The organism is Arthrobacter mobilis (genome assembly GCF_012395835.1).
GTDB classification, from domain to species: Bacteria; Actinomycetota; Actinomycetes; order Actinomycetales; family Micrococcaceae; genus Crystallibacter; species Crystallibacter mobilis.
The window spans coordinates 1-56,529 of sequence record NZ_JAAZSQ010000024.1; the positions used below are offsets into that span (position 1 = coordinate 1).

General features: G+C 70.5%; 52 protein-coding genes and 1 tRNA gene. 36 read left to right on the forward strand and 17 right to left on the reverse strand.

Features of this window, described 5'->3' with window-relative positions; translation table 11 throughout:
* The first annotated feature begins 184 nt into the window (after window positions 1–184).
* The 4 genes from tadA to HGG74_RS18140 all read left to right on the forward strand — a co-directional run bounded on the left by tadA (window position 185) and on the right by HGG74_RS18140 (window position 3,633).
* Window positions 185–646 carry a tRNA adenosine(34) deaminase TadA gene (gene tadA, locus HGG74_RS18125; RefSeq protein WP_168488657.1) on the forward strand — a complete coding sequence of 154 codons (462 nt, stop codon included), beginning with the start codon at window positions 185–187 and terminating at the stop codon, window positions 644–646.
* Between the two features lie 170 nt (window positions 647–816).
* Window positions 817–1,332: a hypothetical protein gene (locus tag HGG74_RS18130; RefSeq protein WP_168488659.1), complete on the forward strand. Its 516-nt coding sequence runs from the start codon at window positions 817–819 to the stop codon at window positions 1,330–1,332.
* 61 nt (window positions 1,333–1,393) lie between these two features.
* Window positions 1,394–1,483, forward strand: a tRNA-Ser gene (locus tag HGG74_RS18135).
* A 1,703-nt stretch (window positions 1,484–3,186) separates the two neighbouring features.
* Window positions 3,187–3,633: a hypothetical protein gene (locus HGG74_RS18140; RefSeq protein ID WP_168488661.1), complete on the forward strand. Its 447-nt coding sequence runs from the start codon at window positions 3,187–3,189 to the stop codon at window positions 3,631–3,633.
* 148 nt (window positions 3,634–3,781) lie between these two features.
* On the opposite strand, the gene HGG74_RS18145 is transcribed toward HGG74_RS18140, so the two are convergent.
* The 6 genes from HGG74_RS18145 to HGG74_RS18170 all read right to left on the reverse strand — a co-directional run bounded on the left by HGG74_RS18145 (window position 3,782) and on the right by HGG74_RS18170 (window position 10,729).
* The gene (locus HGG74_RS18145) at window positions 3,782–4,720 is read right to left on the reverse strand and encodes a LysR family transcriptional regulator (protein ID WP_168488663.1); all 939 of its coding nucleotides are present in this window, start codon (window positions 4,718–4,720) and stop codon (window positions 3,782–3,784) included.
* Window positions 4,721–4,798: 78 nt separating this feature from the next.
* Window positions 4,799–6,052 (reverse strand): kynureninase, encoded by a 1,254-nt coding sequence (locus HGG74_RS18150; RefSeq protein ID WP_168488665.1) that lies wholly within the window; start codon window positions 6,050–6,052, stop codon window positions 4,799–4,801.
* A 42-nt stretch (window positions 6,053–6,094) separates the two neighbouring features.
* On the reverse strand, window positions 6,095–6,943 hold the full coding sequence (kynA, locus tag HGG74_RS18155; protein WP_168488666.1) for a tryptophan 2,3-dioxygenase: 849 nt from the start codon (window positions 6,941–6,943) through the stop codon (window positions 6,095–6,097).
* Window positions 6,944–7,002: 59 nt separating this feature from the next.
* Window positions 7,003–8,322, reverse strand: coding sequence for an MFS transporter (locus HGG74_RS18160; RefSeq protein ID WP_168488668.1), 1,320 nt, complete (start codon window positions 8,320–8,322; stop codon window positions 7,003–7,005).
* Between the two features lie 67 nt (window positions 8,323–8,389).
* Entirely contained in the window at window positions 8,390–9,826 is a 1,437-nt protein-coding gene (locus HGG74_RS18165; RefSeq protein WP_246263031.1) for a M20 family metallopeptidase, read from the reverse strand.
* A gap of 102 nt (window positions 9,827–9,928) precedes the next feature.
* Window positions 9,929–10,729, reverse strand: coding sequence for an alpha/beta hydrolase (locus HGG74_RS18170; RefSeq protein ID WP_168488672.1), 801 nt, complete (start codon window positions 10,727–10,729; stop codon window positions 9,929–9,931).
* An 83-nt stretch (window positions 10,730–10,812) separates the two neighbouring features.
* Between HGG74_RS18170 and HGG74_RS18175 the strand changes: the two genes are divergently transcribed.
* The 10 genes from HGG74_RS18175 (at window position 10,813) to HGG74_RS18220 (ending at window position 23,981) form a co-directional block, all read left to right on the forward strand.
* Window positions 10,813–11,658 carry a thioesterase family protein gene (locus HGG74_RS18175; protein ID WP_168488674.1) on the forward strand — a complete coding sequence of 282 codons (846 nt, stop codon included), beginning with the start codon at window positions 10,813–10,815 and terminating at the stop codon, window positions 11,656–11,658.
* 1 nt (window position 11,659) lies between these two features.
* A complete protein-coding gene (locus HGG74_RS18180) occupies window positions 11,660–12,127 on the forward strand; it encodes a 23S rRNA (pseudouridine(1915)-N(3))-methyltransferase RlmH (protein WP_312856893.1) in 468 nt (155 codons plus the stop codon).
* 74 nt (window positions 12,128–12,201) lie between these two features.
* Window positions 12,202–12,816 (forward strand): hypothetical protein, encoded by a 615-nt coding sequence (locus HGG74_RS18185; RefSeq protein ID WP_168488676.1) that lies wholly within the window; start codon window positions 12,202–12,204, stop codon window positions 12,814–12,816.
* Between the two features lie 71 nt (window positions 12,817–12,887).
* Window positions 12,888–13,607 carry a YcnI family copper-binding membrane protein gene (locus tag HGG74_RS18190; RefSeq protein WP_168488678.1) on the forward strand — a complete coding sequence of 240 codons (720 nt, stop codon included), beginning with the start codon at window positions 12,888–12,890 and terminating at the stop codon, window positions 13,605–13,607.
* A 234-nt stretch (window positions 13,608–13,841) separates the two neighbouring features.
* On the forward strand, window positions 13,842–14,504 hold the full coding sequence (locus HGG74_RS18195) for a DUF4232 domain-containing protein (protein WP_168488680.1): 663 nt from the start codon (window positions 13,842–13,844) through the stop codon (window positions 14,502–14,504).
* Window positions 14,505–14,559: 55 nt separating this feature from the next.
* Window positions 14,560–19,338 carry an ATP-dependent helicase gene (locus tag HGG74_RS18200; RefSeq protein ID WP_312856897.1) on the forward strand — a complete coding sequence of 1,593 codons (4,779 nt, stop codon included), beginning with the start codon at window positions 14,560–14,562 and terminating at the stop codon, window positions 19,336–19,338.
* A complete protein-coding gene (locus tag HGG74_RS18205; RefSeq protein ID WP_168488682.1) occupies window positions 19,331–20,149 on the forward strand; it encodes a DNA-formamidopyrimidine glycosylase family protein in 819 nt (272 codons plus the stop codon). The genes HGG74_RS18200 and HGG74_RS18205 overlap by 8 nt, the downstream gene beginning before the upstream one ends.
* A gap of 28 nt (window positions 20,150–20,177) precedes the next feature.
* Entirely contained in the window at window positions 20,178–22,169 is a 1,992-nt protein-coding gene (locus HGG74_RS18210) for a DUF6541 family protein (protein ID WP_246263033.1), read from the forward strand.
* Window positions 22,170–22,266: 97 nt separating this feature from the next.
* Entirely contained in the window at window positions 22,267–23,016 is a 750-nt protein-coding gene (locus HGG74_RS18215; protein WP_168488684.1) for a DUF427 domain-containing protein, read from the forward strand.
* 32 nt (window positions 23,017–23,048) lie between these two features.
* Window positions 23,049–23,981, forward strand: coding sequence for an RluA family pseudouridine synthase (locus HGG74_RS18220; RefSeq protein ID WP_168488750.1), 933 nt, complete (start codon window positions 23,049–23,051; stop codon window positions 23,979–23,981).
* Window positions 23,982–24,180: 199 nt separating this feature from the next.
* Here the strand turns inward: HGG74_RS18220 and HGG74_RS18225 are convergent, their stop codons facing one another.
* On the reverse strand, window positions 24,181–24,699 hold the full coding sequence (locus tag HGG74_RS18225; protein ID WP_168488686.1) for an O-acetyl-ADP-ribose deacetylase: 519 nt from the start codon (window positions 24,697–24,699) through the stop codon (window positions 24,181–24,183).
* 47 nt (window positions 24,700–24,746) lie between these two features.
* Between HGG74_RS18225 and HGG74_RS18230 the strand changes: the two genes are divergently transcribed.
* Window positions 24,747–25,568: a TspO-related membrane protein gene (locus tag HGG74_RS18230; protein WP_168488688.1), complete on the forward strand. Its 822-nt coding sequence runs from the start codon at window positions 24,747–24,749 to the stop codon at window positions 25,566–25,568.
* Window positions 25,569–25,578: 10 nt separating this feature from the next.
* Here the strand turns inward: HGG74_RS18230 and HGG74_RS18235 are convergent, their stop codons facing one another.
* Both HGG74_RS18235 and ppc read right to left on the reverse strand, forming a co-directional pair.
* The gene (locus HGG74_RS18235) at window positions 25,579–25,887 is read right to left on the reverse strand and encodes a hypothetical protein (protein WP_168488690.1); all 309 of its coding nucleotides are present in this window, start codon (window positions 25,885–25,887) and stop codon (window positions 25,579–25,581) included.
* 3 nt (window positions 25,888–25,890) lie between these two features.
* A complete protein-coding gene (gene ppc, locus HGG74_RS18240) occupies window positions 25,891–28,680 on the reverse strand; it encodes a phosphoenolpyruvate carboxylase (RefSeq protein ID WP_168488692.1) in 2,790 nt (929 codons plus the stop codon).
* Between the two features lie 189 nt (window positions 28,681–28,869).
* Here ppc and HGG74_RS18245 point away from each other — a divergent pair, with 189 nt between their 5' ends.
* Window positions 28,870–29,682, forward strand: coding sequence for a DUF1684 domain-containing protein (locus tag HGG74_RS18245; RefSeq protein WP_168488694.1), 813 nt, complete (start codon window positions 28,870–28,872; stop codon window positions 29,680–29,682).
* A 21-nt stretch (window positions 29,683–29,703) separates the two neighbouring features.
* Here the strand turns inward: HGG74_RS18245 and HGG74_RS18250 are convergent, their stop codons facing one another.
* Window positions 29,704–30,480, reverse strand: a complete 777-nt coding sequence (locus HGG74_RS18250) for an SDR family NAD(P)-dependent oxidoreductase (protein ID WP_168488696.1) — start codon at window positions 30,478–30,480, stop codon at window positions 29,704–29,706.
* A gap of 363 nt (window positions 30,481–30,843) precedes the next feature.
* On the opposite strand from HGG74_RS18250, the gene HGG74_RS18255 reads away from it, so the two are divergent.
* From HGG74_RS18255 to HGG74_RS18275, 5 genes are all read left to right on the forward strand, one after another.
* Complete coding sequence (locus HGG74_RS18255; RefSeq protein WP_205762141.1) at window positions 30,844–31,818, forward strand: IS110 family transposase; 975 nt, start codon at window positions 30,844–30,846, stop codon at window positions 31,816–31,818.
* A 14-nt stretch (window positions 31,819–31,832) separates the two neighbouring features.
* Window positions 31,833–32,993 carry a glycoside hydrolase family 76 protein gene (locus HGG74_RS18260; protein WP_168488698.1) on the forward strand — a complete coding sequence of 387 codons (1,161 nt, stop codon included), beginning with the start codon at window positions 31,833–31,835 and terminating at the stop codon, window positions 32,991–32,993.
* 108 nt (window positions 32,994–33,101) lie between these two features.
* Window positions 33,102–34,154 (forward strand): iron ABC transporter substrate-binding protein, encoded by a 1,053-nt coding sequence (locus HGG74_RS18265; protein ID WP_168488700.1) that lies wholly within the window; start codon window positions 33,102–33,104, stop codon window positions 34,152–34,154.
* Window positions 34,155–34,204: 50 nt separating this feature from the next.
* Complete coding sequence (locus HGG74_RS18270) at window positions 34,205–35,782, forward strand: ABC transporter permease (protein WP_168488701.1); 1,578 nt, start codon at window positions 34,205–34,207, stop codon at window positions 35,780–35,782.
* Complete coding sequence (locus tag HGG74_RS18275) at window positions 35,779–36,918, forward strand: ABC transporter ATP-binding protein (protein WP_168488703.1); 1,140 nt, start codon at window positions 35,779–35,781, stop codon at window positions 36,916–36,918. Before HGG74_RS18270 ends, HGG74_RS18275 begins: the two co-directional genes overlap by 4 nt.
* Window positions 36,919–36,929: 11 nt before the next feature.
* Here the strand turns inward: HGG74_RS18275 and HGG74_RS18280 are convergent, their stop codons facing one another.
* Window positions 36,930–37,520 (reverse strand): YdeI/OmpD-associated family protein, encoded by a 591-nt coding sequence (locus HGG74_RS18280; protein ID WP_168488705.1) that lies wholly within the window; start codon window positions 37,518–37,520, stop codon window positions 36,930–36,932.
* Between the two features lie 149 nt (window positions 37,521–37,669).
* On the opposite strand from HGG74_RS18280, the gene HGG74_RS18285 reads away from it, so the two are divergent.
* From HGG74_RS18285 to tgt, 4 genes are all read left to right on the forward strand, one after another.
* The gene (locus tag HGG74_RS18285) at window positions 37,670–38,209 is read left to right on the forward strand and encodes an NUDIX hydrolase family protein (protein ID WP_168488707.1); all 540 of its coding nucleotides are present in this window, start codon (window positions 37,670–37,672) and stop codon (window positions 38,207–38,209) included.
* A gap of 104 nt (window positions 38,210–38,313) precedes the next feature.
* Entirely contained in the window at window positions 38,314–39,204 is an 891-nt protein-coding gene (locus HGG74_RS18290; RefSeq protein ID WP_168488708.1) for a DUF6707 family protein, read from the forward strand.
* Window positions 39,205–39,255: 51 nt separating this feature from the next.
* Window positions 39,256–40,020 carry an SRPBCC family protein gene (locus HGG74_RS18295; protein WP_168488709.1) on the forward strand — a complete coding sequence of 255 codons (765 nt, stop codon included), beginning with the start codon at window positions 39,256–39,258 and terminating at the stop codon, window positions 40,018–40,020.
* Between the two features lie 52 nt (window positions 40,021–40,072).
* Window positions 40,073–41,335, forward strand: a complete 1,263-nt coding sequence (gene tgt / locus HGG74_RS18300) for a tRNA guanosine(34) transglycosylase Tgt (protein ID WP_312856894.1) — start codon at window positions 40,073–40,075, stop codon at window positions 41,333–41,335.
* A 166-nt stretch (window positions 41,336–41,501) separates the two neighbouring features.
* Here the strand turns inward: tgt and HGG74_RS18305 are convergent, their stop codons facing one another.
* Window positions 41,502–42,197, reverse strand: a complete 696-nt coding sequence (locus HGG74_RS18305) for a biliverdin-producing heme oxygenase (RefSeq protein ID WP_168488712.1) — start codon at window positions 42,195–42,197, stop codon at window positions 41,502–41,504.
* Between the two features lie 308 nt (window positions 42,198–42,505).
* Here HGG74_RS18305 and hisC point away from each other — a divergent pair, with 308 nt between their 5' ends.
* The 5 genes from hisC (at window position 42,506) to HGG74_RS18330 (ending at window position 47,434) form a co-directional block, all read left to right on the forward strand.
* Window positions 42,506–43,594, forward strand: a complete 1,089-nt coding sequence (hisC, locus tag HGG74_RS18310) for a histidinol-phosphate transaminase (protein WP_168488714.1) — start codon at window positions 42,506–42,508, stop codon at window positions 43,592–43,594.
* Window positions 43,587–45,044 (forward strand): amino acid permease, encoded by a 1,458-nt coding sequence (locus tag HGG74_RS18315; RefSeq protein ID WP_246263034.1) that lies wholly within the window; start codon window positions 43,587–43,589, stop codon window positions 45,042–45,044. The genes hisC and HGG74_RS18315 overlap by 8 nt, the downstream gene beginning before the upstream one ends.
* A gap of 127 nt (window positions 45,045–45,171) precedes the next feature.
* Window positions 45,172–45,453: a hypothetical protein gene (locus HGG74_RS18320; protein ID WP_168488716.1), complete on the forward strand. Its 282-nt coding sequence runs from the start codon at window positions 45,172–45,174 to the stop codon at window positions 45,451–45,453.
* Between the two features lie 212 nt (window positions 45,454–45,665).
* Entirely contained in the window at window positions 45,666–46,952 is a 1,287-nt protein-coding gene (locus HGG74_RS18325; RefSeq protein WP_168488718.1) for a serine/threonine-protein kinase, read from the forward strand.
* Window positions 46,949–47,434 carry a hypothetical protein gene (locus tag HGG74_RS18330; protein ID WP_168488719.1) on the forward strand — a complete coding sequence of 162 codons (486 nt, stop codon included), beginning with the start codon at window positions 46,949–46,951 and terminating at the stop codon, window positions 47,432–47,434. Before HGG74_RS18325 ends, HGG74_RS18330 begins: the two co-directional genes overlap by 4 nt.
* Window positions 47,435–47,471: 37 nt before the next feature.
* Here HGG74_RS18330 and HGG74_RS18335 read toward each other — a convergent pair whose 3' ends face one another.
* On the reverse strand, window positions 47,472–48,122 hold the full coding sequence (locus HGG74_RS18335; RefSeq protein WP_168488721.1) for a DUF4126 domain-containing protein: 651 nt from the start codon (window positions 48,120–48,122) through the stop codon (window positions 47,472–47,474).
* A gap of 88 nt (window positions 48,123–48,210) precedes the next feature.
* Window positions 48,211–48,906: a queuosine precursor transporter gene (locus tag HGG74_RS18340; protein ID WP_168488723.1), complete on the reverse strand. Its 696-nt coding sequence runs from the start codon at window positions 48,904–48,906 to the stop codon at window positions 48,211–48,213.
* A gap of 159 nt (window positions 48,907–49,065) precedes the next feature.
* On the opposite strand from HGG74_RS18340, the gene HGG74_RS18345 reads away from it, so the two are divergent.
* The 4 genes from HGG74_RS18345 to HGG74_RS18360 all read left to right on the forward strand — a co-directional run bounded on the left by HGG74_RS18345 (window position 49,066) and on the right by HGG74_RS18360 (window position 53,503).
* Entirely contained in the window at window positions 49,066–49,602 is a 537-nt protein-coding gene (locus tag HGG74_RS18345; protein ID WP_168488725.1) for a hypothetical protein, read from the forward strand.
* A gap of 42 nt (window positions 49,603–49,644) precedes the next feature.
* A complete protein-coding gene (locus HGG74_RS18350; protein WP_168488727.1) occupies window positions 49,645–50,442 on the forward strand; it encodes an IclR family transcriptional regulator in 798 nt (265 codons plus the stop codon).
* Window positions 50,443–50,540: 98 nt separating this feature from the next.
* Window positions 50,541–52,469: an FAD-binding monooxygenase gene (locus HGG74_RS18355; RefSeq protein WP_168488729.1), complete on the forward strand. Its 1,929-nt coding sequence runs from the start codon at window positions 50,541–50,543 to the stop codon at window positions 52,467–52,469.
* A gap of 218 nt (window positions 52,470–52,687) precedes the next feature.
* Entirely contained in the window at window positions 52,688–53,503 is an 816-nt protein-coding gene (locus HGG74_RS18360; protein WP_168488731.1) for a hydroxymethylpyrimidine/phosphomethylpyrimidine kinase, read from the forward strand.
* 125 nt (window positions 53,504–53,628) lie between these two features.
* Here the strand turns inward: HGG74_RS18360 and HGG74_RS18365 are convergent, their stop codons facing one another.
* Window positions 53,629–54,126: an SRPBCC family protein gene (locus HGG74_RS18365; RefSeq protein WP_168488733.1), complete on the reverse strand. Its 498-nt coding sequence runs from the start codon at window positions 54,124–54,126 to the stop codon at window positions 53,629–53,631.
* A gap of 13 nt (window positions 54,127–54,139) precedes the next feature.
* Window positions 54,140–54,493 (reverse strand): ArsR/SmtB family transcription factor, encoded by a 354-nt coding sequence (locus HGG74_RS18370; RefSeq protein WP_168488735.1) that lies wholly within the window; start codon window positions 54,491–54,493, stop codon window positions 54,140–54,142.
* A gap of 182 nt (window positions 54,494–54,675) precedes the next feature.
* Here HGG74_RS18370 and HGG74_RS18375 point away from each other — a divergent pair, with 182 nt between their 5' ends.
* Window positions 54,676–54,885 carry a hypothetical protein gene (locus HGG74_RS18375; RefSeq protein WP_168488737.1) on the forward strand — a complete coding sequence of 70 codons (210 nt, stop codon included), beginning with the start codon at window positions 54,676–54,678 and terminating at the stop codon, window positions 54,883–54,885.
* Here HGG74_RS18375 and HGG74_RS18380 read toward each other — a convergent pair.
* Entirely contained in the window at window positions 54,870–55,289 is a 420-nt protein-coding gene (locus tag HGG74_RS18380) for a hypothetical protein (RefSeq protein WP_205762143.1), read from the reverse strand. The two genes, HGG74_RS18375 and HGG74_RS18380, sit on opposite strands and share 16 nt — an antisense overlap.
* Before the next feature lie 172 nt (window positions 55,290–55,461).
* Between HGG74_RS18380 and HGG74_RS18385 the strand changes: the two genes are divergently transcribed.
* Entirely contained in the window at window positions 55,462–56,388 is a 927-nt protein-coding gene (locus HGG74_RS18385) for an NADP-dependent oxidoreductase (RefSeq protein WP_168488757.1), read from the forward strand.
* Window positions 56,389–56,529: the final 141 nt, after the last annotated feature.

Below are 56,529 nucleotides of genomic sequence, written 5' to 3' on the forward strand. Positions count from 1 at the left end.
CACGCCGGGTATCACCAATGTCCGTGGTCAGTACAGCTAGCTGTTCATTCGCCGCCTCCCCATACGCTGCGCGCAGGGGGACCCCTGGCGGCTCACTTGCCGAGGGCCCCGCCGCGAGCAGACGAGCGAAGAGAGCGGCCGGGGCGGATTGGCGGCCGGCGGCCCGCACCGGGAAGATTGACCCATGAACCGGTCCGCCTCCCACCATGCCTGGATGGAGCTTGCCCTTGCCGAGGCCCGCGGGGCCCTGCGCACCGAGGACGTCCCCATCGGCGCCGTCGTCGTGGGCCCGGACGGCACTGTCATCGGCAGCGGACGCAACGAGCGCGAGGCCCACCAGGACCCGACGGCGCATGCGGAGATGGTCGCCATCCGCCAGGCCGCGCAGGTGCTCGGTTCCTGGCGGCTGGACGGCTGCACGCTGGTGGTCACGCTGGAACCGTGCCCGATGTGCGCGGGCGCCATTGTGCTGGCGCGGATCCCCACCGTGGTCTTCGGCGCCTGGGACGAAAAGGCCGGCGCCTCCGGCAGCGTCTTCGACATCCTTCGCGAGCGCCGGCTCAACCACTGGGTCGAGGTCTACCCGGGCGTGCGCGAGGACGAATGCGGGGCGCTGCTGCGGGAGTTCTTCGCCGGCCACCGCTGAGCCGCGCTGCCGGCAGGTGGCCGCCGTCCTGGCGATGGCCCAGAGGGTGCCAGGCTCACTGCGCCGGCGACCCCTTGCCTGGCCCCGGCCGTTAGGGCATCGTGAAAATACCGACGTTTTCGGGCCCTGCCCATCCGCCATCCGCCCAAGACCTCAATCAGGAGCGCCCCATGGGAATGAGACCCGGTGCCCTGCGGCGGACCGCCGCGGCCCTGGCGGCCAGCGCCGCGCTGCTGTTCCTGACCGGCTGTCAGGAGACCGGCCAGGAGACCGGCACCGAGGAAACTGAGGCCATCGCCAACGGCGTCGACGCCGACGTCGGCCCGGTGCAGGTGCGGAGCCTGCTGGTTGTCTCCACCGGCGACTCACAGCCGGGACGGCTGCTCGGTACGCTCTCCAACACCGCTGACGCGCCCGCCGAGGTGGTCATTTCCGATAACAACGAAGAAGTGGCCGTCACGGTGGACGGCGGCTCGGACTACGGCTTCGACACCCGTCCCACCCAGCTGGACTCGATCAGCGGGATTCCCGGCGCCCTCGTGCCGGTCAAGATCACGGTCGGTTCCGACAGCCAGGAGCTGCAGGTACCCGTCATGGACGGCACCCTGGAGCCATACCGCCCGTACCTACCCACCGGGGATGCCTCCCCGCCGGCGGAGACGCCGACCCCTGCGCCGTCACGCTGACGCCGGCCGTTGGGGCTCCCGGTTTGGGGACCGGGGGAACACCGGGTAAAGTTATGGCGTTGGTGACGTGTCCGAGCGGCCGAAGGTGCATCACTCGAAATGATGTTTGGTGTAAAAGCCAACGAGGGTTCAAATCCCTCCGTCACCGCCAACCCGAAGGGGCCTGCTTTCCAGCAATAGCAAGGAAGCGGGCCCCTTCTTCATGCCCGGCATCGGGCTTTTGGATACATTTGGGCACACCTCACCGCGGAACAGGATGAGCGACGGCGGCGTCCGGAGCATCCGTTGCACGGCCTTCACGTTCGCCTGCGCCGAGACAGCGAACGATGCTGCCGCGTGCCGCAGGTCGTGCGGTGTGATCCGCGGGAGCCCAGCCCGCTGCAGGGCCCCATGAACCACGAGCGGTTATCCTCATGCACCCGGGCCGAGCGCAGGAAACCGCCGTCCGGGCCGGGAACACCCAGTCCTCGCGGCCCTTGCCCGGGCACTGTTCGGCCAACCGATCCGCCAGAAAGGCGGGGAACGGCACGGTGGGGCGCCGCTGGTCCTTTGGAGTACCCAGCTCGATCCGGCCGCTGGCCTCCACCGCGTTGCGCTCCCACGCGGATGTGCCGGCGCAGCATGTCGAGATCCTTGACCTGCAGCCCCGCGGCCGCGCCCCAGCGGAGACCGGTGTACGCCAGGACCGGATACCGGGTCCGCGGCCAGCAAATGGACCTGTCCGCGGAGAGCTGCACGTGCAGATTCCGGCGCTTCCCGGGCAGGTTCACGCCCCGTGCAGCGTTCGTCGGGACCCGTTGGCCGGCCCCGGAATCATCAAGGATCGACGCCAAAACGCCGCAGGCCCTGATCACCGTCGTGGCCGCCTTCGGCTTCCGCCCCGCCTCCGGATCCCCGGCGTTCAGCGGGGACACCACGCCTGGACGGCTGTTTTCCGGACCTGACGTTCAAAGTGGCCTCCCCAGGCCTGAAGCGGCGCCCGGCCGCGGAATGGTTCTGTTCCGGGTGGGGCGCGGAAACCCCGGGCGTAGCGCGAGTGCCGCCAGCGTGGGCGGCTGGTGGGCCTCTCGTGCATATCGCACAAAATGAGTGAGTGATGCTATCGTTCAACCTATGACATTCGTCACAGCGCATGACTTGGGGGCGCTATGGCCAGCATGTCGTAATTGCGGCCCCAACCGGCCTTGGGGGAACCGGCCGGGGCCGCAACATCCGCTTGCAGGCTTGGTTGGGGGACAAGCCCGGCGGCGGGGAACATCTGTGCCCCGGAAAAGAAAAGCATACTGGGCGGTTGCAGGTAAACCCTTTCAGCACGCCGCACCGAACCGTTGCCGAAATGAGACCCCGTACAGTGCGTCGGCGGGACCATCGAGGATGTCACAGGGATCCTGCCAGAACGATTCTTCCCTGCCGGTCCGCTTGGCCCAGGGTGCCGGCACCCAGCGGGGATGCGTCTGAAAGTCAGCGTCCTGCCACTTCAAACGCACATGCGCGCGGGTCCACCCAATCACCGGGGGGCGCTCCAGGCCTCCAAGTACCGCACTGACTGGCGGCCCGCCCATGAGGACCGGACCGCCGTGCACGACATGTTGCCCGGAGAGGCGCTGTTCCACTGCGCAGGACAGAAAATCCGGCATAGGCGTCCAGGGCCAGGGCCGCGCTGCTGTGCCCGAGCATCCACTGAACGGCTTTCATGTCGGTGTGACGCCTGCCCTGGCCGTCCTGCCTGCGGCACTGTGCGGCCATCCTCCGCTGCTCGCCAAAGAACCGACCCAAGATTGGCCACAAGCACAAAAAAATTAAAAGGCGCATGACTGCTTTCCAGATTCACACAACTTTCATAGAGTCAGACACATGGAACCAAGAAGCGAGGAAATTAAGCGCAAGGTGTCCAAACTAGCCGTGTCGGCCCGCGACAGGCGGACCCGCCCCGAGCTTCTACCACTGTTGGACGGGATGCCGCTCAACAGCTACTACAACTTCGAGAGCGGAAAAGTCTGGCCGCAGTCCAAAAACCTGCGCCGCATCGAGAAAGCTTTCGGCTGGAAACACAACATCCTCACGGACCTCGTGGACAGCGGCATCGATCCCGAGTCCCTCACCCTCGAATATCTCGAGCGCGGGTATGCCGCCACGGAGGAACCTGCCCAGAAAGCCTTCGAACTCACGCTCAAAGACCTCATGGCCGAGCTGAACGACCGGGTTGACCAGCTGACTAAAGAAAACCAGGACCTCCGGAGTGAAAACAGGCAGCTCAAGGCAGATCAGGAGAAGATTAGAAAGCTGCTGCACCACAAGTGATCTGCCCCGGCCGGGCAGGATGGGTGCCCCTCACCGCCAACAGGAGGGACTCTGCTTCCCGGCATTGCCAGCCCGCAGGGGCCGTCGCTTTGCCGCGGCGCAGCCCTTAGGGCTTAAGCATTGCGCCTCTTTGGCAGGACCTGCCGGCTCACCGGCGGGCCGTATGCTGGGCACCAGCCCGCTCCGGGACATAGTCCGGGTCCAGCTCGCCAATCAGCAGCCGCAGGAAATCCAGCACGAGCGGTGACTGGGGACGCCCCGCCGGCGTCTGCAGCTGGGCACTGCGCTGCCCGAAGACGTAATGCTCGACCTTCACGTGGACCAGGCCGTCGTCGGGCTGGTGGATCCCCAGTTCGCTGATAAAGCCCACCCCCTCGCCGGAGCGGGCGAACTCGTAGATGGGAGCCACCCGGCTGCACTCGAGCGCAGCCACGAGGGACAGGCCTTCGCTGCGTGCCGCCGAATCCAGCAGCTCCCGCTGGCTGGTGTCCCGCATCGGCAGGGCCAGCGGGTGCTCGGCCACCTCGGCCAGAGTCACCGATTCCCGTTCCGCCAGGGGATGGCCGGCCGCGACCACCGCGTGCAGGGGCCAGGTCGAGGAGTGTTCGATGCGCACCCCGTCCTGGTGGCCGAGCGAATAGGTGGCCCCGACGTCCACCTCACCCTCCCGCACCATCCGGATCACCTCGGCGCTGCCGACCACGTGGAGCTTGAAGGAAACGCGCGAGTGGACGCGGCGCAGCCGCGCCATGGCCCGGGGGACGACCCGGTGGGCGAACCCCTCGGTTGCCGCGACGCTGATCTGCTGGAACTGCGCCGTGGCCCCGGAGCCGATGGAGGCCATCAGGTCGCGGGTTTCCAGTTCGGCGCGCCGGGTGTAGGCCAGGAGCCGCTCGCCGGCCTCGGTGAGGGCCATCCCCCGGGCGTGCCGGGCGAACAAGGAGGTATTCAGGGACGACTCCAGCCGGGCAATCTGCCGGCTGACCGCGGACGGGGCAACCCGCAGGAGTTCGGCAGCCTCCGTAACCGATCCGGTGCGGGCCACCTCGGCAAAGTACTGCAGGTTGGTCGGCAGCAAAGTCACCACGTCCACCATCTCCTTCTGCGGCCTCCGGCACCATCGTATGCCGGTCGCGCGGCGCCGCTTCCGCTCATCCTGCCCCGCTCAGGACACCTCGAGGAGCGCGTCGCGGACCGCTGCCATGCCGGCGTCGAGTTCGGCGAAGCTGGTGCTCAGCGGCGAGAGCCCGATGCGCAGGCCGTACGGCGGGCGGAAGTCCGGGATGACGCCCCGTTCCCACAGGGCTGCGGTCACCTCGCGGAACCGCGGGTGCTCGATCGTGATGTGCGAGCCGCGCCGGGCCGGGTCCCGGGGGCTGGCCAGCCCGACGCCGAGCGGGGCGAGCAGCCCGTCCGCCAGCGCGATGGCCCGTTCGGTGAGCAGCACGGACTTCTCCCGGACCGCGTCCATGCCGGCCTCGGCGATGAGTTCGACCATGTGCTTGAGCGGCTGCATCGCGAGGATGGGCGGGGTGCCGGTGAGGAAGCGGCGCAGGCCGTCGGCGGGCCGGTACTGTTCGGACATGCCGAACGGGTCGTGGGCGCCCATCCAGCCCCACAGCGGCTGCTGGAGTTCGGCCTGCAGCCCGGCGCGCACGTAGCCGAAGGCTGGCGCGCCGGGTCCGCCGTTGAGGTACTTGTAGGTGCAGCCCACCGCCAGGTCCACGCCCCACTGGTCCAGGTGCAGGGGGACGGATCCGGCCGAGTGGCACAGATCCCAGAGCATCAGCGCACCGGCGTCGTGCACGAGGGCGGTAATGGCCGGGGCGTCGGCCAGGTACCCGGAGCGGTAGGCCACGTGGCTGAGCAGCACCACTGCCGTCCGCCGGCCGACGACGGCGGCGACGTCGCCGGGACGCACGCCCGCCTTGGGGTCGGCGTCGATCCAGCGGATGCTGGCCCCGCGCTCGGCGGCAATGCCCTCGACCAGGAACCGGTCGGTGGGAAAGTTGTCCCGGTCGACGACGATCTCGTCGCGGCCGGGGCGGCCGTCCAGGGCGGCGCGCAGCAGCTTGTAGAGCATCACCGAGGTGGAATCGGCCACAAGTGCCTGGCCGGGCCCGGCGCCCAGGACGACGTCGCCGAGCCGGTCCCCCAGGCGGATGGGTTCGTCCATCCAGGATTCGTCCCAGCTGCGGATCAGCCGGTTGCCCCACTCACCGCCGATAAACTCGCCCATGCGGCCGGCGGTCTCTGCCAGGGGGCGGCCGAGCGAGTTGCCGTCGAGGTAGGCCACCACCTGCCCGTCCTCGGGCTCCAGGAAACGGGAACGGAAGCGCGCCAGCGGATCGGCGGCGTCAAGCTCTGCGGCAGGCACCGGCAGGGATACTCCGGCGGACGGGGAGGCAGGGTATGTCATCAAACAACCTTCGGACGGGACGGAAACGGACGCAAGGCCTGGTCAGCGGCCGATCTCGGTGCGGACGGCGTAGAGCTCGGGGAAGAAGGTCAGGTCCAGGGCGCGCTTGAGGAAGTCCACGCCGGAGGATCCGCCGGTGCCGGTCTTGAAACCGATGGTCCGATGCACGGTGCGCAGATGGCGGAAGCGCCAGGCCTGGAAGTTGTCCTCGAGGTCCACGAGGTCTTCGCAGGCCTCGTAGAAGCCCCAGGGCGTGTCCTCGGACTCATAGATCTTCTGGAACACCGGCACCAGTTCCTCGCGGAAGACCCAGGGCTGGGTGACATCGCGGTCCAGGATGTCCCGGGGGATGTCGTAGCCGGCGCGGGCCAGCGCCCGCAGGAACGCGTCGTAGACGGTCGGCTCCTCCAGCAGCGTGGCCAGCATCTGGTGGGCCTCGGGTTCGCTCGTGAAGACCTCGAGCATCCGGCGGTGCTTGTTGCCGAGGATGAACTCCACGGCCCGGTACTGGCAGGACTGGAAGCCCGAGGAGCTGCCCAGGGCGCCGCGGAACTGGGCGTACTCGCGCGGGGTGAGCGTGCCCAGCACGGACCACTGCTCCGTCAGGGTCCGCTGGATCGCCTTCACCCGGGCCAGGCACTTGAGGGCCTTGCCGAGGTCGTCCGCATCCAGCAGCCGGCGGGACTCGCGCAGTTCGTGCAGGACCAGCTTCAGCCACAGCTCGCTGGTCTGGTGCTGGATGATGAACAGCATCTCGTCGTGGTGCTCGGGCCGGCTCTGCGGGTGCTGGGCGCTGAGGATGCGGCCGAGGTCCAGGTAGCGGCCGTACGACATGGCGTTGTGGAAGTCGGTACGTACCGATGCTTCGATTTCCCGGACACCGGCGGTCATGGGCTTCTCCTGTGGTAGTGGTGCGGCGGATTGGGGTGCGGCAGCCTGCAGGTGCCCGCTCACCGGACACCCCGGAACCGGACGGCCGCCAGCAGGGCGGCGATGCTCAGGATCGCGACCACGGCCAGGTAGTACCCGGGGGCGACCGGCTGGCCGGTGAAGGTAATGAGGGCGGCGGCGATCGTGGGGGTGAACCCGCCGAAGAGGGACGTGGCGGTGTTGTAGCTGAACGCCAGCCCGGTGGCGCGGGAGCGGACCGGGAAGACATCGGCCATCACCGAGGGCAGGGCCGCGAAGTACAGGGCCTTGAGCGTGCCCAGGATGATCATGACGGCCACCAGGGTCCAGAAGGCCGGGCTGGCAATCAGCCAGGCGAACAGCGGGACCACGGCCAGGCCGATCAGGGCCGCCGAGGGGAGCATGATCGGCATCCTCCCCACCCGGTCGGAGAGCGCCCCGACCACGGGCGTGAGGAAGGTCAGGATCACCCCGGTCACCATCAGCGCCACGAAGGACAGCGACGGGTCCAGGCCCAGCTGCTTGATGCCGAAGGTGGGCAGGTACTGGAGGATGAAGTTCAGGGCGGTCGAAACCACCAGCACGCCGGCGGCGATCAGGATGCCCGCCCAGTGATGGCGGAAGAGGGTGCGCACCGGGTGCAGCGCGGCGGCAGCTTCGGCCTCGGACTGGTCCGCGGCGGCCAGGGCCGGGGACTCGTCAACGTAGCGGCGGATGATGTAGCCGACCGGGCCGACGAGCAGGCCGAAGATAAAGGGGACGCGCCAGCCCCAGGACACCATGTCCTCCTCGGACAGGACAGCGGTCAGGCCTGCGGCGAAGGAGGCCGACAGCAGGGTCGCCAGGCCCTGGCTGGCGAACTGGAAGCTGCCGAGGAAGCCCCGCTTGCCGCCCTTCTCGCCGTCCTGCTCGACCAGGAAGGAGGTGGCCGCGCCGAACTCGCCGCCGGCGGCAAAACCTTGGATCAGCCGGGCCAGGATGATGCCGGCAGGTGCCAGCAGCCCGATCGTGTCGTAGCTGGGCATGAAGGCAAGAAGGGCGGTCCCGATCACCATGAGCCGGATGGTCCAGACCAGGGCCGCCTTGCGCCCGTGCTTGTCCGCGTAGCCGCCCAGAATCAGCCCGCCCAGCGGGCGGATGAGGTAGGAGACGCCGAAGACGGCGAAAGTCTGGATCAGCTCGACGCCCGGATCGGCGGCCGGGAAGAAGTTCCGGCCAATGTAGACGGCGAAGAGGGCGTAGATGGCGATGTCGAACCACTCAAGGGCATTGCCGATGGTGGCAGCGGCCACGGCCCGTGTCCGGCGGCGCCCGGACAGGACCGGCGGCGGCTGCGGCGTAGTGCGGAAAGCGGTGGTCATAACTGGTCTCCGTGATCGTTGGGCCATGGCGGCGGGACGTCGTCGGCGGAATGAAGCGGAACGGGAGTCAGGGACGGGACAGGCAGGCAGCAGCCGGCCGGCGGCCGGGGTCGCCCAGGTCGGCGAACAGGCCCAGCGCCATGGCCAGCCCCTCGCGGGCCACGGATTCGAGCAAATGCTCATCCGGCGCATGCTGGTTGCACCCGGGATAGGAATGCGGCACCCAGAGGGTGGGCAGGCCGAGGATGTCGGTGAAGACATAATTGGGCAGCGAGCCGCCGATGTTCGGCAGGACCGCCAGACGCTCGCCGACCTGCCGGCGGAGCGAGTCGGCCGCCCAGCGCGCCCAGGGGTGGTCGGGGTCCGTGCGGCTGGCCGGGAACATGGTTCCCACCGTCGCCCGCACCATCGGATAGCCCTCGGCATCAAGGTGCCGCTGCACCTGCTGCTGGATCCCGTCGGTCTCCGTGCCGGCGACAAAGCGCAGCTGCAGCACCGCCCGCGCGCGGCCGGGGATGGCGTTCATGGGGGCATCCGCGTTGCCCGCGTCCAGGGAGAGGACCTCGAGGGTGTTCCAGCCGAACACGCGCTCGGCAGGGGTCAGGCCGGGATCGGCCCAATTCTCGTCGATCGACGGGCCGCCAGGATGCGACGGAAGATCGACGGTTGCCAGCGCCAGCCGGACGGAGGCAGGCAGCTCCGCCGGCAGCAGGGCCGCGCACCTGATGCGGCCGTGCCCGTCCACCAGAGTGCCAACCGCACCGGCCACGGTGGTGGCAGCGTTGCGCAGCAGCCCGCCCCAGTTCCCGGAATGATGCTGCCCGGCGCGCAGGTCGGCTTCCAAGGTGAGATTGACGCCGCCGCGGGCCCCCAGGAACAGGGTCGGAACCTGCACATCGAGGCGGGGACCGTCGGAAGCAATGAACACGTCCGCCCGCAGTTCTTCGCGGTGGGCGCGTGCGAACTCGGCCAGCCCGGGGGACCCCACTTCCTCCCCCGACTCGATGAGGACGGTCAGGTTGAAACCCAGGCGCCCATGGTGCTCCACAAGCAGCCGCAGGGCCGCGAGGTTGAGCAGGTGCTGGCCCTTGTTGTCGGCGGCGCCCCGCCCGTACCAGCGGTCGCCTTCCGCGGTCAGGGTCCAGGGATCGCGACCGGCGCTCCATTCGCCGGACTGGCCCTCCACCACGTCGCCGTGGCCGTACAGCAGGGCCGTGGGCAGGCCGGGGGCTTCGATCCGGTGGGCCAGCAGGAAGGGGGCGGAGGGGCGGACTTCGTTCTCCACGATCCGCCAGGTGCAGCCGATCTGCTCGAGGATCGGGGCAATGCGCTGCGTGAGGTATGCCCTGCACGCAACGCCCGCCTCGGTGCCGGCGCTTTCAGTCCGCTGCCTGACCAATCCGGCCAGTTCCGCGAAAAACTCCCCGGACCCGAGGTAGCGTTCGCCCTTCTCCGCCAACTCCTGCGGCACCGGCTCCGCCAGCTGTGTTCCAGGTCTCATCATGCCATCGAGGATAGGTCGCGCTCCCCGCCTGCTACCAGTCTCGATTTCGGACAGGAGCATTGCTTTAAAGGCAAACCTTGCCGGCTGCGGTTCGCGGCCTGCTCAGGGAAGCAGCCGTTCGAGCAGCTCCCGGCACGTCCGGTAGGCCTGCTGGGCCGGGTCAATGACGGCGAAGTGGTCCCCGGCCACCTCGTGCAGCTCGGCCGGGTCGCCGGCTGCGCGCGCAGCCTCCACGTACCGGGCGGACAGGGCAAAGGGCACGGCCGTATCCTCGCGGCTGTGCACCGCGTGGACGACGGTGCCGATGGGCAGGGACCGGGCCGGGTCGGCCAGCGTGTACGCTTCGCCGAGCTCGTCCGGGGTGCCGCCCATGAGGTTCACTGCCGCCCCGTCGCTGAGCCGCAGCCGCTCCGCAGCGGCCAGGTCCAGCAGTCCTGCCTGGCTCACCACCCCGGCCAGCAATACCTTCGGCCGCGCCCCCGGAGCCCCGGCAGGCAGGGTGTGCCGTCCGGCCGCCCATACGGCCAAGTGGCCCCCGGCGGAGTGTCCCAGCGCCACGGTGCGGCGGGGATTCAGGCCGAAGCGGTCCGCGACGGCCGCGAGGTGGTCGATCCCGGCAGCGATATCCTCGAACGTCACCGGCCATCCGCCGGCGCCCGGAGCCCCTCCGCTGCCTGCGCGGCGGTACTCGAGGTTCCAGACGGCAAAGCCGTGCTGCACGAGGTCTTCGGCCATCGGAACGCCCAGCTGAGCGGTGTACTTATCCCGCCAGTACCCGCCGTGGACCACCACCACGGTGCCGCGGCCGGGCAGTCCGGCCGGAAGGTAAAGGTCGGCCCACTGGTCCGGGTGGGGCCCGTAGGACAACCGTTTCGACGTCGCCGGGCGCGTTTTCCAAGTCATGGCGGGGCTCCTTCTCCACAGTCCACCTGACAGGGTACCGGCTACCGGCACGGCTCATTGGCGGCTTCACTAGACTGGTACCCATGCCCGATCCCCTGACCCTGTCCGTTTCCGAGCATCTCGGCGCAGCCGGCGAACCGGTGCCCTGCGCCTACTACGTGCGCCTGGACGGCGGCCGCTTCCGCTCCACCCTGCACTCCCAGGGTGCCTGGAACGACCATGAGCAGCACATGGCTCCGGCCTCGGGCCTGCTGGTCCACGAGATACTGCGCAACCACCCGCGCCCGGAAATGGCCATCAGCCAGCTCACCTTCGAAATCCTCGGCGTCATTCCCGGCGGTGAATTCGAAGTGCGCACCGAGGTGGTCCGTCCGGGGCGGACCATCGAACTGGTCGAAGCGACGCTGGTCGCCAACGGCGGCCGCCCGGCCATCCGCGCGCTTGTCTGGCGGCTGCTCACCGGGGACACGGCCGCGGTCGCGGGCACCACCAGCGGCCGGCTCCGGCCGCCGGCCGAGTGCACGCCGCACGCGATCACCGCGGCCTGGCCCGGCGGCTACATCGGCTCCATCGAGTGCCGTTCCGCCTACGACGGCGGCCCCGGCCGCGGCTCGGTCTGGGTGCACACCCCGCTGGCCATTGTCGACGGCGAGGACAGCGAGCCGGTGGCCCGCTTCGTGGGCCTGGTGGATACGGCCAACGGCGTCGCCGTGCGCCGGAGCCCGCGCGAGTACATGTTCCCGAACGTGGAACTGACCATCCACCTGTTCCGCCAGCCCGCAGGCGCCTGGACCGGGCTGGACACCACCGTTCACTTCGGCGAGCACGGGGTGGGGCTGACCGAGTCTGGCCTGTACGACGAGCACGGCTTCCTCGGCCGCGCCGCCCAGATCCTCACCGTGCGCAAATTCCCCGAGCCGAAGTCCTGACGTGGCGCTGCGCATCCTCACCATCGGCCGCAAGCACGAATCCTGGGTGGCCGAGGGCATCGCCCGCTACGAGAAGCGGCTGAAGAAGCCCTTCGACGTGACCTGGCTGGCCATCCCGCATTCGGCGCGCGAGAACGACGCCGCCCGCCGGGAGGAATCCGAGGCGCTGCTGGCCAAGCTCGGCGGCAAGTACGCCGGGGACTTCGTGATCCTGCTGGACGAGCGCGGGAAGAACATCGACTCCCCCGCCCTGGCCCGCACCCTGCAGCAGCCGCTGGATTCGGCCCGCAATGTCACCTTGATCATCGGCGGGGCCTACGGGGTGGACGAGAGCATCCACCAGCGGGCCGATTTCGTCTGGTCACTCTCCAAGCTGGTCTTCCCGCACCAGCTGGTCCGGCTGATCCTGGTCGAGCAGCTCTACCGGGCTCAGGAAATCGCAGGCGGGCGCCCCTACCATCACGAATAACGGCGGCGGGCACCGGCCCCCGCGGTACACTTCCAGCAGGGTTTTCGACAACACGTAGAAGATGGAGGGGCGGAGTGGGCACCGGACCGCGCTGGCGGCTGCTGCGCTCGGCCGCGGTCGCCGCGGCCGCCCTGAGCCTGTCCGCCGCCGCCCACGTGGCCGGCGGCGGGACACTGCCGGAGCCCGGAATCCTCGCCGCCCTGGCCGCCCTTATCCTGCTGCCGGCCACCGTGCTGGCGGGCCGGAAGCTGGGCCCGGCATCCCTGGCCGGGATGCTCGGCGCCGGCCAGCTGGCGCTGCACGAAGCCTTTGCCGCCCTCGGCGTCTCCGGACACTGCATGCCTGAAGGCCCGGCCGCCGCCATACACGCCGGGCATACCTTCCCCGGGGCCGTGGCCTCGCTGGACTGCGCCGCCGCCGGCAGCGTGGCCCATGCCGCCGGCGGGCCGGACATGGCCGCGGCCCACGTCCTGGCCACGGTGCTGACCGGGCTGATGCTGCTCAAGGGCGAGGACGCCCTCTGGGCCCTGGCCGCCTGGCTCCGTCCGCTCGCCGCGCTGCCGGCCGCCGTCGTCCTTCCGCCGGCGGTACGCCCTGCCCGGCCGCCGGAGGCGCCGCTGCTGGTCCGCCCGCTTTTCCACTACCGGCTCGACCCGCTCCGCGGCCCGCCCGCGCCCGCCTTTCGCTGAACCACCGGCCTGCCCGGCCGCTTTTTCCTGCAGTTCTTGCGCGCCTCCGCGCGCCTTCGAAAGGTCCTTCCATGAATACTCCCCACCGCCGTATCCTCAAGACCGTCCTGGCCACCGCCGCCACCGCCTCGCTGATGCTGGCCGGAGCCACAGCTGCCTCGGCGCACGTACACGTCGACCCGGACAGCACCGCCGCCGGCTCCACCGCGGTGCTGACCTTCTCCTTCGCCCACGGCTGCGACGGCTCGCCGACCACCGGCATCACCATCTCGCTGCCGGAGGAGCTCAACGACGCCACCCCGACCGCCCACCCGGGCTGGGACGTGAAGAAGGCGACCGAAAAGCTGGACACGCCCCGGCAGCTGGAAACCGGGACCACCATCACCGAGCGGACCAGCCGGATCGTCTACACGGCCAAAACCCCGGTCGCGGACGGCACCCGGGACACCCTGCAGCTTCAGGTCGCGCTGCCGGCTGCCGAGGGGCAGACCCTGGCCTTCCCGGTGCTGCAGACCTGCGAAAAGGGCAGCACCGACTGGGCCCAGCTGCCCGCCCAGGGCCAGGACAGCCACGACCTGGAGTCCCCCGCCCCCAGCGTCACCCTCACCGCGGCTGTGGCCGAAGAACACGGGCACGAAGCTCCGCAGGAAGTGGCCGCCGAGCCTGCCGCGGCAACCACCGGCGACGGCGGTGCCTCCGCGGTGGCTGGCTGGGTTGGCCTGGGTGCGGGCCTGCTGGGGCTGGCCGCCGGCGGCACCGCCCTGGTGCGCACACGCAGGCCGCGGAACTGAGATTGGGGCGCCCACTCTTGGGCGCTCCCACCGCCACTTCCTGGCAGGTTTAGCTGCCGCCGGCCCGGTGGGGTCCCGGATTCCGGGGCTCCACCGGGCCGAAGCTGCCGGAAAGCGGCGGAAGATCGTGCTGGTCCGGGGGAAACGGCCGCCGGCCTGCCCGTCCGCCGGCAGGTGCGCGCGCATAATGGGGTGGGTAATTCGATACCTGTTCGGGGTGACAGCGGAGGAAACATGAAGCGCAACCGGTTGTGGATGGCAATGGCGGCAGCATCGCTGGGGGCAGCCGCCCTGGCCGGCTGCGGACAATCCCAGGACGTGGCACCGGCCAGCGCCAGCGGGACCGGCACCCCGGCCCCCGCCGCCCCGTCCGCTGTTGCCGCGCCCCCAGGCTCGCCGGCCGCCACGGCCACTGCAACCGCCACAAGCACCGGCACTGCCGTCGCCACCGGCACCGGCGCTGCCGTCGCCACCGGCGGCGAATGCACGGCCGCGCAGCTGAAGGCCAGCATCGTCACCCAGCCCGGCGGCGGGGCCGCCGGCAGCGTCTACCGGAACCTGGTCGTGCAGAACACCGGGAGCACCGCGTGCACGCTGCAGGGCTACCCCGGTGTGTCCTATATGGACGCCGCCGGCAAGCAGGTCGGCGCCCCGGCCAAGCGCAACCCGGAGGCCGCCATGACCGCCGTCGTGGTGGCGCCGGGCGGCTCCGCCGTCGCCGAAGTGCAGCAGACCAATGCGCAGAACTACGGGGACGGCTGCGAACTGACCGAGGTTGCCGGCGTCCGGGTCTACCCGCCCAACGACACGGCCTCGCTGATTGCGCCGCAGTCCACGGTCGGCTGCGCCAACGCGCAGATCGTGCTGATGACGGTGGGTACCTTCCAGCCCGCATGACCGGGACGGCAGGCGCCGGTGCACGCTGACGGTGCCGGGCGATAGTCTCGGATACATCGGCACCAACACGTACGAGGCAGCGGACCCGGCGGTCCTGGACAGATTCTCCCCGGCGACCCGGCAGTGGTTCACCGGGGCCTTCAGCGCGCCCACTCCTGCCCAGACCGGCGCCTGGACGGCGATTTCCCGCGGCGCCCATGCCCTGGTGGTGGCCCCCACCGGCTCCGGCAAGACGCTGGCGGCCTTCCTGTGGGCACTCGACGGCTTCCTGCAGGCCGCCGGGGATGATGCCCAGCTGCCCCTCGGGGACCTGCCGGCTCCGAGGCAGGCGGCACAGCGCGGCACCCGGGTGCTCTATATTTCCCCGCTGAAGGCGCTCGGCGTCGACGTGGAGCGCAACCTGCGCGCGCCGCTGATCGGCATCACGCAGACCGCCAGGCGCCTGGGCCTGCCCGCCCCGCAGGTCACGGTGGGCGTACGCTCCGGGGACACCACCGCGGCCGAACGCCGGCAGCTGCTCACCCGCCCGCCGGACATCCTGATTACGACGCCGGAATCGCTGTTCCTGATGCTCACCTCCAAGGCCCGGGAGACCTTGGCGGAGGTAGACACGGTGATCCTGGACGAGGTGCATGCCGTGGCCGGGACCAAGCGCGGGGCGCATCTGGCCGTTTCGCTGGAACGGCTGGACGCGCTGCTGGCCCGGCCCGCCCAGCGGATCGGCCTGTCCGCCACCGTCGAGCCGCTGGAGACCGTGGCCCGGTTCCTCGGCGGCAGCTCCCCGGTGGACATCGTCGCGCCGCCGGCGGCCAAGAGCTGGGACCTGACCGTGGCGGTGCCGGTCGAGGACATGACCGCGCTGGTTCCCCCGGCGGCGGACGAGCTGGATCCCAACCCGCAGCCGGCGTCGATCTGGCCGCACGTGGAGGAGCGGATCGTGGACCTGATCGCCGAAAACAGGTCCACCATCGTCTTCGCCAACTCCCGCCGCCTCGCCGAACGCCTGACCGCCCGCCTCAACGAAATCTGGGCCGAACGGCAGGCTGCTTCAGCGGCCGGCCCACCTTGGAGGTCGGCTCCGGCGTCGAACGGCGGCAACGAAACTTCCTCAAGCCCTGGAGGGCTTTCGGAAGTATTAAAGCCGCCTTCCTCGACGTCCGGGGCCGAACCGGTTTTGGCCCGCGCGCACCATGGGTCGGTGAGCAAGGACCAGCGGGCACTGATCGAGGACGACCTGAAGACCGGACGGCTGCGCTGCGTCGTGGCCACCTCCAGCCTGGAACTGGGCATCGACATGGGGGCCGTGGACCTGGTGGTGCAGGTGGAATCCCCGCAGTCCGTGGCCAGCGGGCTGCAGCGCGTGGGCCGGGCCGGGCACCAGGTCGGCGAGGTCTCCCGCGGCGCGCTCTTCCCCAAGCACCGGCAGGACCTGGTCAACACCACCGTCACCGTGGAGCGGATGCTCGCCGGCCGGATCGAGCCGCTGTTTATCCCGGCCAACCCCCTGGACATCCTCGCCCAGCAGACGGTGGCGGCCACGGCGCTGGGCACCATCGACGTAGAGGAATGGTTCGACGTCGTCCGCCGCTCCGCGCCCTTCGCCACGCTGCCGCGCTCGGCCTTCGAGGCGACCCTGGACCTGCTGGCCGGCCGCTACCCCTCGGACGAGTTCGCCGAGCTGCGCCCGCGGATCATCTGGGACCGCGTCGCCGGCACCATCACCGGCCGCCCCGGGGCCCAGCGCCTGGCCGTCACCTCCGGCGGCACCATCCCCGACCGCGGCCTGTTCGGCGTCTACCTGGTCGGCTCAGAGGATCCCGGCACCACCGGCAGCGCCAGGAGCAAAGGCGGCCGGCGGGTCGGCGAGCTGGACGAGGAGATGGTGTACGAATCCCGGGTGGGCGATGTCTTCGCCCTCGGTGCCACCAGCTGGCGGATCGAGGACATCACCCACGACCGGGTGCTGGTCTCCCCCGCCTTCGGGCAGCCGGGCAAGCTGCCGTTCTGGAAGGGGGACTCGCTCGGCAGGCCGGTGGAGCTGGGCCGGGCGCTGGGCGCCTTCGTGCGCGAGCTCTCCGGCCTGCCCGAGGACCAGGCCCGCGGGCGCCTGGCCGCCGGCGGACTGGATGAGTGGGCCGCCGGCAACCTGCTGGCCTACCTGGCCGAGCAGCGCGAAGCCACCGACGTCATCCCCAGCGACCGGGCCCTCGTCGTCGAACGCTTCCACGACGAGCTCGGCGACTGGCGGGTGGTGCTGCACAGCCCGTTCGGCCTGCCCGTGCACGCCCCGTGGGCGCTGGCCGTAGGCGCCCGGCTGCAGCAGCGCTACGGCCTGGACGGCTCGGCCATGGCCGCCGACGACGGCATCGTGCTGCGGGTGCCGATGATGGAGGACGAGCCGCCCGGAGCGGACCTGTTCCTCTTCGACCCGGAGGAGCTGGAGGCGATCGTCACCACCGAGGTGGGCGGCTCGGCGCTCTTCGCCTCGCGCTTCCGCGAATGCGCCGCCCGCGCCCTGCTACTGCCGCGGCAGAACCCGGCCAAGCGCACCCCGCTCTGGCAGCAGCGCCAGCGCTCGGCCCAGCTGCTGGACGTGGCCCGGAAGTACCCCACGTTCCCGATCGTGCTCGAGACCGTGCGCGAGTGCCTGCAGGATGTCTACGACCTGCCCGCCCTGCAGGAGATTGCCGCGCGGATCGAGCGGCGCGAGCTGCGGATGGTGGAGACGACCACGCCGCAGCCCTCGCCGTTCGCCCGCTCGCTGCTCTTCGGCTACGTCGCCACCTTCCTCTACGAAGGGGACTCGCCGCTGGCCGAGCGCCGTGCCGCGGCGCTGTCCCTGGACCCGGCGCTGCTGAACGACCTGCTCGGCCGGGCCGAGCTGCGCGAACTGCTGGACGAGGGTGTGATCGCCCAGACCGAGCGCGAGCTGCAGCGGCTAACCGAGGACCGCAAGGTGCGCGGCCTCGAGGGCATCGCGGACCTGCTGCGCCTGCTCGGCCCGCTGACGGCGGCGGAAGTCGCCGAGCGCGTGCAGCTGCCCGGCCCGGAGGACACGGACGGCAACGCCTACGTGCAGCCACTGCTGACGGAGCTGGTGCGGGCCAACCGGGCGCTGGAGGTCCATGTCGCCGGTACCCCGCAGTGGGCCGCCATCGAGGACGCCGCCCGGCTGCGCGACGCGCTCGGCGTCCCGCTGCCGGTGGGCGTGCCGCTGGCCTTCATCGAGCCGGTCGCCGACCCGCTGGGGGACCTGGTCGGCCGCTATGCGCGCACCCACGGACCCTTCACCGCCGCCGAATGCGCCCGCCGCCTGGGCCTGGGCCCCGCCGTCGTCGCCGTCGCCCTGCAGCGGCTGCAGCGCGACGGCCGGGTGGTCGAGGGCGAGTTCCGCCCGGCAGCTACCGCCGAGCCTGAGTGGTGCGACGTCGAGGTGCTGCGCCGGATCCGGCGGCGCTCGCTGGCGGCGCTGCGCAAGGAAGTCGAACCGGTGGAACCGGCGGCCTACGGCCGTTTCCTGCCGGCCTGGCAGAACGTCGGCGCCGGGCTGCGCGGGCTGGACGGCGTTGCCACCGTGGTGGACCAGCTCGCCGGCGTCCCGATCCCGGCCTCGGCCTGGGAGCCGCTGGTGCTGGCCTCCCGTGTGGACAACTATGCGCCCGCCATGCTGGACGAGCTGATGGCCACCGGCGAGATCCTGTGGTCAGGGGCCGGGGCGCTGCCGGGCAACGACGGCTGGCTTTGCCTCCATTTGGCCGAAACGGCCGACCTGACGCTTAACCCGCAGCCGGACTTCGAACCGGGCGTGCTGCAATACGAGCTGCTCAACGTCCTCTCCGGCGGCGGCAGCCGGATCGGCGGCGCCTTGTTCTTCCGCCAGCTCGCGGACGCGCTGGCCGCCGCCGGCACCCAGGTGTCCGATGCCGACCTCGTCACCGCGCTCTGGGAGCTGGTCTGGGCCGGGCGGGCCGGCAACGACACCTTCGCCCCGGTGCGTGCCCTGCTCTCCGGCGGCACCACCGCGCACCGGCAGCGCCCCGCCACCCCGCGGGCCCGGACCGCCGGCTTCCGGCGTGCCGGCCGGCTGGGCCGGCTGCCCGGCGCGGACGGCCTGCGCGCCGGTGCCGGCCCGGCCGGTGTGCCCGCCCGCGGTGCACCGCCGCTGGCGGGCGGACGCTGGTCCCTGCTGCCCGCCGCGGAGGCGGACGCCACGGTGCGCGCACACGCCGCCGCCGAGCTGCTGCTGGACCGCTACGGGGTGGTCACCCGCGGGGCCGTGGGGGCCGAAGGGGTCCCCGGCGGCTTCGCGCTGATGTACAAGGTGCTGGCACGGCTGGAGGAAATGGGCCGGTGCCGGCGCGGCTACTTCATCGAACACCTCGGAGCCGCCCAGTTCGCGGTGCCGGCCACGGTGGACCGGCTGCGCTCCTATGTCCGGGACAGCCAGCTGGCCCCTGACACCGCCGGTGCCCCGGCCGCCGTCGCCCTGGCCGCCACGGATCCGGCCAACCCCTACGGTGCCGCCCTGCCCTGGCCGGCGGTCGACGGCGGCCACCGGCCGGGGCGCAAGGCCGGCGCGGTGGTGGTGCTGGTGGACGGCGAGCTGGCCCTGTATGTGGAGCGCGGCGGCAAGACGCTGCTGACCTTCACCGAGGACCCGGACGCGCTCACGCAGTGCGCGCGGGCGCTGGTGGAGGTGATCCGGCGCGGGGCCGCGGACAAGATGGCGGTGGAAAAGGTCAACGGCGTCCCGGTGCTCGATACCGAGCTGGCCCGGGCCCTGGCCGATGCCGGCTTCTACAGCACCCCGCGCGGGCTGAGGTTCCGTGCCTGAGGGCGATACCGTCTGGCGCACGGCCCGCCGGCTGCATGCCGCCCTGGCCGGGCGCCAGCTGCTGCGCACCGACTTCCGCGTGCCCCGCTACGCGACCCTGGACCTGTCCGGGCGGACCGTGGACGAGGCGGTCTCGCGCGGCAAGCACCTGCTCATCCGCGCCGGGGACCTGAGCATCCATTCTCACCTGTTGATGGAAGGCAGCTGGCAGGTCTACCGGCCCGGCGAGCGCTGGCGGAAGCCGGGCTTCCAGGCGCGGGTGGTGCTCGAAACGGCTGCGGCGACGGCGGTCGGCTTCCAGCTGGGCCTGCTGGACGTGGTGCCGCGTTCCCGCGAGGACGAGGTGGTCGGGCACCTGGGGCCCGACCTGCTCGGCCCGGACTGGGACGAGGACGAGGCCCTGCGCCGGCTCCGGCTGGACCCGGAACGGCCGGTGGGGCTGGCGCTGCTGGACCAGCGCAACCTGGCCGGGATCGGCAACATCTACCGCTGCGAAGTCTGCTTCCTGGCCCGGGTGCATCCGCTCACCCCGGTGGCCGAGGTCCCGGACCTGCAGCAGGTGGTCCGCCTGTCCAAGCAGCTGCTGGAGGCGAACAAGGACCGGGGCGCGCGCAGTACCACGGGCGGACCTGCCGGAGGCACCATCGGCCGCGCGGGCGGCTACTGGGTCTACGGGCGGGCCCGGCAACCGTGCCGGCGCTGCGGCGGGCCGGTAGCCTACGCCCGGCTCGGCAACACGGAACTGGATCAGCGCGATCTCTACTACTGCCCGCGCTGCCAGCCCGGTCCCGCCGCAGGCCCCACCGTATGATGGTCAGGACTATTCCATAGGGGGGACGATGAGCTGGGTGCTGGACTGGGTTCCGACCATTCCCGCCCTGGCTGTAACTGTCCTGTTCCTGCTCGGGCCGGGCCTGGCCTGGGGCGCGGTGCTGGGCCTGCGCCGGCTGACCCTGCTGGCCGCGGCCGGGCCGCTGAGCATCACGGCCATCGCCGCCGCCGCCGAGCTGGGCGGGTTGACCGGCTGGTCCTGGTCCTGGCCGGTCCTGCTGACCGTCACCGCCGCCGTGGCCGTGCTGCTGGCCCTGGCCAGGCGGCAGGTACTCACCCGGTGGCGCGTGCCGGTGCACCACAATTCCGCGGCCCTCCCGCCGCCGGCGCCGTGGCGTTCGATCGCGCTGGCCTGGGCGGTTCCGGGCGTGTTCCTGGGCGCGGTGCTGCTGGGAATTTTCGGCAGTCCGGAGAACATCGCCCAGTCGCACGACAACATCTTCCACCTCAACGCGCTGCGCTACATTGCCGAGACGGGCAACGGCTCGTCCCTGTCCCTGGGCTACCTGGGCACCGTCGGCGGCGGCACCTTCTATCCGGCCGGCTGGCACGACGCCGTCTCGCTCGTCCAGAGCGCCACCGGCATCTCGATCCCGGCGGCCATCAACGTCACCAACCTGGTCATCGTCACCTGCCTGTGGCCGCTGGGCTGCCTGTTCCTGGTCAGCCGCGTCACCGGCGAGCGCACCCTGCCGCTGCTGGTGGCGGCGGTCCTCGCCACCGCCTACAGCACCTTCCCGTACCTGCTGCTGGAATTCGGCGTGGTCTACCCGTTCCTGCTCTCGATGGCGATCTTCCCGGTGGCCCTGGGCCTGGTCATCCAGCTGCTGCGGCTGGGGGTGCCGGCGGCGCTGTCCACCGAAGCCACCGCGCTGGTGCTGGCCGCGCTGCTGCCGGGCATGGCGCTGGCCCATCCGGCCTCCATCCTGGCCCTGGCCGCCCTGTCCGTTCCCCCGGTCCTGGCAGCGGCGCGCCGGACCTGGTGCCGGGCTGCCGGTCCGGGGAACGCGCAACTGCGGCGCACGGCCGCCATGCTCGCCGCCGGCTACCTGGCCGCCGTCGTCATTGTCTGGGTGCTGGTCCGCCCGGGCCGCAGCAGCACGCGCAACTGGGACAACCTGGGCCACGTGCTGCGCTCGATGGTGGAGGTCTTCACCCATGGGGCGATCGACAAGCCCATGGCCATCCTGCCCACGGTGCTGACGGTGGTCGGCGCCGCCGTCATCCTCAACACCCGCAAACACCGCTGGGCGCTGGGCATCTTCCTGCTGGCCGCGGTGTTCTACGTGGCGGGCAACTGGAAGGAGGCCCCGGATCTGCGCTGGTGGATCACCGGCGTGTTCTACAACGACTTCTTCCGGATCAGCGCCCTGCTGCCAGCCGCCGGGATCCTCACCGCCGCCATCGGCGGCACCGCGCTGGCCAGTACCGCCCGGTCCTTCTTCCGCGCCTGGCTGGCCAAGCGGGACCGGAAGCAGCCGGCCTGGCTGCGGCCGGCCGCCACCGCCGTGCTGGTGGTGGTCAGCCTGGCCGTGGTGCCGTTCTTCGCCGTCATGCGCGGGATCAACGACGCCGCGGCGAAGTACCGGTTCACCGAGGCGTCGCCGCTGCTGTCCTCGGACGAACTGGCCCTGATCAAGCGGCTGCCCCAGGTGGTGCCCGCCGGCGCGGTGACGGTCGGGGACCCGCTGACCGGGGCGGCGCTGTCGTATTCCTATACCGGGATCAAGACGCTGCTGCCCTCCGGGGAACGGGCCCCGCGGGCCGACGCCCAACTGCTGCTGGACCGGCTGGACGAGATGACCACGGACCCGGCCGTCTGCCCGGTGGTGCGCGAACACAATGTGCAGTACGTGCTGGACTTCGGCAAACAATCGGTCAGCTGGGACAAGGTCCCGCACATGCCGGGGCTGGACAACCTCTCCCCGGCCACCGGCTTCGAACTGGTGGACCAGCAGGGACAGGATGCCCGGCTGTACCGGATCACCGGCTGCAGCTAGCGTTCGCCGCAAGCGCCGCGGGCCCCGCCGCGGGCGAAGCGGGTGGTGGGAAGGTCCGACGCGCTGAGCCGTCCCGGCGCCGGAGTAGAGTGTGCGCATGGAGACTCCTGCTCCCGTCGTCGAAGCGACGCCGCGGCGGATCCGGGTCCGGCTCGGGGACCGGCTGGTCGCCGACAGCAGCCGGGCGCTGCTGCTGATCCAGTACGGCGAACACCGGCTGCCCACCTACTATCTTCCGGCCGGTGACGTCCTCGCCGGTGCCCTGGCCGAAGAGGCCCCCGGCCCCCGCGGCGAGCGGACCTGGACCGTCCGGGCCGGCGGCAGGCAGGCCGCGGGCGCGGCCCGGGCGCACCCGGACCCTTCCGGCGTGTTCGCCCCGCTCGCCGGCCACATCACCTTCTCCTGGCGGCAGCTGGAGTGGTACGAGGAGGACGAGCGCGTCTTCGTGCATGCGCGCGATCCGTACAAACGCGTGGATACCCTGCGCAGCTCCCGCCGGGTGCAGGTGTCCGCCGGCGGGCAGGTGGTGGCGGACAGCATCCGGCCGCTGCTGCTCTTCGAGACGCACCTGCCCACGCGCTACTATCTGCCGTTCGAGGACGTGCGCACCGGGCTGCTCGAAGCCAGCGACACCGTCACCGCCTGCCCGTACAAGGGCCAGGCCCGCTACTGGTCCTTGCGCGCCGGGGACACCTTCGTGCGCGATGCAGCCTGGAGCTACCCGGATCCGGTCCCGGAGAATCCCAAGATCCGCGGCCTGGTCTGCTTCTTCAACGAACGGGTCGACCTGGACGTGGACGGGGTCCGGCTGCAGCGGCCCATCACGGCCTGGTCCGTCGCGGAGTAGCCGGCGGGCCGGACCGGTACCCTTGATGGGTGATGAAATCCCCTCTGCCCGTGCGCGACGGCGTCAATGCCACCCGCCTGCGCCTGCCCGCCGAGGGCCCCTGGGCCACCGCCCTGGACTACATGCTGCACCGCTGGGGCCATGTGGACCCGGACGGCATCCTGGAGCGCTTCGACCGCGGCGAGATCGTCGGCGAGGGCGGGGTCCGGCTGCACCGGGGCACGCCGCTGGCCGAGCACACCTTCATCTGGTACTACCGGACGCTGCCGTCCGAGCAGCGCCTCCCGGTGGAAGTGGACATCCTGCACCAGGACGAGAACATCCTGGTCGTGGACAAGCCGCATTTCCTGCCCACGACCCCGGGCGGCACCTACATCAGCGAGTCCGCCCTGGTCCGGCTGCGGGTCCGGCTAGGGATCCCGGACCTGATCCCGATGCACCGGCTGGACCGGCTCACCGCCGGCGTGCTGCTCTTTTCCACCAATCCGGACACCCGCGGCAAGTACCAGGTGCTGTTCGAAAAGCGCCGGGTGCAGAAGGAATACGAGGCGGTCGCCCCCGTGGACCCGGCCCACGAGTTCCCGCTGCTGGTGCGCAACCGGATGGTCAAGTCCCGCACCTACCTGCTGGCCGAAACCGTGCCGGGCGAGCCGAATACCGAGACCCGGATCGAGCTGCTCGAGGCCCGCGGCGGGCTGGGCCGGTACCGGCTCGAGCCGCACACCGGCAAGACCCACCAGCTGCGCGTGCATATGGCCTCGCTGGGCATCGGGATCCTGCACGACCCGTTCTACCCGGTGCTGCTGGACAAGGCCCCGGACGACTTCGACCGCCCGCTGCAGCTGCTGGCGCGCGGCATCCGGTTCACCGACCCGCTGTCCGGCCGGCCCGTGGAGTACCGCAGCCGGCTGGAGCTCTCCGAATGGGCCGCAGCCGGCGCCTGCGAAGTGGGTGCCGGCGCCTGAACGGCTTACGGCCCCCGGACCCCCGCGCCGTGAATGCTGCGGTCAGCCTGCGGAGGCGGACACGCGCACCGCGCTGTGGCTATGGCGCCGCCGAACTCTTCGGCGGCATCAAGCGTTCCGGCGCCGGCCGCGAACTGGGCAAACACGGCATGGACGAGTTTGTGAACCGCAAGCTCATCCGCACCGCAAAGTCGCCGGCTCAGCCGGCCAGCTCGGCGTGGACGCGCCGGAACACTTCGGCCAGCGGCGGGTTGAACAGCACGAACTCCACCAGCTGAACCCCGCCGTCGTGTCCCAGGGCAGCGCCCAGGCCCGCCCGGGCCACGGTTTCGGCGTCCCAGCCGAACACGCCGGCCCCGATGGCCGGGAAGGCGACGCTGCGGGCCCCGACCTCCTCGGCCACCAGCAGGCTCTGCCGGAAGGCGGAGGCCAGCAGCCCGGCATCGGTCTGCCCGGCCCTGCGGTTGGGCCCCACCGTGTGGATGACCCAGCGGGCCGGCAGCCGGAAGCCCGGGGTGGCCACGGCCTGTCCCGCCGGCAGCCCGTCGGGCAATCTGGTCCGGCGCAGCTCGCGGCAGGCAGCCAGCAGCTCCGGACCCGCGGCGGCGTGGATGGCACCGTCCACCCCGCCGCCGCCGAGCAGGCCGGAGTTGGCGGCGTTCACCACGGCGTCCACCGCACGGGTGGTGATGTCGCCCTCCAGAATGCTGATTTCCATGGCCTCCCAGTCTGCCACCGGAGCCGCCGCACGGCTACATTGAAGAGGTGGATGCGCTTCGCCAGCTCGCCGTCACGCTGTCCATGGCCGCCTGCGGCTTCACCGCGGTGCGAAGCTCCGGCCTGGCCGGCGGACCTTCCGTCGCCGACGCCGCCGGCGGTGCCTTCGCGCCGGGCCGGACGCTGCTGTCCCTGGACACCGGCGCGTTCCTGGTCTGGATCCCGATTTACCTGGGCCTGCTGGCCTACACCGTCTTCCAATGGTGGCCGTCCCAGCGCCGCAGCCCGCGGCAGCGCCGCATGGGCTGGCTGGCGGCGGCCTCGATGCTGCTCAACGCAGCCTGGCTGCTGGCCGCGCAGGCCGGTTCCGTCGGCCTGACGTTCCTGGCCATGCTGGCCCTGCTGCCGGCGCTGGCCGCCGCGGTGCACATCCTGAACCTGTGGCCCGACGCGAGCCGGGGCGACAGCCTGCTGGTGGATGCGCCGATGGGCCTGTACCTGGGCTGGATCATGGCTGCTGCCGGCGCCAATGCTGCCATCTGGCTGGCCGCGCGGCAGGTCCGGTTCGGGGACGCGACGGTATGGGCGGTGCTGGCCGTCGCCGCCATCTCGTACGCCGGCGCGGCGGCCGCGATGTCCGGCCGCGGCCGGATGTCGGTGGCGCTCGGCCTGGGCTGGGCCCTGGCTTGGCTGGTGGCCGGGCGCTGGGCCGGCGAACCGCACTCGGTCCCGGTGGCCGTCGCCGCCGGCTTCGGCTGCTTCTTCGTGCTGGTCTGCGCCCTGGCCCGCCGGTTCCAGGTGGAGCACCACGAACGGCTGAGCCTGCGCCGCGGCTACCCCCTGTTCGTCCTGACCCCGCCGCCATCCTGACGCCGGCAGCTCAGCCGACCGGTTCCCAGCGCCCGCGCACCCGCCGCAGCACCTGCAGCTGCCCGGTAACGGCTACCTCGTCCACCGCCTCGCGCATGTTCGCCCCGGCCTGCAGCGCCTGCCGGTCCTCGATCTCCCGCGCGGTCGCCTCCACGGTGAACCGGACCGCGATCCGGGGCACTCCCCCGGCAATCTCCAGCTGGTTGGCCTCCACCACATGGGCGGAGCCGACGGCGCCGACCGCCGCCTCCATCACCTGCTCCGGCGCATGTCCGGGACGCAGGCCGGCAATGCCCAGCTGGGCCCGGTAGGAAGGCACGGGCTATCCCGTGTTGCGCAGGCCGGCCGCGACGCCGTTGATCGTGATCAGCATGGCCCGCTGCAGGCTCCCGTCCTGCGCCCCGCCGCTGTCGCGGTAGCGCCGCAGCAGCTCCACCTGCATGTAGGAGATCGGGTCCAGGTACTGGTCCCGCACCTGCAGGGAGCGCTTGAGCACCGGCTGGCTGTCCAGCAGTTCCTGCTCCCCGGTGAGCCGCAGCACCTCGGCCACCGTCAGCTCGTATTCGGCGCGGATCGTGTCGAACAGGTGCCGCAGCGCGGGCGGCACCAGGGTGTCCACATAGTGCGCCGCGATATCCATATCCGTCTTGGCCAAGGTCATCTCCACATTCGAAATGACCGTCTGGAAGAAGGTCCAGCGCCCGATCATCTCGCGCAGCTCGCCGTGCATGCCGGCCGCGCGGGCGGCCTGCAGCCCCGAGCCGACGCCGAACCAGCCCGGGACGATCTGCCGGGACTGGGTCCAGCCGAACACCCAGGGAATCGCCCGCAGCCCGGCCAGGCCGTCCCCGGCCCCGGGGCGCCGCGCCGGGCGGGAGCCGATGTTCAGCGCCCCGAGCTGCTCGACCGGCGTCGACGCCAGGAAATAGCCGGGCAGGTCCGGATGCTCGACCAGACTGCGGTAGCTGGCGAACGCGGCCTCGGAAACCAGGTCCATGACCGCCTGGTAACGTTCGAACTCGCCGGCGGAGAACCGCGGGGTGCGGTGCAGCGCCGAGGCCTGCATCACCGCGGCCAGGGACAGTTCCAGGTTCTCCCGGGCCAGGTCCGGCAGCGAGTATTTGTCCGAGATGACCTCGCCCTGCTCGGTGAACTTGATCTCGCCGTCGAGCACCCCGTTGGGGTGCGCCATGATCGCCTCGTAGGTGGGGCCGCCGCCGCGGCCCACCGAACCGCCGCGGCCATGGAACAGACGCAGCCGCACCCCGTGCCGGACGGCGGCGTCGTGCAGGCTGCGCTGGGCCTTCTGGATCTCCCAGAGGCTGGTCACCACGCCGGATTCCTTGTTCGAATCCGAGTAGCCCAGCATCACCTCCTGCAGGTCCCCGCGCAGCTGGACGATCCGGCGGTAGGACGGATCCGAGAGCAGCTCGTCCAGCAGCCTGCCGGCCCCGCGCAGTTCCGCCACCGTCTCCAGCAGCGGCGTGAAACCGATCCGGGCGAAGGCCTCCGGCCCGTGCAGCCGCAGCAGCCCGGCCTCCCGGGCCAGCACCGCCGCCGCCAGCACATCGTCCGCCCCGCGGGTCATGGACACAATGTAGGATTCGACGACGTCGGACCCGTAGGTATCCAGCGCCCGGCCGATTTCCCCGAACACGGCGAAGGTGCGGGCCGTGTCCGCCGCCAGCGGCGGCGGCGAGGGCGCCAGCGGGCGCCGCGAGGCCAGCTCCGCGGCGAGCACCCGGCGCCGTTCGCCGCGGGCAAGCTCCAGGTAGGGACCGGGCAGCTCGTCCAGCCGGTCCATCAGGGCGGCGACGACGTCGTGGTGCCGGTCCGCGAGTTCGCGGATGTCCAGCGTGGCCAGGTGCAGCCCGCAGGCGGCCAGCGTCCGCCCGGCACGGGCCAGGGCGCCGTCGGCAGCCAGCGCCGCCGAATGGCTGCGCAGCGACCGCTCCAGCAGCCCCAGCTCGGCCAGCACCTCGCCGGTCGAGGCGTAGTCCCGGCCGGGCTCGTGCCCGGTGCCCTGCTGGACCCGCCGCGAGGTGTTCATCAGCTTGGCCTTGATGCAGGTCAGCTTCAGCCGGTACGGCTCCTGCGCGTTCAGCTCGAACACCCGCGGGTCCAGTCCGGGCAGCTTCTTCACGTCCGCCTCGATGGAGGCCAGCAGTTCCTCGCTCGCGCCGGCCAGCGAGGTCGAATTGGAGAGCAGGGAGATCAGTTCGTCCACCCGGGCGATGGCGATGCGCATCGCATTCTGGTTCTGGATCTTCAGCACCTCGCGGGTGGTCTCCGCGGTGACATTGGGGTTGCCGTCCCGGTCCCCGCCGATCCAGCTGCCGAACCGCAGCGGCGCGGTGGTGGCCGGCAGCCTGATCCCGTGCTCCTGGAGCAGTTCGGCCAGCTCCGCGAGCAGCCCGGGCATGGTGTCGGTGAGGATATTGTCCAGATAGTAGATGGCGTTGCGGGCCTCGTCGATGGGCGTGGGACGGACCTGGCGCAGTTCGTCCGTCTGCCACATCTGGTCGATGATCTCGGCCAGCTGCCGGTCCTGCCGCCGCCGGGCGGTGCTGCCTTCGGGAGTGTGGGCCGCCAGCACATCCGAGAGGGCGCGCAGCTTGTCCAGCACCGAGCGGCGCGAGGCCTCCGTGGGGTGGGCGGTGAACACCGGACGGACATCGAGCCGCTCCACTACTTCCTGCAGCACAGCCGGTCCGGCCTGGCCGGCAATCTCCCGGACCGCCCGGGCCAGCCAGCCCTCCTGCTCCGGGCGGGTCCGCAGCCCGCGGACCCGGTGCACCTGCTCCGCGGCGTTGGCCAGATGGAAGTAGAAGGCGAAGGCCCTGACCAGGTCCGTGGCCTGGGCGGTGGGCAGCCCGGCGAGCAGTTCGCGCACCTGGTCGGCGACATCGCGCGCCGTCCACGGCCCGGTCGCTTCCCCGCCGCCCCGGGCGGCTTCCTTGGATTCCTTGGTCAGCAGGCGGACCTGCTCCACCAGTTCCAGCAGCTCCGGACCGTGCTGGCGCACGAGGGATTCGCCCAGCAATGTGCTCACGCGCCGGACGTCCGCCCGTAGGCGCGCGTCCAGGTCCTGTTGCGAGGTGATCGCAGGCATGGTGCGGAACCTTCCGTCGAAGGGAGCCAACAGCATGCAGTCTACGGGAGCGAGGAGGGGAGGCTGGTAGAGGCAAGGCCAACGGCTGCGGCAGGGCTTGTCCTGCCCGGGCCGCAGGAGCAGACTGTGTGGCAGGCTGCCGGACCCGGCACGGCAGCACCGGCAGCCGCAGCACCGGAAGGGAGATCCATGACCAGCCTGGAGAACGAAGTGACCACGGCCGAGGCCGACTGGTACGCCTGGCGCCGGGCCCGCGAGGACGCCCTGGCCGCGGACTTCGGCTGGCTGAGCCTGACCTCGTTCCAGCGGCTGGGACCGGAGGCCGCCGAGGTGGACCAGGTGCCCGGGCTGTGGAGCGCCGACGAGTACGGTGCCGCCCTGAGCGTCCGCCACGAGGACGAATTCGTGCTGTACGACAACGGCCGGGACGCCGTCGGCGAGCTGACCAAGGCCCTGGACGAACGCGGCCAGGCGCTGTGGGTAATGTGGACCGGCGGCCAGCACGATGTCATTGTCGAACTGCTGCGGCGGGACCACCGCTACCTGATCCGCACCCGCGAGGAAGGGTCGGTGCTGCAGCAGAATTTCAGCGGCGTGCCCACCTTCGAGTACTCCCCGGAGTGGGTGGTCAAAGGCAGCTACACCGCCTTCGCGCAGGCCGTGCCGGAACGGGTGCCTACCGCCCGGGCGGATGTGGAGCTGACCCTGCAGGCGGTCGGCGAAATCAGCTTCCAGTACCGCGGGGCCACGCACCGGCTGGCGGCCGAGGCCCTCGGCGGCGGCCTGCGGATCGGCTTCCGGGACCAGACCAACGGCAGCAGCACCCCGGCCTGGCGGTACCTCGACGCCGCCCCGGCCGCCGACGGCGCGGTGGTGCTGGACTTCAACCGGGCGCTGGCCTACCCGTTCGCCTTCTCCGGGCACACCTCCTGCCCGGCACCGTTCCGGGCCAACCAGCTGCCCTTTCCCGTCACCGCCGGGGAGAAGGCACCGGGCAGGTAACCCGGGCGCCGGCACGAAGCGCTACCGCGGCGCCATTCGGATCCCGCCGTCGAGCCGGATGGTCTCGCCGTTGAGCATCGCATTTTCCACAATGTGCGCCACCAGGCTGGCGTACTCGGCCGGCCGGCCCAGCCGGGCCGGATGCGGCACCTGCCGGCCCAGCGATTCCCGTGCCTCGGCGGGCAGCCCGGCCAGCATCGGGGTCTCGAAGATCCCCGGGGCGATGGCCACCACCCGGATCAGGGACCGGGCCAGTTCGCGGGCCAGCGGCAGGGTCAGCGCCGCGACGCCGCCCTTGGAGGCGGCGTAGGCAGGCTGGCCGATCTGCCCGTCGAAGGCCGCCACCGAGGCCGTGTTGATGATGACCCCGCGCTCGGGGCCGCCCAGTTCGGTTTCCACCGGTTCGGTGGCCGCCATCGCGGCGGCGGCCAGCCGGATCACGTTGAACGTGCCGGTGAGGTTGATCCGGACGACTTTCTCGAAGGCCTCCAGCGGCAGCACACCCTCGCGGCTCAGGACCTTGCCCGGGGTCCCCACGCCGGCGCAGTTGACCACGATCCGCAGCGGCCCCAGCCCGGCGGCAGCGTCGACCGCCGCCTGCACCTGCTCGCCGCTGGCCACATCCGCGGGCACGAAGCGCGCCCGTTCCCCCAGTCCGGCGGCGGCAGCCTCCCCGGCCGCGCCCGGCAGGTCCACCAGCACCACCGAGGCTCCGGCGTCGTAGAGCCTGCGGGCGGTTGCCGCCCCAAGTCCGGAGGCTCCTCCGGTGACCAGGGCGACGGTGCTGGCAATCTCCACGGCTGCTCCTTGAGGCTGCGGACGGGCTGTGTTCAGGCCAGCATAGCCGTCCGGCCGCTTCCCGCCGCCGGCACGCCGGCGCCAGGCCGCCTCCCGCCCTTCACAAGTTCGCGGCGGTGACCGGGCTAGGCTGGGCTCAGTGCCAGGGTGGGTGGTGCCACGGTTGCCGTGGTGGTTGGATCCTGATCATCCGGTGTCTGGCTCGTAGGCTGGGTGCCGCTGTCTGCGGCGGCTGTCATGCGTTTTGCCGGCACCGGGTGTGAAGGACCGGCCGGCGTGGCCTGATAGGAGCGTGGCACCGCCCCGACTGAGCTTTGTCCGCCGGCCGGCCGACCGTCCCTCTGATCAAAGGAGGCCATTTCCATGGTGGTTGTTTTCGGCACGGACGTCCATAAGAAAACCCATACCGTCGTGGCCGTCGACGCGGCCGGCCGGGAGTTGGGGCAGGTCACGGTTCCGGCCACCGCGGCCGGGCACGGCAGGGCGCTGCGCTGGGCCCGGAACCGGTTCGCGGAGGCGGACCGGGTCTGGGGCATCGAGGACTGCCGGCATCTGTCGGCCCGCCTGGAGCAGGACCTGCTGGCCGCCGGCGAGACCGTCGTGCGGGTCTTTGCCAGGCTCATGGCCCGCTCCCGGGCCTCGGCCCGCACCCGGGGAAAGTCGGACCCGATCGATGCCCTGGCAGTGGCCCGGGCGGTGCTGCGCGAGCCGGACCTGCCCAGGGCCTGCCACGACGCGGCCTCGCGGGAGCTGAAGCTGCTGGTGGACCGCCGCGAGGACCTGGTGGCCGAGCGGACCCGGGCGGTGAACCGGCTGCGCTGGCACCTGCACGAGCTGGACCCGGGCATGGACCCGGCCCCGCTGTCGCTGGACCGTGCCGCGGTACGGGACCGGCTGAAGGACTGGCTGGCCGGCCGGGACGGGATCGTGGCCGAACTGGCCGCGGAGATCCTGGGCGACATCGATCCGCTGACCGGCAGGGTCAACGATCTGGAGCGGCGCATTTCACGGCTCGTGGCCGACTGCGAACCCCGCCTGCTCGCGCTGCCCGGGTGCGGGCCGCTGACCGCGGCCAAGCTGGTCGGGGAGATTGCCGGCAGAGTCAGGCTCAACCGGGGCGGCAACCGCCAGGTCAACTGCGCCCTGCACCGCATCGCGGTCACCCAGATCCGTCTTCCCGGCCCCGGCCGGGACTATTACCGGCGCAAGCTTGCCGAGGGCAAGAGCACCACCGAGGCTCTTCGCTGCCTCAAACGGCAACTGGCCAAAACTGTCCACAAAACCCTGACAACAACCGCCCCCGCAGCGGAGACGGCTTGCCAACCGGCAGCCGCTTGACATAGGAGAAACTCATGTCCACCCCCGCACAGGAACGGGCCGTCCGTCTGGCCGGAGGCCGGGCGGATGAAGCCGCCGCCGCCGTCGTCGGCAGGTTCGGCTGCCGGCTGCTCGGCCTGCCCGGCACGCATCTGGGTGCCGCACGCAGCCCGCGCCGGGCGCCGCTCTATCTGGGCAGGCCCTGGCACTACTGGTGGCAGGCGCACTACATCGACTGCCTGGTCGACGCCGGCCGCCGGGAGCTGGTGCGCGGGCTGCATTACGACGGCGGCTACGGGCGCAGCGCCGGCGCCCTGGCCGCGCGCGTGCTGGGCACCGTCCGACTGCGCAACGGCCTGCGGTTCCCCAATGACTATTACGACGACATGGCCTGGCTGGCGCTGGCCGCGCACCGGCTGGAGGGGCTGGCCGCCGCGGCGGGCAAGCCGCGGCGCCGGCCGCAGCGGGCGGCGGCGGCGCTGTTGCCGCAGCTGGAGTCTGCGCACACCCCGGACCTGGGCGGCGGACTGTTCTGGAGCACCCGGCGGGACTTCAAGAACACCCCCGCCACCGGCCCGGCGGCCCTCTGCTTTGCGCGCACCGGCAGGACCGCCCGGGCGCGGGAACTGCTGGACTGGCTGGATGCGCACCTGTACGACGCCGGCCGGCGGCTGTACCTGGACGGCATCCGCAGCACCGGCGGACGGCAGGTGCTGGTGGCCGACCTGTACACCTACAACCAGGGCCCGGTGCTCGGGGCGCTGCTGGAGCTGGGCACCCCGGCGGACCTGCGCCGCGCCGCTGACCTGGTGCACGGGGTGGCGGCCGGGCTGACCCGGCAGCACCGGGACGGGCCGGTGCTGCGCGTGCACGGAACCGGCGACGGCGGCCTGTTCACCGGGATCCTCGCCCGCTATCTGGCCATGGCCGCCGCCGCGCAGGACCTGCCCGCCGAGGTGCGGCAGCTGGCCGGGACGCTGGTGGCCCGGACGGCGCGGGCCTTCTGGGAGGGCCGGCGGCTGCAGGCCCACCGGGACGGCGAGGCCCTGGTGTTCCCGGCGGACCCGGCCGTCCCGGCCCGGGAAAGCTATCCGCCCGGCAGCACCGTGGAACTGTCCACCCAGCTGCAGGCCTGGATGACCCTTGAAGCCGCCGCCGCGGTCCAGCCGGAATTAGGCAACGGTCCGGTGCCGTAATTGTTGCGGTAGGACTTGGGCGTCGGCAAGAATGGCTGGGAACGGCCCGTGGGTTAGGCATACCTATCCTTCTTCGGGCGTCTTTGGTCTGATCCCGAAAGGTTTTCCATGAAGTTCCGCCTCAAGCAGCTGCCCGCCGCTGCCCTTGCCGCCGCCGCGGCCCTGGCGCTGGCCGCATGCGGCGCCGGCGGTGCCGCCCCCGAAGGCAGTGCCGCCCCCGCAGCCACCGAGAACGCCGACCTCACGGTCTACAACGCCCAGCACGAGACCATGACCAAGGCCTGGGTGGACGCGTTCACCGCCGAGACCGGCATCACCGTCAGTGTCCGCAAGGGCAAGGACACGGAGATGAGCAACCAGATCATCGCCGAAGGCGAGGCCTCCCCCGCCGATGTCTTCATCACGGAGAACTCCCCGGCCATGACCCAGGTAGAGAACGCCGGGCTGTTCACCGAAGTCTCCGAAACCGTGCAGGAGAACGTGCCGGAGGAATTCCGCCCGTCCTCGAACATGTGGACCGGCGTGGCCGCCCGCTCCACGGTGTTCGTGTACAACAAGGACAAGGTCAAGGAAGCTGACCTGCCCAAGTCGATCATGGACCTGGCGGACCCGAAGTGGGCCGGCAAGTGGGGCGCGGCCCCGGGCGGCGCCGACTTCCAGGCGATCGTCTCGGCCATGCTGGAACTCGAGGGCGAGCAGGCAACTTCCGACTGGCTCAAGGCCATGAAGGAGAACGTCAAGGTCTATCCGGGCAACGGCGCGGCCATGAAGGCGGTCAACGCCGGCGAGGTCGACGGCGCGGTGATCTACCACTACTACTACGCCGCGGACCAGGCCGGAACCGGCGAGAACTCCGGCAACGTTGCCCCGCACTACTTCAAGAACGAGGATCCGGGCGCCTTCCTGAGCGTCTCCGGCGGCGGCGTGCTGAAGTCCTCCAAGAACCCCGAGGCTGCCATGCAGTTCCTCGAGTTCATCACCTCCAAGCAGGGCCAGGAACTGCTCGGCACCGGCGTCGACTTCGAGTATCCGGTGGGCAAGGACGTCACCCCGCGCGAGGGGCTTGTCCCGATCCCCGAACTGGAGGCTCCGAAGGTGGACGCGTCCAAGCTCAACAGCCAGAAGGTCGTCGAACTCATGACGGACGCCGGGCTGCTCTAGGACCGGAAGCCGTTCACCGTGCATGATCTCCAGCCGGCAGCCGTGGTCCGATGACCCCGGCTGCCGGCACGTCTGTTTCCCGGCGGGCGGGCGCCGCCGCCGGACGGCGGCGCCGCCCGCCGCTGCCCGTTGTGGCCGCCGCGGCCGCCGTTACCCTGGGCACCCTCATCCCGCTGGGCTTCGTCGTCGTCATGACGGTGGCCACCGGCTGGGAGACGGCCGTCAAGCTGATTGTCCGGCCCCGCGTCGGCGAACTGCTGGCCAACACCGTGGCACTGGTGGTGCTCACCGTCCCGCTGTGCATCGTCATCGGGATCGCCGCTGCCTGGCTGGTGGAACGGACCAGGCTGCCCGGGGCCCGCTTCTGGTCCCTGGTGCTTGCTGCCCCGCTGGCGGTGCCGGCCTTCGTCAACAGCTACGCCTGGGTCGGCGTCATCCCCTCGCTCAGCGGCGTCGGCGGCGGGACCTTGGTCTCGGTGCTTTCCTACTACCCGCTGGTCTACATCCCCGCCGCGGCCGCGCTGCGCCGGTTCGACCCGGCCCTGGAGGAGTCGGCGGCCTCGCTCGGGCTGGGCCGCTGGCGGACCTTCCGCCGCGTGGTCCTGCCGCAGCTGTGGCTGCCGATCACCGGCGGCTCGCTGCTGGTCGGCCTGCACCTGCTGGCCGAGTTCGGCGCCTTCTCGATGATCCGGTTCAACACCTTCACCACCGCGATCATGGAGCAGTACCAGTCCACGTTCAACGGCGCCGCGGCGAACATGCTGGCCAGCGTGCTGGTGCTGCTGTGCCTGCTGATGCTGCTGCTCGAATCCCGGATCCGGGGCAACGCCCGGTATGCGCGCCTCGGCTCCGGCGCCGCCGGCAAACCCGCGGCCCTGCCGCTGGGCAGGTACCGGCTACCGGCGCTGGCCGCCGTCGCCGCGCTGGCCGTGCTGGCCCTCGGGGTACCGCTGGGCAGCGTGCTTCGCTGGCTTTATGCCGGCGGCACCGAGGTCTGGAACTGGCCGGTAATCGGCCAGACCCTGCTGCAGACCCTCGGCTTCGGTGTAGCCGGGGCCCTGGTGACAGTGGTCCTGGCCTTCCCCGTCGCCTGGCTGGCGGTGCGCCACCCCGGCCGGTTCACCAAGCTGCTGGAGGGCACCAACTACATCACCTCCTCGCTGCCCGGGATCGTCGTGGCCCTGGCCTTCGTCACGGTGACCATCAGCCTGGTGCGCCCGCTCTACCAGACCGTGCCGGTGGTCATTGCCGCCTACGTGGTGCTGTTCCTGCCCCGGGCCCTGGTCAACCTGCGCTCCGGCCTGGCCCAGGTCCCGCACGAACTGGAGGAAACGGCGCAGTCCCTGGGCCGGCCCCCGCTGACGGTGTTCTTCCGGGTCACCCTGCGCCTGACCGCCCCGGCGGCGGCCGGCGGCGCGGCCCTGGTGTTCCTGGGCATCGCCAACGAGCTGACCGCCACCCTGCTGCTGGCCCCGACCGGCGTGAACACCCTGGCCACGCGCTTCTGGACGCTCAGCTCCGAGATCGACTACAGCGGCGCCGCCCCGTACGCGCTGATCCTGATCCTGCTCTCGCTGCCCCTGACCTACCTGCTCTACACCCAATCCCGGAAGGCGGCAGGACAATGACCGTTTCCCCCACGCCCGTGCCGGCCCCCAGCAGGCCCGCAGCCCGATCCGTCCCGGCCGGCGACCCCGCATCCAACAGCCATCTGGTCATCGACAATGTCACCAAATCCTTCGGCGACGTTCAGGTGCTGCACGGGGTCAGCCTCTCGGTGCACCGCGGGATCACGACGGCGATCGTGGGGCCGTCCGGCAGCGGCAAGACCACGCTGCTGCGCCTGATCGCCGGGTTCGAGGCGCCCGATTCAGGCAGCATCGTGCTGGCGGACGAGGTGGTGGCCGGCGGGACCAGGCTGGTGCCGGCGCACCGGCGCAATGTGGGCTACGTGGCCCAGGACGGGGCGCTGTTCCCGCACCTGAGCGTGGGCCGGAACATCGCCTTCGGCCTGGACAGGAAGAAGTTCCGCAGCCGCGCCGCCGCGGAGGCCCGGGTGGCCGAGCTGCTGCAGATGGTGTCCCTGGAGCCGGCGTATGCCCGGCGCCGCCCGGACGAGCTCTCCGGCGGGCAGCAGCAGCGCGTGGCCCTGGCCCGGGCGCTGGCCCGGGAACCGGAACTGATGCTGCTGGACGAGCCGTTCAGCGCCCTCGATGCCGGACTGCGCGTGGCCACCCGGAAGGCGGTGGCCCGCACCCTGGCCGAGGCCGGCGTGACCGCCATCCTGGTCACCCACGACCAGGGCGAGGCGCTGTCCTTTGCGGACCAGGTGGCGGTGATGCGGCGCGGCGAGCTGGCCCAGGTGGGCAACCCCTTCGTGGTCTATACCCGCCCTTCGGACCGGGAGACCGCCGAATTCCTCGGCGACGCCGTGATCCTGGAGGCGGACCTGAAGGGCTCGCTGGCCACCTGCGCTCTCGGCGGCATCCCGGTACGCCGGCCCACCTGCCAGGGCAAGGTCCACCTGATGCTGCGCCCGGAACAGATCCGGATCGCCACGGACGGGCCGATCGCCGGCACCGTGCTGGAAACGGATTTCTTCGGCCCGGAGATCACCGTGCGGCTCCGGCTGCATCCGCCCGCCGGAGCCGACCAGCTGCACGGGGAAACGATCACCATCAGGCACTGGAACGCCAGCCTGGCCCAGCCCGGCACCGAACTGCGCCTGCGCGTCATCGGCGAAGGCGTCGCCTTCCCCGCCTGAGCCGGCGCCGGCTACGGCTTGCGCTGCTGCGGGTACGGTGCCTCATGCCGGGCGAGCATCTGCACGAATTCGGCAATCCTGCGCTCCCGCGCCGCAGGGGTCCTGAGCGTCTGCAGCCGGTAGTACAGGGCGTACCGGTTCACCGACGTCAGCACGTCGAACATCGCCTGCGCCTCGGGCACCGCCGCAATCGCCGCCGCCAGGTCCGCGGGTAGCTCGGCTGTTGCCTGCCCGGCGTAGGCCATTTCCCAGCGCCCGTCCGCCTTCGCCGCGGCCACGGCGGCCCGGCCGGCCTCGTGCATCCTGCCGGCAGCCTCCAGCCGCTGCACATGTGCCACGTTCCGCGCCGACCAGGCGCTCTTCGGCCCGCGCGGGGTGGTGCGCTGCAGATAGCTGCCCTCGTCCCGTTTGGCCACCTGTCCGTCGATCCAGCCAAAGCACAGCGCTTCGTCCAGGGCCTCGGCGTAGGTCAAGGTGGTGACCGTGCCGCCCTTCTTCCCCAGCACCAGCCAGACCCCGGGCGAGGCGGCATGGTTTTCCTCCAGCCAGGTGCGCCAGGCAACGGCATCGGGCAGCAGCAGTTCGGGCAGGTCGGCAGCCATGGCGCCAGTGTAAGTGCCCCGGGGCCCCGAACCGAGCCCACGAGGTTTGGGGGGCACGGAACGCTGCTTCGGAACGGCGCCCGGCGTGGCTGCGCCAATGTGACTATGCCAACGTGACGGCCCGGAGAGCGGTGGGGTAGAACAACTATATGAGTGTACGCACACCCGACCCCTATCCCGGCTGGCTGTCCGAAGAGGATCTCTACGAAGCCAGGCAGCGGCTTCCCATGCTGTACGTCGAAGCCGTCCCGGTCAGGCTCGATGCGCTCGGCTATGTCACCGAGGTGGGCCTGCTGCTGCAGGCCACCCCCGACGGGGAGATCGTGCGGTCCTTCGTCTCCGGCCGGGTGATGTACCGGGAGACCATCCGTGCGGCACTGCTGCGGCATCTGGAAAAGGACCTGGGCGCCCTGGCGCTGCCGCAACTGCCGGCCAGCCCGGCGCCCTTCACCGTGGCCGAATACTTCCCCTCGCCGTCGGAAACCGGACTCACCGACGACCGGCAGCATGCCGTCGCCCTGGCCTACGTCATCCCGGTCACCGGCGAGTGCCAGCCCCGGCAGGATGCCCTCGAGCTGACCTGGATGTCCCCGCAGGATGCGCTGAGCCCGGAGGTGCAGGCCGAATTCACCGGCGGCCGCGGCAACCTGCTGCGCCAGGCCCTGGCCCACGCCGGCTGGTGCCGCTGAGTTCCTCCTCGGGAAGGAACGCCCGCGTGGCACCCCGTCCGGCTGGTAACGGTTCCATATACTAAGGCGGGGGTGGGGACCAGCCGTGGATGAAGGGTGCACCGATGATCGAGCTTCAGCCGAAGACCTACATCAATATCGTTAAGGCTGAAGCAGTGGTCCGGGGACACAAGTTCCTCACCCGCAGCCGCAAGCACTCGGCGCCGGTGGTGTCCACCGCCGTCGAGCTCGACGACTTCGGCACGCCGGCGCTCATTGTCGCCACGCTCGAGGACGGCACCACCGTGCGGATCGCCCACGGTTCCACCATCCGCGTGGTCTCGAACCGGCCCAAGCTGATGAAGGGCACCGCCCTGGCGCTGGACGACCTGGAACTGATCCCGGCCGAAGAGGGCACCCCCGAGGCAGTGATTGTGGACGTGGCCCGCGCCCATCCGGACCGGCCCAGGATCCAGCGCATTGCCGCCCGGCTCAGCCGCGGGCTGAACACCAAGGCCGGCAGCAACCTGCAGGACGTGCGGGACCTGGCCCACACCCTCTTCGTGGACCTGGACGACCGGGAGAACGCCCTGACCGTCTGCGGGCTGATCACGGACCTGCCCTTCGACGGGAACTTCGGGCGCTGGAAGTGGATCCAGTCCGCTCTGGCCCTGGCCGCCTACATCAATTACGACGCCGGGAATCTGGTGGCGGCCGACAAGCTCGCCGAGGCGCTGCGCTCCCCGGACGACGCCGACGAGGACCCGTTCCGGGCCAAGGTCAACGCCGCCGTGCGCCAGCGCCAGCTGAACGAACCGAACCTGTACGACAAGGAGATCCACCGCGCGATGGCGGCGGTGGACCGGTCCGCCGAGCGGGACTGGCGGGTGCTGCGCCTGGGCGCGCTGATGTTCCTGCGCGCCCACGGCGGGTCCGAAACGCTGGAACCGGCCGAACTGGACCGGCGGATCCGCAACGAACTGGTGGCCATCCGGGCCCTGAACGAGACGCACTAAAGCCCGCCGGGGCTCTGGCCCCTGTCCGCGCCCGGGGGTAGAGTCGGCAGCATGTCGGATACCACTGTTGGGACAGAGCCGCTGAGCGTCCACATCAACGCCGACGCCCGGCAGGTATGGGTCATGCTGCGCGAGCCGTCGCTGATTGCCCAGTGGCATGGCTGGGAAGCCGGCGGCCTTGAGGACGAAATCAACCAGATTTACTTCACCGACGCCGTCGAGAGCGACGACCACAAAAGCCTCACCCTCGGCGGGCGCTACACCTTCACCCTGGAACCTGTCGAGGACGGCACCGTACTCACCCTGGAACGCAGCGGCGCGGTGACCGAAGAGGAGGCGGACTGGGACCGGGACGTGGCCGAAGGCTGGCAGAGCTTCCTGCAGCAGCTGCGCTTCGCCCTGGAGCGGCACCCGAACGCCCGGCGCCAGACCACGTACTTCGCCGACGACTCGGCCCCGCCCGGCGGCGCCCTGCAGAACCTCGGCCTGGACCGGCTGCCCGCGCCGGGCGAGGAGTACGAGACCGAACTCGGCACTGGCGAAACCATCGCCGGCAAGGTCTGGTTCAAGTCGGCACACCAGGTGGGCCTGACCGTGCACTCCTACGCCGAGCACGGGGACGGGCTGCTGATCGTGGCCGAGCTGCCCAGGACCCAGGCCCGGCCCGACGGCGGCACGCAGGTGCTGATCACCACCTATGACCTGGGCGCCAAGGCCCTGGCCGAGCTGCGCGCGCGCTGGGACAGCTGGCGGACCGAGCACTTCCCGTCCTCCCAGCCGCTGGCCGTGGGCAACGCCGCCGGTCCGGTGGCCTGAGCCCGGCCGGCGGACGGTAAGGCAAGACGGTCGGGTAAGGCAAAATGGATGCGTGCCCCAGTCTGATTTTTCCTTTGCCATCGGTCACCGCCTGAGCGAAACCGCCGGGCCGGACCAGTCCGGCGGCGGGTTCCTGGGGCGCACGGGCACCATGTCCACCCCGCACGGCCAGATCCACACGCCCGCGTTCATCGCCGTCGGCACCAAGGCCACGGTCAAGGCCGTGCTGCCCGAGGCCATGCGCGACCTCGGCGCGCAGGCGCTGCTGGCCAATGCCTACCACCTCTACCTGCAGCCCGGCCCGGACGTGCTGGACGAGGCGGGGGGCCTGGGCAGATTCATGAACTGGTCCGGGCCCACCTTCACCGATTCCGGCGGCTTCCAAGTGATGAGCCTGGGCTCGGGGTTCAAGAAGGTCATCAACATGGAAGCGGTGGACCAGTCTGGCCCGGATGACCAGGTAGCGGCCGGCAAGGAGCGTCTGGCGCACGTGGACGACGACGGCGTGTGGTTCAAATCCCACCTGAACGGGGACCGGCACCGCTTCACCCCCGAGATCTCCATGCAGGTGCAGCACAAGATCGGCGCGGACATCATGTTCGCCTTCGACGAGCTGACCACGCTGCAGAACTCCCGCCGCTACCAGGAAGAGAGCCTGGAGCGCACCCGGCTCTGGGCCGAGCGCTGCGTGGCCGAGCATGAGCGGCTCACCCTTGAGCGCTCGCACCGGCCGTATCAGGCGCTCTTCGGCGTGATCCAGGGCGCCCAGTACGAGGACCTGCGCCGCAAGGCCAGCCGGGACCTGGGCAACATGAATTTCGACGGCTTCGGCCTCGGCGGCGCGCTGGAGAAGGAGAACCTGGGCACGATCGTGCGCTGGTGCAGCGAGGAACTGCCCGAGGACAAGCCCCGGCACCTGCTGGGCATCTCCGAGCCGGACGACATCTTCACGGCCATCGAGAACGGTGCGGACACCTTCGACTGCGTCTCCCCCACGCGCGTGGCCCGCAACTCCGCCTTCTACACGCCCGAAGGCCGGAAGAACCTCTCCAACGCCCGGTTCAAGCGCGATTTCTCCCCGCTGGTGGACGGCTGCGACTGCTACGCCTGCGCGCACTACACCCGCGCCTACATCCACCACCTGCACAAGGCCGGCGAGATGGTCAGCCACACCCTGATTTCCATCCACAACGAACGGTTCATCGTGAAGCTGGTCGACGACGCGCGGCTGGCCATCGCCGACGGCAGCTTCTTTGAGTTCAAGGACGAGGTCCTGGGCCGCTACTACGGCCGGACTCCCCCGGCGAGCGCCTAGGGTGCCTCGAGGGCGATGACCAGCCTCCGGCGTCATCACCCGCTGCTGGGCCTCGGCATGTCCGACCACGTTGTAGGCCGCAAGCCCGTACAGATGGTCCGGATTATGGAACGTCGGGTATACAACAGCGTCTGCCATGACAATCCTTCCGCAGGGCCGCCGGTGCCTAACCGCCCGGCAGCTGTTTTCCGCCGGGGCCTGCCACATTTGCCGGATACCGGCGGTCCAGTTCCTCGAAGAGGGCGCGGTTCAGGCCAAAGCCCCGCGCCACTTCGTCGATGAAGACCTGCTGTTCCGCCGGCGAAGCCATGACCGCATTGAGCGCGGCACGGTAGCCGTCCTTGTACGGCTTCGGTTTCCCGATGCCGTTGAATCGCCACATCGAGAGCATCTCGGGCGGCACATCGTAATGCCTGCCCACCAGTTGCCCCATGATCCGACCTCCGGATAAATCCCCCAGATACCGAAGATAATGGTGCGCCAGGAACGCCGGGCGGCTGCCCGCGGCGGCCTGCTCCAGGCGCGCCACATACTCCCGGGTAGCGGCCAACCGCTCCCTGGGGACACGGACCCCGTAGACCGGCAGGAGCAGTTTCAGGTCCGAGCGCAGGGACGGCATCCGGTCAAGCCGCACATCCAGAAGCGCCCTCAGGTCAGGGCCGGCATTCCTGCGCAGCGCCCTTGACCCCGCCTCCAGCGCCTCGTAGATGTAGGCGTACTGGACCAGAAGACGCACATAGTCGGCGCCGGAGCGCCTTCCCTCAAGAAGGGACGTGATGAAGCCCGAATTCTCGGCTGACTCATGGTCGGCCTTGGTGGCGGACCGCAATCGGTCCGCAAACGACACGATGTCATTCATCATGCAGGACTCCCTCCCATACTTCCGCGGCCGGACCGCAGGCGCCGTCCCACGAAGCCTAGGCTGACCTAAGCTTGATTGGAAAGTGCCGGTCCTGGCTTCCTGGACATACGGGGCGGGCGCTTCAGCGGGATCCAGCCACCGCGGCGGCAGGTGCACAAACTGCCAAGCCCGAAGACAGCAACAGGCGCTCTCCTGCTCAGATTGTGCTGTCCAGCCAAGGCACTTTGACCTGCCGGCACCGGCCTTCCTATCCTCATGTGCCGTACGCCACAGTTGTGGCGCACGCCGCTTGATCCAATGGAGGACACATGGCACTGGGCCACAGAACCGGGCTGGAACTCGTTCCCGCCTACAAGCAGGGCAAGGCCCCCGAACCGGGCGCCGGCGGCGGGGCCTTCAAGCTCTCCTCCAACGAAAACCCGTATCCGCCGCTGCCGTCGGTGCACCGCGCCGTCGTCGAGGCAGCCGCGGACCTCAACATCTACCCGGACATGGCGGCCCCGGAGCTGACTGCGCTGGTCGCGGACCGCTTCGACGTGCCGGCCTCGAGCATCGTCTTCGGCGCCGGCTCGGTCGAGGTGGCCTCCCAGCTCATCCACGCGGTCGCAAGCCCCGGGGACGAGGTCGTCTTCGCCTGGCGCTCGTTCGAGGCCTACCCGGCGCTGGTGCGCGTGGCCGGCTGTGTGCCGGTGCCCGTGCCGCTGGACGATGCCGGCGGCCACGACCTGCCCGCCATGGCCCGCGCCGTCACCGGCCGGACCCGGCTGGTGTTCGTGTGCAACCCGAACAACCCGACCGGCACGGTCACCACCACCGCCGCGCTCGAGGAATTCCTGGCCGCTGTCCCCGCCGGCGTGCTCGTCGTCATTGACGAGGCGTACGTGCACTTCAACGACGACCCGGACTCCCCCGCCGGCGTCGAATTCTTCAAGCGGTACCCGAACGTGGCCGTGCTGCACACCTTCTCCAAGGCCTACGGACTGGCCGGGCTCCGGCTCGGCTACGCTATTGCCCCGGCCGAGGTGGCCGCGAACCTGCGCAAGGTGGCGGTGCCCTTCGGCGTTACGGCCCTGGCGCAGCGGGCCGGCACGGCCTCGCTGGCCGCCGAGGCCGAACTGCAGGAGCGCGTGGACGTGCTCATCCGGGAGCGCCGGCGCGTGCACGCCGCCCTGGTCGAGGCCGGACTGCCGGTCCTGCCCTCCCGGGCGAACTTCCTGTGGATCGCCGCCGGCGGCCGGACCGCCGAGCTGAACCAGGTGCTGGAAGAGCACGGCCTGGCGGCCCGGGCGTTCGACGGCGAGGGCATCCGCGTCTCGATCGGCACTCCGGCAGCGAACGATGCCCTGATCCGGGCCGCGGCGGCCTGCCGGAACGCGCTGGCGGAGTCGCATGTCTGAGCGCACGCCCCGGCCGATGAGCCGCCGGCAGCTGACCATGATGAGCCTGGGCGGGGCGATCGGTACCGGCCTGTTCATCGGCTCCGGATCCGGCATCGCCGCCGCCGGCCCCGCCGTCGTCGTGTCCTTCGCCGTCGCCGGATTCCTGGTGATCCTGCTGATGAACATGATGGCCGAAATGGCCGCCGCCCGGCCGGACGCCGGGGCCTTCTCGGTCTATGCCGAAAAGGCGATGGGCTTCACCGCCGGCGCGGTGATCGGGTGGCTGTACTGGATCCAGGCGGTCGTGGTCATCGCGGCCGAGGCCACCGCCGCCGCGGCCATCACCGCCGCCTGGTTCCCTGCCATCCCGCAGGGGGTGTGGGTACTGGCCTTCCTAGCGGTCTTCACGGCCGTCAACCTGATGGCCGTCTCCGGCTTCGGCACGTTCGAATACTGGTTCGCCATGCTGAAGGTGCTGGCCATTGTCGGGCTGCTGGCCGTCGGCGCAGCCATGATCTTCGGGCTGCTGCCCGGGGTGGCCGCGCCCGGCCTGGACAACCTGTTCGGCCACGGCGGCTTCGCCCCACACGGGATCACCGGCATCTGCTCGGCCCTACTGATTGTGGTCTTTGCCTTCGGCGGCACCGAGATCGTCACCATCGCGGCCGCGGAAAGCGACGACCCGGCGCGCAATATCGGCCGGGCCGTGCGCAGCGTGCTGGTGCGCATCCTGGTCTTCTACATCGGCTCGGTGCTGGTGATGGTCACGGTGCTGCCGTGGAATTCCACGGACCTGGCCGCCGGCCCGTTCGTGGCCGTACTGAAGGCCGCCCGGCTCTCGGGCGTGGAAACCGTGATGGCCGCGGTGATCGTCATCGCCCTGCTCTCGGCCCTGAACGCCAACCTGTACGGGGCCTCGCGCATGCTGCTGTCGCTGTCGCGGCGGCGCATCGCTCCGCAGGCCCTCGGCCGGCGCTCGGCCAACGGCGCGCCCCGCCCGGCGGTGCTGGCCTGCGTGGCCTTCGGTGCGGTCACCGTGGTGCTCAACTTCCTGGCGCCCGACCTCGTGCTGCCGATGCTGCTGCGGGTCGTCGGCTCAACCGTCTTGGTCGTCTGGGTCTTCGTGGCCGTGTCCCAGCTGCTGCTGCGCCGCCGGGCCGACCGCGAGGGGACCCCGCTGTCGTTCAGGATGTGGGGCTTCCCGTACTTGTCGGTGCTGGCGCTGCTCCTGCTGGCCGCCATCATGGTGCTGGCCATGCTCGATCCCGCCAACCGGATCCAGCTGCTCTCCACCATCGGGCTGACCGTGCTGCTGGCCGTGCTGTGCCGGATCTTCGTGCCGCGCCCGGCACCGGTTCCGGCAGCCGGACACGCCGGGCCCGGGGCACCGGCAACTCGGGCGGACGACCCTGCGGATGCCGCCGGCGGCATCCGGGAGCCTGCCCGGGCAGCCGGCCCCGGCCGGTAACCGGCGCGGTCCGGTAACCGGCGCGGTCCGGGACCGGCCCTCCGCGGGACCGGTCCCGGACCGCAGCTGTTCTCACGGCCGGGCCCGGGGGCTAGAGTGGACCACAACTTCGAGCGAAGGAGAGGCCATGTCCAGCCCCCGGGAAGAAGATTCACCCAACCTCGACGACGTCATCGAACCGCAGGGTGACGCCCTCCCCCAGCCCATCGCCAAGGGCCATGCCGGCATGCCCGACCGGCTCGACGACGACGCCCTGGCCGAAGCAACCGAGCAGGAGCGCGTCGCCGCCGGACTGCAGGACTACGCCCCCGGGCAGGTGCCCCCGGCGACCGATCCGCTGCCGCCGGAAGCGTCCGAGGAAGCCGACCGCGCCCAGCGCGGGCTGAACGAGGACGAGGAAGGCAGCTGACCCGCTGCCTTGGCGCAGGTCTGGCTTTTGCCGCCGTCGTTGCGTCTGTACTTGTCCTGGCGCCCTCGTAGCGGCGGCCGCACGGAAGCGGGCGTGAGGATAGTTAACCAGGTCTTATCCCTGTCACAGCTGTATCCAAGGTTGTCCGTCTAGGCTGGTTGCCTCCAGTCCCGCTTTGGGATGTGCGCGGGCAATGTGGGAAGGCGGCTCAGGTGACCGAAAACCTGGCTCCGGAAACCTCGAATAACCTGCTGGGCGGCCGGTACCGGCTGGGGCCGGTGATAGGGCGCGGCGGCATGGGTGCCGTCTACCGCAGCATGGACCAGTTGCTTGACCGGGAGGTGGCGGTCAAGGTCTTCCGCCGGGACCGGGTCGACGCCGAACAGCTCCGCAGGCAGCACCAGGAGATCGCAACGCTGGCGCGGCTGAACCATCCGGGCTTGGTGGCACTCTACGACGCCGGAAGCTTGCCGCATGATGGCGGGACACTGTCCTGGCTGGTCATGGAGCTTATTCCCGGCACGGATCTTGGGCGCCATCTGGAGGCCGGGCCGCTGGACCTGGCGGCAACGGCCCGGTTGGGCGCGGAACTGGGCGATACCCTCGGTTTCATTCACCGGCGCAGCGTTGTGCACCGGGACGTGAAGCCGGGCAACATCGTCATGGCCCGCTACTTCGACGACGAAGAGCCCCGGCCGAAGCTGGCTGATTTCGGAATTGCCAGGATGCTGGACGGCCCGCAGCCGGACGGCCCGGACGCGTCGTTGGGCACTGCCGCCTACCTCAGCCCGGAGCAGGTCAGAGGCGCAGACGTCGGGCCTCCCTCAGACGTGTACTCGCTGGGTCTGGTCCTGCTGCAATGCCTCACCGGCCAGGTGGAGTATCCGGGCCCGCCCGTGGAGTCTGCGTTGGCCAGGTTGGCATGTCCGCCCGGAATTCCTGCCGGTCTCGGGTCGCCAATGGCAGGGCTCTTGGCGGCCATGACTTCCACCGACCCTCGGCAGCGCCCGGACTGCCTCGAAGTGGCGCGCACGCTCCGGAGGATCTCCGGCCGGGATGGACCGTACACCGCCTCCGGCCGGACGGCTCCGGCAGCCTCCTCCCCGGCTGCATCCATGGCTACGGCTCGCCTCGTCGTCGCCAAGGCGCCGGGACCGGATCCCCTCCTGCCGGTCCTGCAGACCAGCCAGCTGACCAACGCCACCTTGAACTGGTCATGGCCGGTCCTCCCGGAAAGACCATTGCGGCCACCGTCGCCTGCTGGTCAGCCCACTCAGCGCGGATCCGGATCCAAGCATGCCCCGCGCAGACACCGCAACCGCCTGCTGCGGCTTGCCCTGCTGGCATCCGTGGTCATGATTGCCGTGGCCGCGGCGCTGATTCCCGGCGCCGCCTTGATTGGTCCGGAGACGTCCCGGCCCGGAACGTCTCCCTCACCCACGGTGCCCGCGCTGCTGGATGAGCACCTGCGGCAACTGGAAGAAAGCCTTACACCATGATCCGGCCCTCGGCCCTTGTCCGGATGCTCCTGCCCGGTATTCTCGTCACGGTGCTGCTCGCTGGCTGCGGCCTCCAGCAAACGGAGGTCGGAGGCGCCGTCGTCACGCTGCAGGAACGTGCCCGGACCGTCAGGCAGCTGGCAACGGAGCAGAATCCTTCCGCAGCCTTGAATGAAGTCGAAGCACTGGCCAATGATCTTGCAACGGCGGCCGCCAATGGGGACCTCTCGGCGGAGCAGCACCGGCGCGCCGAGGCAGCCCTCGAAGCCGTGCGCACGGATCTGGAGTCGTTGGTCGATGAAGCAGCGACCGCGGACGGCCCCGCAACCGAGGAGCCCCTGGGCCCGACGGAAACGTCGTCCGACGCCGGAAGCGGCGATGAGTGGACCGATGACCGGGGGTGGGACCGCGAGGATACGCAGGACGAGGACAGCTGGGACGACGAGGACTGGCACGATGAGGATGACTGGGACGACGACTGATACTGCGCCCAGCCGTGGCAGCGGCCCAAGGCCGCGGTTAGAGTCCGACGTCGGCTGGCCGGCTTCTGCGCCTGGCCCTGCGGTAAACGCGCCAGAGCACCACCATCGCGACGGCGAGTACCACCAGCACCAGCACCGGCAGCATCACCGCCGCGAAGGAGAGCCCGATGCTGGCCGCGTCCTCGGCCGTACTCACCACCGGCGCCGCCGTGCCGGCGGTCGTGGCGTTGAGGACCGGCCGGACGCTCATCTTCGCCAAGTGCACCGCCAGCGCGATGCCGATCTCGATGGCCACCGGAATCCACTGATTGCTGCCAAAGAACGCATCAGGGTCCGAGACCCTCACCGTCTCCGGCGACACCCCTGAGCCGAAGACGATGCCGCCGGCGGCCGGGCTCACCACCGTCTGCAGCCAGTCATTGACGCTGTCGATTACCGGCACCTTGTCCGCCACGATCTCCAGCACCAGCAGGGCGCCGATGATGGCCAGCACCCAGCCGTTGGACAGCCAGGCCCACTCCGGCGGCAGCTGCACCAGGGAGGTGTACCGGTCGAGCAGGCCCAGCAACAGCATCGGGATGTAGGCATTCAGCCCGGCCGCCGCCGAGAGGCCTGTGCCGGTCAGGATTTCCAGCCTGCCATCAGGATAAGTCCGCTCCCTGATCCCTGCGCTTCCCCGGCCCGCCATTTCTCAGCAGCTATCGGCCCGTTTAATGGCCTGAGGCCCCGGAATTCCGTGGCCTCAGGCGTAGAAAATGCTGAAAAGCGGCGGGCGGCTAGCTGGCAATCTGGCCGTAGGACGGCTCGCGCCGCTTCACCCAGCCGATCACCGCCGTCGTCACCGGGACGAAGAGGAATTCCACCAGCGTCTTGTACACGAAGCCGACGACGACGTAATTGACGAACATGCCGAAGCCGGCGATCCCGATGACCGGGGCCGCGATGGAGCAGAAGATCAGCGTGTCCGCGAACTCGCCCACGCCGGAGGAGCCCATCAGGCGGGCCCACAGCTTCGGCTCGCCGAAGCGCTGCTTCATCTTCACCAGCACCCAGGAGTTGATGGTCTGCCCGGCCAGGAAGCCGAGCAGGCTGGCCAGCACAATCAGCGGCACCGGCCCCAGCGCGTTCTCCAGCGCCGCCTGCTTGGCCAGCCCGTACTCGTCGCCAAAGCCGGGCAGCGCAATGATGACCCAGTAGCACAGCGAGGCAAAGACCGAGAGCGCAAAGGTGGTGATGATGGCCTTGCGGGCCACCTTGAAGCCGTACACCTCGCTGATCACGTCGCCCAGGATGTAGGCCAGCGGGAAGAGGAAGAAGCCGCCGTCGGTGACGACCGGGCCCAGCAGCACACCCTTGGAGGCGCCGATGTTGGACAGGATCAGCACCACCGCCATTCCGGCGAGCATGATGCCGAAGTAGGGGCTGCCGGTCGAGGCGAATCTGGCGCGTCGGGGGGTCTGCAGTTGAGTCATCTGATGGTCCACCTGTTTCTCGTGGTTCGCGGAACGCCCGCCTGCCACCCGGGCCGCCGCCCATTCTCCCACGCCCGGAACCCCAGGTGCACTGCGGACCGGACCGGAGGCGTTCGGTACAGTGCTGTGATGGAAGCCGGACCGTTCCGAGGAGGCATGATGGCAACCGCACCACCGGTTCCCGGGCCCTGCCCGGACGGCGACGGCGGAACCGGTCCGGACAGCGGACCTGACGACGACGGCTTCGGCTTCGGGGAGTTCGACGACTTCGAGGACCACAACCCGCGCCACCGGGTGCTTTTCGGGCCCGGCGCCTTCGTCGTCGGCTTCCTGACCAGCGTGGCAGCCTTTTCCATCGGCGTCCTCGCCATCTCGCTGGCCGGCCACCCGCTCGGCGGGCTGCACGTGAGCAGCACTGTCTTCATGGCCCTGGTCGTCTTCTTCTACGCCGCCGCCATCGGGCTGGTCATCGGCGCCCCGCTGGCCTTTGCGCTCGGCATGCTGCTGCGGCCGGTGCGCGCCCAGTGGCTGCACGTGCTCGCCTTCTTCGTAGTGGTCGGGCTGGCCGCCTGGCTGACCTTCCGCACCCTCTACGGCGGGGACCCGCTGGAGACGCTCTGGTTCGGCGCCATGGTCGGTCTGTGTGCGGCCATCGGCCGGGCCGCGGTCTGGAAGATGGTGACCGTCCGGGGCTGACGGCGCCCCGGGACCTGCCCTGCCTCGCAGTAGAATTCTGATATGCAGAATCCGCCCCTGCACAAGAAGCCCCGCTATCCCATCGAGGCGGTGGACAATGCGCTGCGCCTGCTGCAGTTGCTCCGGGACGGCGGCAGCCTCCGGCTCAAGGACGCCGCGGCGGAACTCGGGGTGGCGCCCTCCACTGCCCACCGGCTGCTGGCCATGCTGGTGTACCGGGGTTTTGCAGTCCAGGACGAATCGAAAAACTATGTTCCCGGCGCGGCCCTGGGCGAGGGCCCGGCCCGCCTGGGCTGGGCCCCGCTGCTGCGCAGGGTTGCCCAGCCGCACCTGGAACTCCTTTCCGCGCGCGTCAACGAGACCGTCAATCTCATGGTCAGGGTGGGTACCAAGGTCAGGTTCCTCAGCACCATCGAAGGCACCCGCACCTTGCGCGTGGGTGACAGGCAGGGCAGCATCATGCCTGCGAACAAGGCCTCGGGCGGCAAGGCGATACTCGCCGAACTCGATCCCGGGATGGTCAGGAAGCTGTTCGGCAGCAGCAGCGCGGAAATCAGCGGAGACACGATCGCCGAGGACGACTATCCGGCCTTCGCCCGTGAGCTGGAACTTATTCGCCGGAACGGCTTTGCCGCCAATTTCGAAGGGACCGAGGAAGGTATCAGCGCCCTGGGCATGACGCTGCACAACGGAAACGGCCAAGTGGTCGCGGCCTTCAGCGTGGCGACGCCGGTTGCGAGGTTCCGCCCGCTCTTCGACGCAGGCCTGGTGCAGACCATGCGTGAAACCAGGCGCCAACTGGAAATCGACCTGGCAGCCAACCCGGCCGAGCCGGACTGACTGCGCGAGGGCCGATTTTCTGCAGCACAGAAAACGCTGTCGGTGTCCGGGCTGCATTGGCTAGGCTCCAGCCAGTATCTTCCCTGCAAAGGAGCACCATGCAGTTCTATTTGAATGGCTACCGTCCCGGAGATCCGGAACTGCAGCCTGCAGCACCGGGGCGGGAGCAGTCCGGCCGGCTGCCGGAAACCGTGGACGTGCTGATCGCCGGCTCCGGTCCGGCCGGCCTGGTGCTGGCGGCGCAGCTGGCCCAGTTCCCGGGCATCACCACCCGGGTCGTCGAGCGCCGCGAGGGCCCGCTTCAGCTGGGGCAGGCCGACGGCGTGGCCTGCCGGACAGTGGAGATGTTCGGCGCGTTCGGGCTGGCCGAAAAGCTGGTCCGCGAGGCCTATTGGGTCAACGAGACCTCCTTCTGGGGCCCGGCGGAATCCGACCGCTCCAGGATCGTGCGCACCGGGCGGGTGCAGGACGTCGAGGACGGGCTCTCGGAGTACCCGCACGTGATCGTCAACCAGGCGCGCATGCAGGAGTACCTGCTCGGGCACATGCGCAAGTCCCCCACCCGGCTGGAACCGGACTACGGGCTCGAAGTGACCGGGGTCGACGTCGCCTCCTCCGGGGACTACCCGGTGGCGGTCACCCTGCGCCGCACGGCGGACGGCGGCGGCATGGACGATGGCGGCCCGGAGGAGACTGTGCGTGCCAGGTACGTCGTGGGGTGCGACGGCGCCCGCTCCGCGGTGCGCCGGTCCGTGGGCATCGAACTGCGCGGGGACGCGCGCAACCATGCCTGGGGTGTCATGGACGTGCTGGCCGTGACCGACTTCCCGGACATCCGCCTGAAGTCCGCGATCCAGTCCGGCTCCGGCGGGTCCGTCCTGATCATCCCGCGCGAAGGCGGCTACCTGGTCCGGCTGTATGTCGACCTGGGCGACCTGGACCCGGCGGACCGCGAGGCCCGCAGGCGGTTCACTCAGGAGTCGATCGTCGAGGCCGCTCAGCGGATCCTGCACCCCTATACGCTGCAGGTCAAGGACATCGCCTGGTGGTCGGTGTACGAGGTGGGCCAGCGGATCGCCGACCGGTTCGACGACGTCCTGCCCGCAGAGCGCGGGAAGCGCGTCCCGCGGGTCTTTATTGCCGGGGACGCCTGCCACACGCACAGCGCCAAGGCCGGGCAGGGCATGAACGTCTCGATGCAGGACGGCTTCAACCTGGGCTGGAAGCTCGCCGCCGTGCTCGAGGGCCGCAGCCCCGCCTCCCTGCTGGATACCTACTCGGCGGAGCGCCGCGCCATCGCCCAGGAGCTGATCGACTTCGACCTGCGCTGGTCCACCGCCATGGCCGCGAAGCCGAAGGATCCGGCGCATCCGGAGGCCGGCGGCATGGATGCCGAGGAGCGGCAAAGGCTCTTCACCGAAGGCGGCCGGTTTACCGCCGGGTTCGCCACCGACTACCCGCCGAACATGATCACCGGGCCGGACACCTGGGAGCACCTGGCCAAGGGGTACCCGGTCGGGGAACGGTTCCATTCGGCCCCGGTGATCCGCCTGGCCGACGCCAAGCCTTTGCAGCTCGGGCACGTGGCGGAGGCAGATGGGCGCTGGCGGATCTACGCGTTCGCGGACGCGGCCGGGCCCGCCGACCCGGACTCCCGCCTGGCGGCGCTGTGCCGGTTCCTGGCCGAGGCCAAAGATTCCCCGGTGCGCCGCTTCACCCCCGCCGGGGCGGACCCGGACGCCGTGTTCGACGTCCGCGCCGTCTTCCAGCAGGGCCACCGGGACTTCTCCGTGGCGGACCTGCCGCCGTTCCTGCTCCCGCGCAAGGGCCGGTTCGGACTGGTCGACTACGAGAAGGCCTTCACCCCCGATCTGAAGTCCGGACAGGACATCTTCGAGATGCGCGGCATCGACCGGGAACAGGGCGCGATCGTCGTGGTCCGGCCCGACCAGTACGTCGCGCACGTGCTGCCGCTTCACGCCCACCAGAAACTGGCCGGTTTCTTCGCCGGCATCATGACCGGCTAAGGCCCCGGCCTCCCTGCGGCAGTAGAAAAGGAAGCCGGCCCTCCCCTGCGGGAGGGCCGGCTTCCTTCCTGTGGTGCGGACGGGAACGGCAGACCCTAGCGGTCCCCGTGTTCGTTCAGGCGGCCCCCGAACGGTGCACAGACGACGAGGCCCAGGATGCCGCTCCAGGAAGGCTCCAGGCCGGAAGGCCCCGGAGCCGGCCCGCTAGCATTAACCCCATGTCTGTTTTGACCACTCCCCCGATCACCCTGGCCATCGCCGGCTCGGAAGCCACCGGCGGCGCCGGCGCCCAGGCCGACCTGAAGACCTTCCAGCAGCTGGGCACCTACGGCATCACCGCCCTGACCTGCATCGTTTCCTTCGACCCGAAGGACAGCTGGAACCACCGCTTTGTCCCGGTGGACGCGCAGGTCATCGCGGACCAGCTCGAGGCCGTGCAGACCTGCTACGCCGGCAGCCTGGACACGGTCAAGCTGGGCATGATGGGCTCCCCCGCCACCATCGACACGGTTGCCGCCGCCTTGAAGTCCCAGGAGTGGAAGCACATCGTGCTGGACCCGGTGCTGATCTGCAAGGGCCAGGAGCCCGGCCATGCCCTGGACACCGACGAGGCGCTCAAGGCGAACCTGCTGCCGCTGGCCACCTTCGTCACGCCCAACCACTTTGAGGCCGAGTCGCTGGCCGGCATGGCCATCACCTCCGTGGAGGACCTGAAGGAAGCCGCCCGGCGGATCCACGAGGCCTCCGGAGCCGCGGTGCTGGCCAAGGGCGGCGTCCGGCTCGACGGTCCGGACGCCGTCGACGTCTATTTCGACGGCGCGACCCTGGAGGTGCTCAGCACACCGAAGGTGGGCGAGGTGGCCGTCAGCGGCGCCGGCTGCACGCTGGCCGCCGCCATCACCGCCGAACTGGCCAAGGGCGCGGGCCCGCTGGAGGCAGCCAGGACCGCCAAGGCGTTCGTGACCGAGGGTATCAAGGCCCGGGTCTCCTCGAACGCCCCGTTCGACGCGCTCTGGCAGGGCGGGGCGAACTAGGACCAAAGCCCCGGCGGACAGCGGCCGGCGGCGGCACCCGCTTCGGGTACCGCCGCCGGCCGCTGCTGTTGCCGAGAGCCTCGAGACCGGCCGTCCTGGCCGACGGCCCCGACGCCGTGCCGCCGTCAGGAGTCCGGGGATCCGGCGAGGATCGCGTCGATCTGACCCACCGCCTCCCTCAGGCCCTCCTCCATGCCCATGGCGAGCATCTTTTCCAGCTGCTCCGCGCTTTCGAAGGTCGACTCGATGGTCATCCGGGTGCGCCCGCCGACATCCTCCAGTGTCACCACCGCATGGGTGGCCCCCATCGCGGCCACCGGATCGCCGTTGTCATCGGCAAACCCGTCGTCGAACTCGAGGCGGTGCGGCGCCTCGACGGCGGTGATCCGCCACCAGCCGCGGCTCTTCTCCCCCTCGGGCCCGGTCATGTAGTAGCTGGCCCCTCCCCCGGGCACGAAGTCGTGCCGCTCGAAGGTCGCCGGCCAGCTCGGCGGGCCCCACCAGCGCTCAAGCTGGCGCGGGTCCTCCCAAATCCGCCAGACCCGCTCCACGCCGGCGTCAAACTCGGCGACGATGGTGTGGGTCAACGCCTCGGCATTCTTTTGCGAACTGATCACCGTCATGGCAGCTTCCTTCCTATCTCCCGGCTTCTTCCCCAGGTTCCTCCGCGAGGATGTCCGCGATCCGGCCGGCGCGCTGCCGCCAGATCGCCTCGTAGTCATCGAGCAGCCGCCGGGCCCGCTGCAGGCCTTCGTAGTGCGCCCGGACGATCTGCTCCCTTCCGCGCCTCTCCTTGGTGATGAGGGACGCGCGTTCCAGCACCGCCACGTGCTTCTGCACGGCGGCGAAGCTCATGTCGTAAAGCGCCGCCAGCCCGGACACCGAATACTCGCCCGCCGTGACCCTGGCGACGATATCCCGCCGGGTCGCGTCGGCCAGCGCCTGGAACAGGCGGTCGATCTCCGCATCACTCATCTGATATACAACCATTTAGTTGTAGGTTACGCGGACAGGGGGGCAGGCGTCAATGGGTCCGGCCCCGTCCCCGCAGTCGCTGGCCGGGACCGCACCGGATGCTTCCTGAGCCGGGGCCTGCCCTCGTCAAGCGCGGCGGGGTTCCCTAGGCTGGGGTTGCCGGCAGAACGCCGGGCTGAACGGAAGGAAGGCACGCCATGAGCACCGAGAGCAATCCCCGCCCCGGCACCGGCGGCGAACCGGCCGGAGACCGCGCCGAGGAAGCGCTGGACCAGGCGCTGCAGGACGAAAACGACCTGGCCCACGGCGGGGACGAGGCCAAGGCCGAGGAAATCGAAAAGAAGGCGTACGGCGACCAGGACAAGGACGGGGAAGCGGACACCCCGTACACTCAGTTCCCCGGCTGACGCTGACCGGCCCGGCGGGCCGTTTTTCTGGCTTGGCTGGCGGAGGCCGCCCAGCCGGCCAGCCAGCCCAGCTCCACCACGGCGTCGAGCAGGTAGATCCGGCTGATCCGCCCGCTGCCGGCGTACACCAGGTCGATCGCAGCGAAGGTGGCCGCCATGCCGGCCCCGAGCCGGCGGGCGGCCGCCTTTCCTCCGGCCGAGGTTCCGGCCCGCAGCTGGGCATAGCCGCCGGCAGCTCCGAGCCCGCCGACGCACTTGACCAGCCACTGGTCCGTTTTGGGTCCGGTCACCGCCTCGAAGCTGCGGTAGTGGACCAGCGGCCACAGCCCGGTCAGCAGGTTGAACAACCCTTGGGCGGTGGCCAGCCGCGAGTGCCTGGCCTTCCCGGTATCGTGTGCAGCCACTTCCGCCTCCTGCCGTGGGTCCTGTTGGGCGCCCCCGCCTGGGGCCAAGGCTAGGCAACGGCCACCGGGCCTGTCGAGGACCGGCCGTTCCGGGCCCGGGCCGTAGGCATCCGCGGTGGCCGGCGCTAGGGTGGGCACCGTCGGCAGGAAGGACAGCGCGATGGGCAGGACCATGCAGGCCATGACGTACTCCCGCTACGGCGGGCCCGAAGTCCTGGAGGCCTCCGAAGTGCCGGTGCCGAAGGTGCCGCCCGGATCCGTGCTGATCCGGGTGCAGGCCGCGGGCGTGAATCCGGTGGACTGGAAGATCATGGCAGGAAAGCTGGATGCGCTGATGGACGTGCATTTCCCGGTGATCCCCGGCTGGGATGTGGCCGGGGTGGTTGAGGCCGTCGGCTTCGACGTCCCCGAGTTCTCCCCCGGTGACGAGGTCTATGCCTACGGGCGGCGCGACTCGGTGCGCGGCGGCACCTTCGCAGACCTGACCTCCCTGCCGGTGTCCATGATCGCCCGCAAGCCGGAGTCCCTGGGCTGGGAGCAGGCCGCCGGGCTGCCGCTGACCACGATGACCGCCCAGCGGACGCTGGATATCCTCGACGTGCGCAGCGGCGCCACGCTGCTGATCCACAACGGCTCCGGCGGCGTGGGCCGGGCCGCCGTGCAGCTGGCGGCTGCCCGCGGCGCCCGCGTCATTGCCACGGCCTCGGAACGGCACCATGCGCGGCTGCGCGAGCTGGGGGCCGAGCCGGTGCAGTACGGCGAGGGCCTGGCCTCCCGGGTCCGCGACCTGGCTCCGGAAGGGGTCGACGCCGCCGCCGACTTCATCGGTGGGGCGCTCGAGGACTCACTGGCGCTGCTGCGCGGAGGCGGGCGGCACGCCTCGATCGTGGATCCGGCCGTGCGGGAACGGGGCGGCAGCTACGTCTGGGTCCGCCCGGACGGGCGGGAACTGGAGCGGCTGGGCGCCCTGGTCGACGCCGGCCGGCTGACCGTCGACGTCGAGCGCGCCTATCCGCTGGAAGAGACTGCCGAGGCCTTCCGCGCCAGTATGGCCGGGCACACCGGCGGAAAGATCGTCCTCACCCCCTTCACCCGCTAGCCCGCCCCACCCCGCCGCCTTCGCCGGAGCCGGCCAATAGATGCGCGAGGTTCCGGCGGCGGATGGGCTGGAAAACGAGCCCAAATAATCCTTGACCTGTTATACGGCTCACACCTAACCTCTTTTTGGGATCCCAAATTG

Coding starts and splice junctions, on each gene's coding strand:
- HGG74_RS18385 (WP_168488757.1), top strand. CDS start 55,462: ATGCAGGCCATGACGTACTCCCGCTACGGCGGGCCCGAAGTCCTGGAG.
- HGG74_RS18210 (WP_246263033.1), top strand. CDS start 20,178: ATGAGCTGGGTGCTGGACTGGGTTCCGACCATTCCCGCCCTGGCTGTA.
- HGG74_RS18160 (WP_168488668.1), bottom strand. CDS start 8,322: ATGACCACCGCTTTCCGCACTACGCCGCAGCCGCCGCCGGTCCTGTCC.
- HGG74_RS18215 (WP_168488684.1), top strand. CDS start 22,267: ATGGAGACTCCTGCTCCCGTCGTCGAAGCGACGCCGCGGCGGATCCGG.
- HGG74_RS18130 (WP_168488659.1), top strand. CDS start 817: ATGGGAATGAGACCCGGTGCCCTGCGGCGGACCGCCGCGGCCCTGGCG.
- HGG74_RS18220 (WP_168488750.1), top strand. CDS start 23,049: ATGAAATCCCCTCTGCCCGTGCGCGACGGCGTCAATGCCACCCGCCTG.
- HGG74_RS18365 (WP_168488733.1), bottom strand. CDS start 54,126: ATGACGGTGATCAGTTCGCAAAAGAATGCCGAGGCGTTGACCCACACC.
- kynA (WP_168488666.1), bottom strand. CDS start 6,943: ATGACCGCCGGTGTCCGGGAAATCGAAGCATCGGTACGTACCGACTTC.
- HGG74_RS18225 (WP_168488686.1), bottom strand. CDS start 24,699: ATGGAAATCAGCATTCTGGAGGGCGACATCACCACCCGTGCGGTGGAC.
- HGG74_RS18315 (WP_246263034.1), top strand. CDS start 43,587: ATGTCTGAGCGCACGCCCCGGCCGATGAGCCGCCGGCAGCTGACCATG.
- HGG74_RS18340 (WP_168488723.1), bottom strand. CDS start 48,906: ATGACTCAACTGCAGACCCCCCGACGCGCCAGATTCGCCTCGACCGGC.
- HGG74_RS18370 (WP_168488735.1), bottom strand. CDS start 54,493: ATGGTTGTATATCAGATGAGTGATGCGGAGATCGACCGCCTGTTCCAG.
- HGG74_RS18285 (WP_168488707.1), top strand. CDS start 37,670: ATGAGTGTACGCACACCCGACCCCTATCCCGGCTGGCTGTCCGAAGAG.
- ppc (WP_168488692.1), bottom strand. CDS start 28,680: ATGCCTGCGATCACCTCGCAACAGGACCTGGACGCGCGCCTACGGGCG.
- HGG74_RS18265 (WP_168488700.1), top strand. CDS start 33,102: ATGAAGTTCCGCCTCAAGCAGCTGCCCGCCGCTGCCCTTGCCGCCGCC.
- HGG74_RS18190 (WP_168488678.1), top strand. CDS start 12,888: ATGAATACTCCCCACCGCCGTATCCTCAAGACCGTCCTGGCCACCGCC.
- HGG74_RS18290 (WP_168488708.1), top strand. CDS start 38,314: ATGATCGAGCTTCAGCCGAAGACCTACATCAATATCGTTAAGGCTGAA.
- HGG74_RS18355 (WP_168488729.1), top strand. CDS start 50,541: ATGCAGTTCTATTTGAATGGCTACCGTCCCGGAGATCCGGAACTGCAG.
- HGG74_RS18165 (WP_246263031.1), bottom strand. CDS start 9,826: ATGATGAGACCTGGAACACAGCTGGCGGAGCCGGTGCCGCAGGAGTTG.
- tadA (WP_168488657.1), top strand. CDS start 185: ATGAACCGGTCCGCCTCCCACCATGCCTGGATGGAGCTTGCCCTTGCC.
- HGG74_RS18175 (WP_168488674.1), top strand. CDS start 10,813: ATGCCCGATCCCCTGACCCTGTCCGTTTCCGAGCATCTCGGCGCAGCC.
- HGG74_RS18255 (WP_205762141.1), top strand. CDS start 30,844: ATGGTGGTTGTTTTCGGCACGGACGTCCATAAGAAAACCCATACCGTC.
- HGG74_RS18345 (WP_168488725.1), top strand. CDS start 49,066: ATGGCAACCGCACCACCGGTTCCCGGGCCCTGCCCGGACGGCGACGGC.
- HGG74_RS18140 (WP_168488661.1), top strand. CDS start 3,187: ATGGAACCAAGAAGCGAGGAAATTAAGCGCAAGGTGTCCAAACTAGCC.
- HGG74_RS18320 (WP_168488716.1), top strand. CDS start 45,172: ATGTCCAGCCCCCGGGAAGAAGATTCACCCAACCTCGACGACGTCATC.
- HGG74_RS18295 (WP_168488709.1), top strand. CDS start 39,256: ATGTCGGATACCACTGTTGGGACAGAGCCGCTGAGCGTCCACATCAAC.
- HGG74_RS18305 (WP_168488712.1), bottom strand. CDS start 42,197: ATGATGAATGACATCGTGTCGTTTGCGGACCGATTGCGGTCCGCCACC.
- HGG74_RS18330 (WP_168488719.1), top strand. CDS start 46,949: ATGATCCGGCCCTCGGCCCTTGTCCGGATGCTCCTGCCCGGTATTCTC.
- HGG74_RS18245 (WP_168488694.1), top strand. CDS start 28,870: ATGACCAGCCTGGAGAACGAAGTGACCACGGCCGAGGCCGACTGGTAC.
- HGG74_RS18375 (WP_168488737.1), top strand. CDS start 54,676: ATGAGCACCGAGAGCAATCCCCGCCCCGGCACCGGCGGCGAACCGGCC.
- HGG74_RS18170 (WP_168488672.1), bottom strand. CDS start 10,729: ATGACTTGGAAAACGCGCCCGGCGACGTCGAAACGGTTGTCCTACGGG.
- HGG74_RS18260 (WP_168488698.1), top strand. CDS start 31,833: ATGTCCACCCCCGCACAGGAACGGGCCGTCCGTCTGGCCGGAGGCCGG.
- HGG74_RS18195 (WP_168488680.1), top strand. CDS start 13,842: ATGAAGCGCAACCGGTTGTGGATGGCAATGGCGGCAGCATCGCTGGGG.
- HGG74_RS18270 (WP_168488701.1), top strand. CDS start 34,205: ATGACCCCGGCTGCCGGCACGTCTGTTTCCCGGCGGGCGGGCGCCGCC.
- HGG74_RS18350 (WP_168488727.1), top strand. CDS start 49,645: ATGCAGAATCCGCCCCTGCACAAGAAGCCCCGCTATCCCATCGAGGCG.
- HGG74_RS18275 (WP_168488703.1), top strand. CDS start 35,779: ATGACCGTTTCCCCCACGCCCGTGCCGGCCCCCAGCAGGCCCGCAGCC.
- HGG74_RS18150 (WP_168488665.1), bottom strand. CDS start 6,052: ATGACATACCCTGCCTCCCCGTCCGCCGGAGTATCCCTGCCGGTGCCT.
- HGG74_RS18280 (WP_168488705.1), bottom strand. CDS start 37,520: ATGGCTGCCGACCTGCCCGAACTGCTGCTGCCCGATGCCGTTGCCTGG.
- HGG74_RS18335 (WP_168488721.1), bottom strand. CDS start 48,122: ATGGCGGGCCGGGGAAGCGCAGGGATCAGGGAGCGGACTTATCCTGAT.
- hisC (WP_168488714.1), top strand. CDS start 42,506: ATGGCACTGGGCCACAGAACCGGGCTGGAACTCGTTCCCGCCTACAAG.
- HGG74_RS18360 (WP_168488731.1), top strand. CDS start 52,688: ATGTCTGTTTTGACCACTCCCCCGATCACCCTGGCCATCGCCGGCTCG.